54 protein-coding genes (2 of these 54 only partly in view) are annotated in these 55362 nt (G+C 69.1%); 30 read left to right on the plus strand and 24 right to left on the minus strand.

The annotated features are described in order from the left end of the window. Positions 1 to 389, plus strand: partial view of an ABC transporter permease gene (locus H570_RS0104580; RefSeq protein WP_027079711.1) — the 3' portion only. It extends 373 nt beyond the left edge of the window; the window shows 389 of its 762 coding nt (coding positions 374-762); the start codon falls outside the window, past its left edge; it ends in the stop codon at positions 387 to 389. On the opposite strand, the gene H570_RS0104585 is transcribed toward H570_RS0104580, so the two are convergent. Beyond that, positions 379 to 633: a DUF3297 family protein gene (locus H570_RS0104585; protein WP_027079712.1), complete on the minus strand. Its 255-nt coding sequence runs from the start codon at positions 631 to 633 to the stop codon at positions 379 to 381. The two genes, H570_RS0104580 and H570_RS0104585, sit on opposite strands and share 11 nt — an antisense overlap. Next, a complete protein-coding gene (locus H570_RS19655; RefSeq protein WP_483804013.1) occupies positions 630 to 881 on the minus strand; it encodes a hypothetical protein in 252 nt (83 codons plus the stop codon). Before H570_RS19655 ends, H570_RS0104585 begins: the two co-directional genes overlap by 4 nt. Before the next feature lie 304 nt (positions 882 to 1185). Here H570_RS19655 and H570_RS0104595 point away from each other — a divergent pair, with 304 nt between their 5' ends. After that, the gene (locus tag H570_RS0104595; protein WP_027079714.1) at positions 1186 to 1392 is read left to right on the plus strand and encodes a hypothetical protein; all 207 of its coding nucleotides are present in this window, start codon (positions 1186 to 1188) and stop codon (positions 1390 to 1392) included. A gap of 57 nt (positions 1393 to 1449) precedes the next feature. On the opposite strand, the gene H570_RS0104600 is transcribed toward H570_RS0104595, so the two are convergent. The 5 genes from H570_RS0104600 to H570_RS0104625 form a co-directional block, all read right to left on the minus strand. Further along, entirely contained in the window at positions 1450 to 1734 is a 285-nt protein-coding gene (locus tag H570_RS0104600) for a DUF4031 domain-containing protein (protein WP_027079715.1), read from the minus strand. A gap of 43 nt (positions 1735 to 1777) precedes the next feature. Next, positions 1778 to 2686 (minus strand): cation diffusion facilitator family transporter, encoded by a 909-nt coding sequence (locus tag H570_RS0104605; protein WP_084499741.1) that lies wholly within the window; start codon positions 2684 to 2686, stop codon positions 1778 to 1780. A gap of 95 nt (positions 2687 to 2781) precedes the next feature. Then, the gene (locus H570_RS0104610) at positions 2782 to 3339 is read right to left on the minus strand and encodes a DUF3016 domain-containing protein (RefSeq protein WP_027079717.1); all 558 of its coding nucleotides are present in this window, start codon (positions 3337 to 3339) and stop codon (positions 2782 to 2784) included. A gap of 87 nt (positions 3340 to 3426) precedes the next feature. Further along, on the minus strand, positions 3427 to 5307 hold the full coding sequence (locus tag H570_RS18085; protein WP_051176113.1) for a sulfotransferase: 1881 nt from the start codon (positions 5305 to 5307) through the stop codon (positions 3427 to 3429). A gap of 260 nt (positions 5308 to 5567) precedes the next feature. Beyond that, entirely contained in the window at positions 5568 to 8147 is a 2580-nt protein-coding gene (locus H570_RS0104625) for a hypothetical protein (protein WP_027079718.1), read from the minus strand. Positions 8148 to 8313: 166 nt separating this feature from the next. Between H570_RS0104625 and H570_RS0104630 the strand changes: the two genes are divergently transcribed. The 4 genes from H570_RS0104630 to H570_RS0104645 all read left to right on the plus strand — a co-directional run bounded on the left by H570_RS0104630 (position 8314) and on the right by H570_RS0104645 (position 11462). Beyond that, positions 8314 to 8976 (plus strand): DsbA family oxidoreductase, encoded by a 663-nt coding sequence (locus H570_RS0104630; protein WP_027079719.1) that lies wholly within the window; start codon positions 8314 to 8316, stop codon positions 8974 to 8976. A 53-nt stretch (positions 8977 to 9029) separates the two neighbouring features. Continuing rightward, entirely contained in the window at positions 9030 to 9707 is a 678-nt protein-coding gene (locus H570_RS0104635; RefSeq protein WP_051176114.1) for a murein L,D-transpeptidase catalytic domain family protein, read from the plus strand. A gap of 80 nt (positions 9708 to 9787) precedes the next feature. Then, complete coding sequence (locus H570_RS0104640; RefSeq protein WP_156899837.1) at positions 9788 to 10738, plus strand: L,D-transpeptidase family protein; 951 nt, start codon at positions 9788 to 9790, stop codon at positions 10736 to 10738. A 7-nt stretch (positions 10739 to 10745) separates the two neighbouring features. Further along, a complete protein-coding gene (locus tag H570_RS0104645; RefSeq protein WP_027079722.1) occupies positions 10746 to 11462 on the plus strand; it encodes a M23 family metallopeptidase in 717 nt (238 codons plus the stop codon). A 345-nt stretch (positions 11463 to 11807) separates the two neighbouring features. Here the strand turns inward: H570_RS0104645 and H570_RS0104650 are convergent, their stop codons facing one another. Then, on the minus strand, positions 11808 to 12482 hold the full coding sequence (locus H570_RS0104650; RefSeq protein WP_084499751.1) for an arylesterase: 675 nt from the start codon (positions 12480 to 12482) through the stop codon (positions 11808 to 11810). A gap of 311 nt (positions 12483 to 12793) precedes the next feature. On the opposite strand from H570_RS0104650, the gene H570_RS0104655 reads away from it, so the two are divergent. Together H570_RS0104655 and H570_RS18090 are read left to right on the plus strand one after the other, a co-directional pair. After that, positions 12794 to 13495 (plus strand): ABC transporter ATP-binding protein, encoded by a 702-nt coding sequence (locus tag H570_RS0104655; protein ID WP_027079724.1) that lies wholly within the window; start codon positions 12794 to 12796, stop codon positions 13493 to 13495. Continuing rightward, positions 13492 to 16020: an ABC transporter permease gene (locus H570_RS18090; RefSeq protein ID WP_027079725.1), complete on the plus strand. Its 2529-nt coding sequence runs from the start codon at positions 13492 to 13494 to the stop codon at positions 16018 to 16020. The genes H570_RS0104655 and H570_RS18090 overlap by 4 nt, the downstream gene beginning before the upstream one ends. A gap of 57 nt (positions 16021 to 16077) precedes the next feature. Here the strand turns inward: H570_RS18090 and H570_RS0104665 are convergent, their stop codons facing one another. Both H570_RS0104665 and H570_RS0104670 read right to left on the minus strand, forming a co-directional pair. Next, on the minus strand, positions 16078 to 16956 hold the full coding sequence (locus tag H570_RS0104665; protein ID WP_211219075.1) for an aspartyl protease family protein: 879 nt from the start codon (positions 16954 to 16956) through the stop codon (positions 16078 to 16080). A gap of 169 nt (positions 16957 to 17125) precedes the next feature. After that, positions 17126 to 17452, minus strand: coding sequence for a DUF6249 domain-containing protein (locus H570_RS0104670; RefSeq protein ID WP_027079727.1), 327 nt, complete (start codon positions 17450 to 17452; stop codon positions 17126 to 17128). Between the two features lie 152 nt (positions 17453 to 17604). On the opposite strand from H570_RS0104670, the gene H570_RS0104675 reads away from it, so the two are divergent. Beyond that, positions 17605 to 18213 carry an RNA polymerase sigma factor gene (locus tag H570_RS0104675; RefSeq protein WP_425411542.1) on the plus strand — a complete coding sequence of 203 codons (609 nt, stop codon included), beginning with the start codon at positions 17605 to 17607 and terminating at the stop codon, positions 18211 to 18213. Beyond that, positions 18210 to 18749 carry a hypothetical protein gene (locus H570_RS0104680; protein ID WP_027079729.1) on the plus strand — a complete coding sequence of 180 codons (540 nt, stop codon included), beginning with the start codon at positions 18210 to 18212 and terminating at the stop codon, positions 18747 to 18749. The genes H570_RS0104675 and H570_RS0104680 overlap by 4 nt, the downstream gene beginning before the upstream one ends. Positions 18750 to 18768: 19 nt before the next feature. Here the strand turns inward: H570_RS0104680 and H570_RS0104685 are convergent, their stop codons facing one another. Further along, positions 18769 to 19029, minus strand: a complete 261-nt coding sequence (locus H570_RS0104685) for a hypothetical protein (protein WP_027079730.1) — start codon at positions 19027 to 19029, stop codon at positions 18769 to 18771. 150 nt (positions 19030 to 19179) lie between these two features. Between H570_RS0104685 and H570_RS0104690 the strand changes: the two genes are divergently transcribed. Together H570_RS0104690 and H570_RS0104695 are read left to right on the plus strand one after the other, a co-directional pair. Further along, complete coding sequence (locus tag H570_RS0104690; RefSeq protein ID WP_027079731.1) at positions 19180 to 20244, plus strand: class I SAM-dependent methyltransferase; 1065 nt, start codon at positions 19180 to 19182, stop codon at positions 20242 to 20244. Continuing rightward, on the plus strand, positions 20241 to 20942 hold the full coding sequence (locus H570_RS0104695) for a pseudouridine synthase (protein WP_027079732.1): 702 nt from the start codon (positions 20241 to 20243) through the stop codon (positions 20940 to 20942). Before H570_RS0104690 ends, H570_RS0104695 begins: the two co-directional genes overlap by 4 nt. Before the next feature lie 103 nt (positions 20943 to 21045). On the opposite strand, the gene H570_RS0104700 is transcribed toward H570_RS0104695, so the two are convergent. Next, positions 21046 to 21606: a DUF1415 domain-containing protein gene (locus H570_RS0104700; protein WP_036135094.1), complete on the minus strand. Its 561-nt coding sequence runs from the start codon at positions 21604 to 21606 to the stop codon at positions 21046 to 21048. Between the two features lie 42 nt (positions 21607 to 21648). Continuing rightward, positions 21649 to 22131: a YajQ family cyclic di-GMP-binding protein gene (locus tag H570_RS0104705; protein ID WP_027079734.1), complete on the minus strand. Its 483-nt coding sequence runs from the start codon at positions 22129 to 22131 to the stop codon at positions 21649 to 21651. A gap of 407 nt (positions 22132 to 22538) precedes the next feature. Between H570_RS0104705 and H570_RS0104710 the strand changes: the two genes are divergently transcribed. Continuing rightward, positions 22539 to 23396, plus strand: coding sequence for a DMT family transporter (locus H570_RS0104710; RefSeq protein ID WP_051176137.1), 858 nt, complete (start codon positions 22539 to 22541; stop codon positions 23394 to 23396). Positions 23397 to 23480: 84 nt separating this feature from the next. Further along, a complete protein-coding gene (locus H570_RS0104715; protein ID WP_027079736.1) occupies positions 23481 to 24356 on the plus strand; it encodes a hypothetical protein in 876 nt (291 codons plus the stop codon). A gap of 91 nt (positions 24357 to 24447) precedes the next feature. On the opposite strand, the gene H570_RS0104720 is transcribed toward H570_RS0104715, so the two are convergent. Beyond that, positions 24448 to 25089 carry an OmpW/AlkL family protein gene (locus H570_RS0104720; RefSeq protein WP_027079737.1) on the minus strand — a complete coding sequence of 214 codons (642 nt, stop codon included), beginning with the start codon at positions 25087 to 25089 and terminating at the stop codon, positions 24448 to 24450. A 237-nt stretch (positions 25090 to 25326) separates the two neighbouring features. On the opposite strand from H570_RS0104720, the gene H570_RS19335 reads away from it, so the two are divergent. The 14 genes from H570_RS19335 to H570_RS0104790 all read left to right on the plus strand — a co-directional run bounded on the left by H570_RS19335 (position 25327) and on the right by H570_RS0104790 (position 41177). Next, positions 25327 to 26085 carry a DUF2884 family protein gene (locus H570_RS19335; protein WP_027079738.1) on the plus strand — a complete coding sequence of 253 codons (759 nt, stop codon included), beginning with the start codon at positions 25327 to 25329 and terminating at the stop codon, positions 26083 to 26085. A 1-nt stretch (position 26086) separates the two neighbouring features. Next, entirely contained in the window at positions 26087 to 27640 is a 1554-nt protein-coding gene (gene aceF, locus H570_RS0104730; RefSeq protein WP_425411546.1) for a dihydrolipoyllysine-residue acetyltransferase, read from the plus strand. Between the two features lie 10 nt (positions 27641 to 27650). Next, the gene (locus H570_RS16430; protein WP_156899838.1) at positions 27651 to 28835 is read left to right on the plus strand and encodes a mechanosensitive ion channel family protein; all 1185 of its coding nucleotides are present in this window, start codon (positions 27651 to 27653) and stop codon (positions 28833 to 28835) included. Positions 28836 to 28839: 4 nt separating this feature from the next. Then, positions 28840 to 30696 carry a dihydrolipoyl dehydrogenase gene (lpdA, locus tag H570_RS0104740; RefSeq protein WP_027079740.1) on the plus strand — a complete coding sequence of 619 codons (1857 nt, stop codon included), beginning with the start codon at positions 28840 to 28842 and terminating at the stop codon, positions 30694 to 30696. Positions 30697 to 31371: 675 nt separating this feature from the next. Next, positions 31372 to 33294 carry an N-acetylmuramoyl-L-alanine amidase gene (locus tag H570_RS18095; protein WP_027079741.1) on the plus strand — a complete coding sequence of 641 codons (1923 nt, stop codon included), beginning with the start codon at positions 31372 to 31374 and terminating at the stop codon, positions 33292 to 33294. Positions 33295 to 33675: 381 nt separating this feature from the next. Next, positions 33676 to 34062 (plus strand): hypothetical protein, encoded by a 387-nt coding sequence (locus H570_RS19340; protein ID WP_051176116.1) that lies wholly within the window; start codon positions 33676 to 33678, stop codon positions 34060 to 34062. Between the two features lie 4 nt (positions 34063 to 34066). Further along, complete coding sequence (gene atpB, locus H570_RS0104755) at positions 34067 to 34948, plus strand: F0F1 ATP synthase subunit A (protein WP_342664538.1); 882 nt, start codon at positions 34067 to 34069, stop codon at positions 34946 to 34948. A gap of 73 nt (positions 34949 to 35021) precedes the next feature. Further along, entirely contained in the window at positions 35022 to 35297 is a 276-nt protein-coding gene (atpE, locus tag H570_RS0104760; protein WP_027079743.1) for a F0F1 ATP synthase subunit C, read from the plus strand. Between the two features lie 72 nt (positions 35298 to 35369). Next, positions 35370 to 35855 carry a F0F1 ATP synthase subunit B gene (locus H570_RS0104765; RefSeq protein WP_027079744.1) on the plus strand — a complete coding sequence of 162 codons (486 nt, stop codon included), beginning with the start codon at positions 35370 to 35372 and terminating at the stop codon, positions 35853 to 35855. A gap of 3 nt (positions 35856 to 35858) precedes the next feature. After that, positions 35859 to 36386 (plus strand): F0F1 ATP synthase subunit delta, encoded by a 528-nt coding sequence (locus tag H570_RS0104770; protein ID WP_027079745.1) that lies wholly within the window; start codon positions 35859 to 35861, stop codon positions 36384 to 36386. 82 nt (positions 36387 to 36468) lie between these two features. After that, positions 36469 to 38034, plus strand: coding sequence for a F0F1 ATP synthase subunit alpha (gene atpA / locus H570_RS0104775; protein WP_027079746.1), 1566 nt, complete (start codon positions 36469 to 36471; stop codon positions 38032 to 38034). 123 nt (positions 38035 to 38157) lie between these two features. Further along, the gene (gene atpG / locus H570_RS0104780) at positions 38158 to 39021 is read left to right on the plus strand and encodes a F0F1 ATP synthase subunit gamma (RefSeq protein ID WP_027079747.1); all 864 of its coding nucleotides are present in this window, start codon (positions 38158 to 38160) and stop codon (positions 39019 to 39021) included. 165 nt (positions 39022 to 39186) lie between these two features. Then, positions 39187 to 40611 carry a F0F1 ATP synthase subunit beta gene (atpD, locus tag H570_RS0104785; RefSeq protein WP_036135098.1) on the plus strand — a complete coding sequence of 475 codons (1425 nt, stop codon included), beginning with the start codon at positions 39187 to 39189 and terminating at the stop codon, positions 40609 to 40611. 140 nt (positions 40612 to 40751) lie between these two features. After that, complete coding sequence (locus H570_RS0104790) at positions 40752 to 41177, plus strand: F0F1 ATP synthase subunit epsilon (protein WP_027079749.1); 426 nt, start codon at positions 40752 to 40754, stop codon at positions 41175 to 41177. Positions 41178 to 41319: 142 nt separating this feature from the next. On the opposite strand, the gene H570_RS0104795 is transcribed toward H570_RS0104790, so the two are convergent. Next, entirely contained in the window at positions 41320 to 41703 is a 384-nt protein-coding gene (locus tag H570_RS0104795) for a GtrA family protein (protein ID WP_027079750.1), read from the minus strand. Positions 41704 to 41843: 140 nt separating this feature from the next. Between H570_RS0104795 and glmU the strand changes: the two genes are divergently transcribed. Then, positions 41844 to 43211: a bifunctional UDP-N-acetylglucosamine diphosphorylase/glucosamine-1-phosphate N-acetyltransferase GlmU gene (gene glmU / locus H570_RS0104800; RefSeq protein WP_027079751.1), complete on the plus strand. Its 1368-nt coding sequence runs from the start codon at positions 41844 to 41846 to the stop codon at positions 43209 to 43211. A 159-nt stretch (positions 43212 to 43370) separates the two neighbouring features. Here glmU and H570_RS0104805 read toward each other — a convergent pair whose 3' ends face one another. From H570_RS0104805 to H570_RS0104835, 7 genes are all read right to left on the minus strand, one after another. Then, entirely contained in the window at positions 43371 to 44681 is a 1311-nt protein-coding gene (locus H570_RS0104805) for a sensor histidine kinase (protein ID WP_036135100.1), read from the minus strand. 52 nt (positions 44682 to 44733) lie between these two features. Next, a complete protein-coding gene (locus H570_RS0104810) occupies positions 44734 to 46077 on the minus strand; it encodes a sigma-54-dependent transcriptional regulator (RefSeq protein ID WP_027079753.1) in 1344 nt (447 codons plus the stop codon). A 138-nt stretch (positions 46078 to 46215) separates the two neighbouring features. Next, complete coding sequence (locus H570_RS0104815; RefSeq protein ID WP_027079754.1) at positions 46216 to 47448, minus strand: ABC transporter permease; 1233 nt, start codon at positions 47446 to 47448, stop codon at positions 46216 to 46218. Between the two features lie 106 nt (positions 47449 to 47554). Next, on the minus strand, positions 47555 to 48865 hold the full coding sequence (locus H570_RS0104820; protein WP_027079755.1) for an ABC transporter permease: 1311 nt from the start codon (positions 48863 to 48865) through the stop codon (positions 47555 to 47557). A 109-nt stretch (positions 48866 to 48974) separates the two neighbouring features. Further along, on the minus strand, positions 48975 to 49694 hold the full coding sequence (locus H570_RS0104825; protein WP_027079756.1) for an ABC transporter ATP-binding protein: 720 nt from the start codon (positions 49692 to 49694) through the stop codon (positions 48975 to 48977). A 71-nt stretch (positions 49695 to 49765) separates the two neighbouring features. Then, positions 49766 to 49984: a hypothetical protein gene (locus tag H570_RS0104830; protein ID WP_027079757.1), complete on the minus strand. Its 219-nt coding sequence runs from the start codon at positions 49982 to 49984 to the stop codon at positions 49766 to 49768. Between the two features lie 2 nt (positions 49985 to 49986). Then, positions 49987 to 51282, minus strand: coding sequence for an efflux RND transporter periplasmic adaptor subunit (locus H570_RS0104835; RefSeq protein ID WP_036135103.1), 1296 nt, complete (start codon positions 51280 to 51282; stop codon positions 49987 to 49989). A 319-nt stretch (positions 51283 to 51601) separates the two neighbouring features. Between H570_RS0104835 and glmS the strand changes: the two genes are divergently transcribed. After that, positions 51602 to 53440, plus strand: a complete 1839-nt coding sequence (gene glmS, locus H570_RS0104840) for a glutamine--fructose-6-phosphate transaminase (isomerizing) (RefSeq protein WP_027079759.1) — start codon at positions 51602 to 51604, stop codon at positions 53438 to 53440. A 151-nt stretch (positions 53441 to 53591) separates the two neighbouring features. Here the strand turns inward: glmS and H570_RS0104845 are convergent, their stop codons facing one another. Beyond that, on the minus strand, positions 53592 to 55229 hold the full coding sequence (locus H570_RS0104845; protein WP_084499758.1) for a sulfotransferase family protein: 1638 nt from the start codon (positions 55227 to 55229) through the stop codon (positions 53592 to 53594). 126 nt (positions 55230 to 55355) lie between these two features. After that, a protein-coding gene (locus H570_RS0104850) for a glycosyltransferase (protein WP_156899840.1) crosses the window boundary here: on the minus strand, positions 55356 to 55362 show its end. It continues 1082 nt past the right edge of the window; only the last 7 of its 1089 coding nucleotides appear in the window; its start codon lies off the right edge, out of view; its stop codon occupies positions 55356 to 55358.

Consider the following 55362-nt stretch of genomic DNA (forward strand, 5'->3'; position numbering starts at 1 on the left):
CGCGCCTGTTCGTGCCTTACGAGATCGCCCACCCGCTGTGGATGCTGTGCTTCCTGGTGCTCACCGCGGTGAGCTTCAGCCTGTTCGGCTTCATCATCGGGCTGTGGGCCGACGACTTCCAGAAGCTGCAGGTGATCCCGCTGATGGTGGTCACGCCGCTGACGTTCCTGGGCGGTGCGTTCTACTCGATCTCGATGCTGCCGCCGGTGTGGCAGAAGATCACCCTGTTCAACCCGGTGGTGTACCTGATCAGCGGTTTTCGCTGGAGTTTCTACGGCATCGCCGACGTCAACGTGGCGATCAGCGTCGCGGCGATCCTCGGCTTCCTCGCGCTGTGCCTGCTGGTGGTGTGGTGGATCTTCCGCACCGGCTGGAAGCTCAAGTCGTAGGCGGTGCGCCGTCCTTGAACCAGGGTTCCACCGTGCCCTTGACCTTCACCGTCATCGGGTTGCCGCGGCGGTCCAGGGTCTTGCCGAACGGCAGTCGCACCCAGCCTTCGCTCACGCAGTATTCCTCGACGTTGGTTTTTTCCTGGCCGTTGAAGCGCACGCCAACGCCGCGTTCGAGCGCCGCGGCATCGTGGAATGGACTGCGCGGATCGCTGGACAGGCGGTCGGGAGGGGTCTGGCTCATCTGGATTCTCCGCACGGCGGCAGCGCCGTGAAACGGGAAGGATAAGCGCTCTGGCCATGGCCGGGACATGAAAAAAGGTCCGTCCCGGGGGAGCGGCCGAGGTCCAGGCACGCCTCATCCCTTGACGCGATGTTGCGCAGCTGCGCGTGGGCCTGTTCTTCCAGTTGCACGCTGCGCACCCAGCCCTTGATCGGCATCGCGCTGCCTTCGGCGTGCAGCAACTCCTGCTGCGTGGTTTGCATGTTCATCTTTCCACTCCACTCGCGCTTTGTGAAATCCATTGCGGACAGTCCTTTGGCATGGGCGCCGGCGTCGGCGGATCGCTGCTCATGCGGATGCCGCCGATTGCCGCTCCGTGCGCACGTGGCCTTGCCGGGTGCGGGCAACGCAGGCGCTGTTGGCCGTGGCATCCGGGTGATTGGGCATGCATTCGGGGTGGCGCAAGAGGCATACCGACCGTCTGCGCGTCGAGGGGCATGACGCTTGGCACGCGCCGGAAGCGCGCGACAGGCGCAAGCTGCCCACGCTCCTTCCCCTAACGGAGTGTCCGCCATGAACGCCCGCCGACCACCCAACAAGAAGCCGCTTCCCAAGGGCCGCCGGACCCGGCCCGAACCGCCGCCCGTGCCGACTGCCGAGCCGGTGACGCACCTGCATCGCCAGCGCGATTTCGGCATCGGCTATGGCAACAGCAGCGGCTATGGAACCGACCTGCATTACGTCGACGGCCACGTCGATCCGATCTTCCGCTGCACCTGACTGGCCCCGCGGAGGCGGCGATGGCTGCTCCGCCGCCTGCTTCGACTGCCTGTGGCCTCAGCGCGCTTCGCGCCGCCCCTGTGCGCGCGCGTTGGCGATCACCCGCCGCATCAGCGCGCGGTCGTGGTGGCGCGAGATCGCGACGGCGCCAAGCGTGATCGCGCGCTCGCGCAGCTGTGCGGTGACGTCGTAATGCGCGCCGCTGGTCTTGTCCTGGAACGCGCGCCGCGGGATGCCCAGCTGCGCGGCGAAGTCGTGCAGCTCCTCCAGCGTGTCGGCCATCAGGTGCGCCCAGCGGTGGCCGCGCCAGAGGGTGACCGCGTCGTCGACGTAGACCGTCATCGCGGGTGCGATTCGAGGCCGCCGGCGATGCACGGCGCGGCGTTCAATCCGCGTGTCCGCGCGGTTCGACGTGGATGGTGATCGACGACTCGGGGAACTCGCGGCGCAGTGCATCCTCGAGGTCGTCGCACACCGCGTGCGAATCGTCGACGCTCATCGTGCCGGGCACGCGCAGGCTGAAGTCGATGAAGGTCAGGCGCCCGGCGTGGCGCGTGCGCAGCTCGTGAACATCGTTGGTGGGGCCGCGGGTGGCGGCGATGATCGCCTCGATGCGGGCGACGTCCTCCGGCGGCAGCGCGGCGTCCATCAGCCCGGCGACGCTGGCCTGCATGATCTTCCAGCCCGCCCACAGGATGTTGAGCGCGACCAGCGCGGCGATCGCGGGGTCGAGCCGGGTCCAGCCGGTCAGCGCCACCAGCGCGACGCCCACGATCACGCCCGCCGACGTCCACACGTCGGTCATCAGGTGCTGGCCGTCGGCGGCCAGTGCCGGCGAGCGCAGGCGCCGGCCGCGACGGATCAGCAGCGCGCCCCAAGCCAGGTTGATCAGCGTCGCCGCGCCGCTGATCGCCAATCCCAGCGCGGGTGCGTCGATGGGTTCGGGTGCGAAGAAGCCCCGCCACGCCTCGCGCAGGATCGCCAGCGCGGCGAGGATGATCAGCACGCCCTCGAGTACCGCGGAAAAGTATTCGGCCTTGGTATGGCCGTAGGGGTGGTTGTCGTCGGCCGGCATCGCGCTGACCCGGATCGCGATGAACGCGGCGATCGCGGTGGCGACGTTGATGATGCTTTCCAGCGCGTCCGAGTACAGCGCCACGCTGCCGGTCAGCTTCCAAGCCAGGAACTTGAGCCCCAGCACCAGCATGCCGACGCCGATACTGGCCAGCGCCAGCCGGTAGATCGTCGCGTGCGCGGACGCTTGCTTGGGGCTGGAGTCGGGGCCGCTTTTCATCGACCTGGCGCAGGAACGGGTCGCGACACTTTAGCGAAACAGCGTCGCGCCCGCTCGTCGCGTGGCAAGGTGCATGCCACGCGACTGCCGCCCGGTCACGCCGCCGGCTTGCCGAATTCCTCGCGCAGCCAGTCGTCGATCAGCTGCTTTTCGTAGCGCAGCGAGTCGCTGTTGGTCGGGCGCATGGTGCGCTGCAGGTAGCCCAGGTCCGAAAGCTTGCGCGAGCCCTGTGCGAGCACTTCGCCGTCGGCGCCGACGAGCTTGAAGTCCAGCGCGATGCGCGGCGGGTAGATGTCGCGCATGTAGCGGATCGAACTGGCCTGCGCGCCGTGCCACGGCTCGAACTCGCCGGCACGCTCGATGTCGGTGATGGTGACCTCGAGCCGCTCGCCCGTGGGCAGGCGGGTGCTTGCGCGCTTGCGCAGGTACTTGGCCAGGTCGGCCACCCAGGTGCCGCGGCGCGCTTCCCAGGGGTTGCTGCTGCGCAGGATTTCGTTGAACTGCGCAGGATCCGTCCACTGTACGGCGACCGCGCCGTCGGCTGGCAGGCTGCGGGGCGCGTCGGGATCGGTGACGTTGGAGGATTTTGCCGGAACGGTGCCGGTAACCAGCAGGCCTGCGAGCAGCCAGGCGATCGATGCGGTGGCTTTCATGGATACCTCCTGTCGGCGCGTAAACCCGATCCTGCCCCTTTTACGAGGCATTTGCACGCATGCTGCCGCCCGGTGCTGGCCCAGGCGTCAGTGCCGCGCGGCGGCGCGGGCGCGTTCGACCAGCGGCTGCAGCGCGGCGAGCCTGGGTTCGATGAGTGCGGCGTGGCGGCGCCATTTGTCCGCGCTCGGCGGGGTCAGGGTGTAGCGCGACAGCGGCAACTCTTCGCCGAGGGTGCGGTCCCAGCCGAACCCGGCCCACTCGCACAGGCGCATGGTTTCGCCCTGCGGGTCGCGCACGAAGCGGTCGTAATCCAGGCCGATCCGGCAGTCGCCTGGAAGGGCATCGAGGTCATCGAGCAGGATCTGGCTCGTCCGCGCCCACTGCGCGGCAACGATGTCCTCGACCGGCTTGCCCGACAGCTCGCGCCAGCCCGGCACCAGCAGGAACGACCACGCAGGTCCCTGCCACCCCGGCAGCGCGGGATAGGTGCGGAAACCGCCGGAGTGCCAGCCGTCGAGCATGCTGCCCAGCACCTGGTGCGGGTCGCGATGCAGGTAGATGAAGCGTGCGTCCGGGAAGACCTTGCGCAGGAGCGGGATGCGCAGCGCGTTCTTCGGCGTCTTCTCCAGCATCCGCACGGGCGCAGGCGCGGGCGGGTGGCGCTCGCGATCGCGCAGCGCGGCCAGGAAGCGCTGCCGCAGCTGCGCGGCCACGTGCTCGTCGGCATCGCTTGCCTGCAGGCGGTTGGAGTCGAAACCACGCTGCGCGGGGTCCAGCGCGGCGATGCCTTCGATCAGGCCGTGGCTCTCGTCGCCGATGGTAAACACGCCCGGCGCCGACGCCAGGGTTTCGAACAGCAGGGTCGAACCCGAACGCGGCGGGCTGACGATGAACACCGGGCGATCGAACGTGGCTTCGGCGCGGCTCGCGGCTGCGTCGCGTGGCGTGGCCGGCGCGGCGTCCGTCCCTGCCAGCGTGCCGTGGTGGTCGCGGCGCGCTTCGTCCTGGCCGCTCGCACCGTCGGCCAGCGCCACCTCGAACAGGCAGGCGGTCAGCGCATTCATCAGGCCGGTTTCGTTGCGCAGGCCGATCTGCTCCACGCCCAGCGCCACCAGTTCGGCGTGCAGCGACTGCAGCAGCGCGCGATAGCGCGGCCAGCCCGCGCGATCCTCGCCATGGCAGGCCCACGCGGCCTGCCAGTGGCGGGTGAAGGTCGACAGCGCGCGCTGGATCGGCCCCAGCCGCGGATCCGGCACCGCTTCGCGCAGCAGGAACGAGACGTGCTCGCGGACTTCCCACGGCGTCATCACCACCGGCACGTTGGTCGACTCGAAGTCTAGCGTGGGCGCGGGCGCCTGGCGGTCGTAGCCGACGAAGCGCGGATTCCACGGCCGCCCGGAGGCATCGGTGACGCCGACCGGCCGCCCGCCTTCTGCGACCTGCTGCCAGAAGCGTTCGCCGCCCACGGTGTCCATCACAAGGTGGATGCGGTCGACGTCGCCGGTGTTGACCACGCCGTGGCGGCGCCAGGTGTCGAAGATCCAGCATTCGCCGGCACCCATGTTCACGTCGGAATCGCCGCAATGGAAACGCACCGCAGGCGTGGTCACGATCGGCACGTGGACCCGCATGCGCTCTTGCCAGTAGTAGTTGGTGTCGACGTGCGCGGCCAGGTGCGAGCGGCCCGACAGGCGCATCAGCCGCGACCGCCCCCAGGTCGCGCCGAGCGCGTCCATGACCTGCATGATGTATGGGCAGCGCTCCAGCCACGGCGTCGGCCGCATGTCGCCGCCGAGTTCATCGCTCTCCACCGCGCCGCCGGTGGTGATCAGGGGCAGGGCGCTGTTGCCCGCGACCCCGCCCATGCGCGCGCGCCAGCACGATTCGTCGAGCGCGAGCACCTCGCGCGCCAGCGCATCGGCGTCGAACTGGATCGGCAGTTGCATGAACGGGAATTGCAGTTTCATCGGGTCGTCGGTTCGCGCCCGCGGGGGAATGCGGATCGACGCAATGTTAACCGACCACCCGAGCGGCCAGCCTTCCGGCACACCGCCGCCTGCAAGGCTGCAGAGGTTGGCGCGCGCATGGGTCGGCGTCGCGGGCCGGTCGTTCGCGATCGGCCGGATTCGCGCCGCCCGGGAGCGCAGGCTTCAGGCAGCGGTGCGGCGTGGCGTCCGCGCGGCCGCGATGCTGCCGGGGCCACCCTGGCGGCCCCCGGGGATGCCGGTCAGGCCGCGCGCGGCAGGGCGTGGTCGTCCTGCTGCAGGCGCTGCACCGCATCGTGCAGCGCGTCGCCGAACTCGCCGGCGCTGGACAGGATCCGCAGCACGTCGCGGCCGTCGAGCGCGCGGCCGAAATCGAAGCCGGTTTCGATCAGGCGGCCGCCGTGCAGCCGCACGTCTTCGCCCCAGCCGGCGCCGATGCCGCCGCCCAGGTCGATCCCGAGCTCCAGCGTGCCCAGCGCCGCGTTCTCGTAGTCGCCGGCAGCGACTTCGCGGCGGATGCGCCAGGCGTCGGCGCCGCGGCCGCTCCACACGCTGATGTCCTGCAGCACGCGCGCGGCGTTCGAATCCGGTGGCGCCAGTTCGGACGCGACCTGCGCCGCCAGCACGGCGGTGCCGTCGAGCGCGGTGTCGACGCGGCCGCCGGCCACGTCGCGACCGACCTGCACCGCCTGCTCCGCGTAGCCGATGACGCGTTGCGCGGTGGTGGCCCAGCCGGCGTCGGCATTGCCGGCGATGTCGGCGCCCAGCGAAACGGCCCGCCGCGCGGCCTCGGCATACGCGCCGTCGCGGACCTGGCCGGCGATCTCCCAGGCGCTTTCGCCACGGCGGCTCCAGGTCTCGATCTGGCGGCCGATGGCCCAGTCGTCGCGGGTGTCACCGGCATCCGGCGCGCGCACCAGGCCCGAGTTGGCGAAGTCCCAGGCGATGTCGTTGATCACGCCCGGGGCGACGTCGAACACCTGCTCGATGCGGCCGGCGCGGATGTCGTCGACGATGCCCACCACCTTCGTGCCGTGGTCGAGCCACTGCTGCACGGTGGCCGGCCAGCCGGAATTGGGGTCGAAGCCTTTGCCATCGAATTCCTGCGTGGCGACCGCGCCGGCCAAGGCCGACGCCTGCTCGAACGCCGCCTGGTACTGGCCGCGGGCGACGTGCGTGCCGACTTCCACCGCCGTGCCCGCGTACTGCAGGTAGCGGGCCACGTCCGGCGTTTTCCCTTCGGCCGAACCGCTGCCGAAGGCGGTGTCGAGCGCGGTGTAGACGCGCGCGCCGCCGGCCAGCGCGCCGGCGATGTCGCCGTGGCGGATGTCGTCGACCACGTCCACCACCTGGTCCAGCTGGCCGGCGTTGGCCTGCACCTGGCGCGCGATGTCGGCGACCTTGCCGCCGCCCTTGATGTCGCCGGCCACGTCCGCGACCAGGCCAGCGGCCTTGTCCACGGCGCTGACGAACTCGCCATTCTTGATGCTGACGTAGACCTGCTCGCCGACCAGCACCCGGTTCGACCACTCGCCGACCCTGGTGGCGACGTCGGCCACCGCGTCGGCGGCGTCGCCGATGACGCCGGCGGCCGAGCCCACCAGCGAGGCAGCCGCGGAGACCACCCCCATCACGTTGCCGGACTTGATCGCCTGCACCCCGGCCTGCACGCCCTGCGCGGCCTTGCCGACCATGCCGGCGACCTTGGCCACGCCCGCGGCGACGCCGGACACCGCCTTGCCGGCGATCGCACCGGCGCCGCCGGCGACCGCGCCCGCCACGCCGATCACGGCCTGCAGGAAGTTCTTGTTCTTGACCCCTTCGACCACTGCGATCACGCCGCTGATGATGCGCGCGGGAATCGCGATCCACGGGATCGGGATGAAGCTGCAGACCGCCAGCAGCGTCTTGCCGAACTTGCCGAAGAAGCTGCCGATGCCCGAAAACAGGCTGCCGAAGAAGCCCTTCTTCTTGACCTTGCACTCGGTGACGTTGCCGTTGCCGTCGACGCTGAACTCGACCTTGTACTTGCCGACCCTGGTCTTGTGGCTGCCGGCCGGGCCGGCCAGCGCACCCATCAGTTCGTCGTACTTGGCGCGGACCTCGGCCTCGCTCATCTTCTTGAAGGCCTTTTCCGGGATCTTCAGCTCCATCCACAGCTGGTCCTTCATCTCCTGCACGGTCAGCGGCGGCGGCTCGGGCCTGGACATGGCCTGCAGCGTGTCCAGCGACTGCGCGATGCGGTGCTGCTGCTGGATCGCGTCGGCCGCGGTGTTGACGAAGCGCGCGGCGCCGGCCAGCAACGGCGCCGGAAGCGTGGCGGCGTTGCCGGCGAGCGTGGCCAGCGTGCCCAGGGCGGCGGGCGAGAACGTCAGCAGCCCGGATGCCGGCGCCGGCGCGGCGCGCATCAACAGGGTCGAGATCTCGCCGTGCAGCTGCGACTGCGCGACTTCGAGCGAGCCGTGGCGCAACGCCGCGTGATGGGTGACGAAGACCGAATAGTCGTTCCACAGCATCGGCGTGCTGCTGCCGGCGGTGGCGGCCTGCGCTCGCGGCTGCGCGGTGAACGCGGTGCGCGCGTGGTCCGGCGTGCCAGTGGGGATGTCGGCCTGCAGGCGCTGGACGAACTCCTGGCGCGCGATCGCACCGTCCGCCGAAGGCAGCGACCGTGGTGCCGCGTCATCCAGGGCCGGCGACGCGCCGGTCCGGGTGTCGACCGTGGTGTCGTGCCCGTCGGCTGCCGACTGCGCTGGCTCGTGTTTGCCGATCTCGCCATAGCGGGCGGACATGTCGCTGGTCTGGATGTCGACGCGGAAGTTCATGGCGTTTCCCCGGGCACGAAGATGGCAAGTGCACAGATACCCATCCGTACGGAGTCGCGACAACCCGGGGCTGGCCCCAGCACGGGCCGACCCTAGGGACCGGAAATGGCTTGATTCCTCCCGTTTCAGGCGCATTTTCCCGGTACCCGTCCCCGAGGATTCAGCCATGGCCGATGCCGGCAGCCCCGCGATCCGCGTCGATTTCGTCTCCGACGTCTCCTGCCCGTGGTGCGCGATCGGCCTGCAGGCGCTGGAACAGGCGATCGCGCGCGTCGACGGCGTGGCGGTGGAGCTGCACTTCCAGCCGTTCGAACTCAACCCGCAGATGCCGGAGGCGGGCGAGGACGCGATCGAGCACCTCACCGCCAAGTACGGCATCAGCGAGGCGCAGGCCAGGCAGAACGGCGAGGCGATCCGCAGTCGCGGCGCGGAGCTGGGCTTCACCTTCGACATGGATCGCAGGCGCCACGTCTGGAACACTTTCGACGCCCATCGCCTGCTGCACTGGGCCGGGCTGGAAGGGCTGGACCGGCAGCGCGCGCTCAAGCACGCGCTGCTGCGCGCCTACTTCACCGACGGCGAGAACGTTTCCGACCACGACACGCTGGCGCGGCTGGCGGCGTCGGCCGGGCTCGACGGCGCGCGTGCGCGGGCGATCCTTGCTTCGGACGAATACGCCGACGCGGTGCGCGAGCGCGAGCGCCACTACACCGGCGGCGGCATCAGCGCGGTGCCCTCTGTGATCTTCAACAACCGCCACCTGGTGCAGGGCGGCCAGCCGGTGGACGTCTTCGAACGCGCGCTGCGACAGCTCGCGGCCGGGGCCTGAGCGCGAACCGGATGCGCCGCCTGCGACCGCCGCGCGCGCGATATGCTCGTGCGATGCGCCTGGCCCTGATCACCGCCTGCCTGCTGCTGCCGTCCGTGTTCGCGACGGCATCGGCGCAGGAGCTGTTGCCGCGCCTGCTGGCGGCGGCGCCGGACATCGATCCGGAAGTGCTGGCGCTGGCGCTGGAAGCGCGCGAATGCGCGATGTCGGACGCAGCGGTGGACGGTCCGCAGCGACTGGCGGTCATCGACTACACCCTGCCGTCGACGCGCAAGCGGCTGTGGATCTTCGATCTGCACAAGGCCGCGCTGCTGTACGAGGAGCACGTGGCCCACGGACGCGGCAGCGGCGGCAACATGGCCACGCGCTTTTCCAACATCGAAGGCAGCTACCAGTCCAGCATCGGGCTGTTCGTCGCCGCCGAGACCTACCAGGGCGAAAACGGATATTCGCTGCGGCTGGACGGGCTGGAGCCGGGCATCAACGACAATGCGCGCGAGCGCCTGCTGGTGATGCACGGGGCGGACTACGTCGATCCGGCGCAGGCGCGCAGGCAGGGCCGGCTCGGGCGCAGCTGGGGATGCCCGGCGGTGCGCAAGTCGGTGGCGCACGGCGTGATCGACAGCCTCAAGCAGGGGCAGCTGGTATTCGCCTACGCCGAAGACGCGGCGTGGCTGAACGGTTCGCGCTACCTGCACTGCGACAAGCCTGAACGCGGCGGGGCGCACTAGGACGCCTTCACGCATCGTGTGCGGCCCGACTGGGCAGCATCGGTCCACCATCATGCAGGACCGCTTCGATGAGCCGACACATGTTTCGCATTGCCCCCCTGGTCATCGCGCTGTGCGCGCTGCCCGGCCTGTCCGTCGCTGCCGACGCGCTGACGCCTGCGGCGGTCAACTCCGCGGAGGCCACGGCGGGCGACGCGGGCATCCTGCGCGCGCAGGTGCTGCTGGACCGCGCGCTGTTCTCGCCGGGTGAAATCGACGGCGGCGCAGGTTCCAACACCACGCGTGCGATCCGCGCGTTCCAGCGCAACCGCGATCTCGATGCGAACGGCGAGCTCGATGCGCCGACCTGGCAGGCGCTCAACGCCGGCGCGCCGGAGGTGCTGGTGGAGTACACGATCGCAGCCGAAGACGTTGCCGGTCCGTTCGCGAAGCTGCCCGAGGACACGGCCGCCAAGGCCGGCCTGCCGGCGCTCGGCTTCGAGTCAGCGCTGGAACTGCTGGGAGAGAAGTTCCACGCCAGTCCGAAACTCCTGCAGCAGCTCAATCCCGACGCGGACTTCGCCAAGGCGGGCACGACCATCGTGGTGCCGAACGTCGCCGGCGTCGCGGCGCCCGGCAAGGCCGCCAAGGTGGTGGTCGACAAGTCGGATTCCAGCGTGGCGATGGTCGACGCCGCGGGCAAGGTGATGGCGCTGTTCCCGGCTTCGACCGGCAGCGAGCACGACCCGCTGCCGGTCGGCGAGTGGAAGATCCAGGGCGTTGCGCGCGACCCGAAGTTCCACTACAACCCGGAGCTGTTCTGGGACGCCGAAGCCAAGGACGAAAAGGCCACCCTGGCCGCGGGGCCGAACAATCCGGTCGGCGTGGTCTGGATCGACCTGTCCAAGCCGCACTACGGCATCCATGGCACGCCCGAGCCCGCGAAGATCGGCAAGACCGAATCGCACGGCTGCATCCGGCTGACCAACTGGTCGGCGAAGCTGCTGTCGGATTCGGTGGCGCCGGGAACGCCGGCCGTGTTGCAGGAGTAGCTGCGTGCTGCGCGCGCTGCTGATCCTGCTGATCGGCGTGCTGGTGGGCGCGAACGTCGTGTACTTCGCGATGACCCGATCGGTGCGGGACGCCGGCGTGCAGCGAGATGCCCGCGTGGAGCCGGCTGAGCGCTTGGCGCAGCATGACAGGATCGATGCCGGGGACGCTGCAAGCGTGGCGGTAGCTCCGACGGCCGAACCCGCATCGGGCGCGCAGACGCCGCGGTCCGCGCGTCCGGACTCTTCGCCGGCGCCCGTCGACGCGGTGCGCGCCGCCGCCTCGAAGCCGGCCGGATTGATCGTGCCGGTCAGGGGCGTTGCCGCGGGCACGCTCGTCGACACCTACACGGACGCTCGCAGCGAGGGCCGCAGCCACGATGCGATCGACATCATGGCGCCCGCCGGGACGCCGGTGCTCGCGGTCGCCGACGGCAAGGTCGAGAAGCTGTTCACCAGCGACCGCGGCGGCCTGACGGTCTACCAGTTCGAGCCCGGCGGCCGCTATGCGTACTACTACGCGCACCTGCAGTCGTACGCCGCGGGATTGCACGAGGCGCAGCGGATCCGGCAGGGCGAGGTGATCGGCTACGTCGGCAGCACCGGCAATGCGAGTGCCTCCGCGCCGCACCTGCATTTCGCGATTTTCCTGCTGGGCCCGGAGAAGCGGTGGTGGGAGGGGACCGCGATCAATCCGTACCCGCTGCTGCGCGCAAGCGCACCCTGAGACAGCCAACCGCCCGAACCCGGGGTCGTGCAAGAGCGATCCAGCCGCGCGTTGTGTCCCCGCGTCTGCGCGTTCACGCGTCCGTCGTGCTCGGAGGAATGCAAGCCAGCACTGCTGATGGACGCGTTACGCTGCCTGGCGTGTGGAGGGCGTCGCCAGAATCACCGCGAGGCCGGAAAATCCCTCGCAGCCGATCCCTGACGTCCCGCGCGAGGCAACTGCCGGAGCTTGCGGCTGCAGCCGCTCCCGGTTGGGTAGCACGGGATCGCCGAACGGTGCGAGTCGGCCGCTGCGCGCTGGACCGAGCTTGCGGCTTTCGCCGCGCACACGGCGCTGCGCAGGATGTTATTGCGGCTTCTGCAACAGCGGTGTCAGCGATTTCCACACGTGGTCGCGCAGCGCCGGCTGCGCGCCTGCGACCGGATGCAGGTTGTCGTCCTGGAAGTTGCCGCGGTCGGCGGCGATCGGTTCGAGCAGGAACGGCAGCAGCGCGACGTCGAAGTGCGCGGCGAGGTCGCGATACACCTGTTCGAAGCCGTTGGCGTAGTCGGCGCCGTAGTTGGGCGGAATGCGCATGCCGACCAGCAGCACCTTCGCGCCCACGTACTGCGATGCGCCGATCATGCGCGCCAGGTTGCGGCGCATCTCGCGCAGCGGCAGGCCGCGCAGCCCGTCGTTGGCGCCCAGTTCGATCACCACCACCGCGGGCTTCACCCGCAGCACCTCGCGCACGATCCGCGACGATCCGCCAGCGGTGGTCTCGCCGCTGATGCTGGCGTTGACCACGCGCCAATCGGGCTTGCGCTCGGCGACGCGCCGCGCGGTGAGCGCCACCCAACCCTGGTCCGCGGCCAGTCCGTAGCCTGCGGCGAGCGAATCGCCCATGACCAATATCGTCGGCGGTATGCCCGGCACGGGCCTGGGCGGCTCCTGTGCAAGCGCCGGCAGCGTCAACAGCAGGACGAGCAGGCCGATGGCCCATTGAAATGGCCGCCATGGCGCCGCATAAGAAAACTTCATCTGTCGTCTCCGGAGGGGCAGGCGATGAACGCATGACGAGTGACGGCATCTTCCTGCCGTCATTCCGAGCGCAGCAAGGGATCCTGTCACTCCGAGAAAGATCCCTCGCTGCGTTCGGGAAGACAAGAAGCCGGGCGCGAATGCTTCGGCGACAGCCCGTACGAAGACAGCCCGTACGAACCAGCGATGCCCGCACCCCGGTAGTGATGGCGACCTGTCCCCGCCGGTTCAAGGCCGGCCCGGGCACAATTGCCTCATGGCGCATGGATGCGGCTGTCGCCCCCTTTCCCGCCAACCGATCCGGATCTTCCATGCCCGACGCCGCCTCCCCCGCAACGCAGAGCCGCACCGCCCTCGATGTCGCCAACCTCGGCAAGCGCGTGCCGCTGCCCTCGGGCGAGCTGACGATCCTCGAGGACATCGGCTTTTCCATCGCATCCGGCGACAGCGTCGCCATCGTCGGTGCATCCGGTTCGGGCAAGAGCACGCTGCTGTCGCTGATGGCCGGGCTCGACGTGCCCAGCAGCGGCGAGGTGCGACTCGACGGCGCGCCGATGTCGGCGCTGGACGAAGACGGGCGCGCGAAGGTGCGCGCGGACAAGGTGGGCTTCGTGTTCCAGAGCTTCCAGCTGCTGCCGTCCCTCACCGCCCTGGAGAACGTGATGCTGCCGCTGGAGCTGCGCGGCGACGCCGATGCGGAAGGCCCGGCGCGCGCGACGCTGGCCAAGGTCGGGCTGGCCGAGCGGCTCGCGCACTACCCGCGCCAGCTGTCCGGCGGCGAACAGCAACGCGTGGCGCTGGCGCGCGCCTTCGTCACCGGGCCGTCGCTGCTGCTGGCCGACGAACCCACCGGCAATCTCGACACGCACACCGGCGAGGCGGTGATCGAGCTGCTGTTCGCGATGAACATGGAGGCCGGCACCACGTTGGTGCTGGTCACCCACGACGAACACCTCGCCGCGCGCTGCAGCCGCGTGCTGCGGCTGGACGGCGGCCGGCTGGTGGGCGCATGAAGCTGCCTCGGCTGGCATGGCGGCAGCTGCGCCGCGACCTTGCTTCCGGCGACATCCGCATCCTGATCGCCGCGCTGACCCTGGCGGTGGTCGCGGTGACCGCGATCGGCTTCGTCACCGACCGCGCCGAGCGCGCGCTGGCGATCGAGGCCAACCGCCTGCTGGGCGGCGACGCGGTGCTGCGCGGCGACCAGCCGATCTCCGGCGCGCTGCGCGAGGCGGCGATGGCGCCGGGCCTCGCACACACCGAGACGGTCGAGTTCCAGAGCATGATCCGCGTCGGCGAGGGTGCCGACGCCAACCTGCGCCTCGGCGACCTGCGCGCGCTGGGCGAAGGCTTCCCGCTGCGCGGCCGCTTCGTGGTCGACGATGTGCGCGGCGAACACGACGCCGGCGGCATTCCCGCGCCCGGCACGCTGTGGATGAGCCGTGCCGGCGCCGACCAGCTCGGTGCACGCCCCGGTGATGCGGTGTCGATCGGGCAATCGCGGCTGACGCTCGCCGCGCTGGTGGTGCAGGAACCCGACGCGGCGATGGACTACTTCAACGTCGCGCCCAGGGTCTTCCTCAACCTTGCCGACCTGCCCGCGACCGGGCTGGTGCAGGAAGGCAGCCGCATCCGTTACCGGCTGGTGGTGGCCGGCGATGCCGCGGCGGTGGAACGATTCACCGGCGTCGCGAAGGCTTCGCTCGGGCGCGGCCAGCGACTGGAAACCATCGCCGACGCGCGTCCGGAAATCCGCTCCGCGCTCGACCGCGCCGGCCGCTTCCTCGGCCTGGCCGCGCTGGTGTCGGTGGTGCTGGCCGCGGTCGCGGTGGCGATGGCCGCGCGCCGCCACGGCGAGCGCCACCTGTCGGGCGCGGCGGTGATGCGCTGCCTCGGCGCAAGCCAGCGCACGCTGGTGGGCATCCACGTCGGCGAAATGCTGCTGCTGGGATTGTCCGCATCCGCGCTGGGCGTGGCGATCGCGTTCGTCCTGCAGTGGGCGGTGGGCGCGTGGCTGGCGCAGGCGCTTGGCCTGTCGATTCCGCCCGCGGGCTGGCTGCCGGCGCTGCAGGGGCTGGCGGTGGGCATGGTCGTGCTGCTGGCCTTCGCCGCGCCGCCGGTGCTGGCGCTGCGCCGGGTGTCGGCGCTGCGCGTGCTGCGGCGCGACCTCGACCGCGCCGAACCGGCCGCGTGGGCGGTGCTGCTCTCGGGATTCGCCGGGCTGGCCGCGCTGGTGTGGTGGAAGGCGGGCTCGGCCACGCTCGGCGGCGCGATGCTGCTGGGCATCGGCGCCACCCTCGGCGCGCTGGCGCTGCTGGCGTGGGCCATGATCGCGCTGGTGCGGCGGATGCGCGCGCGCCTGCGCGGCGCGCTGCGTTACGGGCTGGCCAACGTGAGCCGCCGCGCCGGTTCGTCCATCGCCCAGGTGACCGCGCTCGGGCTGGGACTGATGGCGCTGCTGCTGCTGACCTTCGTGCGCACCGACCTGCTCGATCGCTGGCAGCTGTCGCTCGCCCAGGACGCGCCCAACCGCTTCATCATCAACGTGCAGTCCGACCAGGTGCAGCCGGTGCGCGACTTCATCGCCGCGCAGGGATTGGCCGCGCCGACGCTGGTACCGATGGTTCGCGCGCGGCTGATTGAGCGCAACGGAACGCCGGCGCGCGGCGAGAGCGTGGCCGAACGCGTCGAGGCCGAGGGCGGCGACGCGCGGCAGGCGCAGCGACGCGCCGAGCGCGAGTTCAACCTCTCGTTCGCCGACGCGCTGCGCGACGACAACAAGGTGGTTGCCGGCAAGTTCTGGCGCACGACGCGCCCGGCACGGCCGGAGCTGTCGGTCGAAGAAAAATTCGCCGCGTCGCTGGGCTGGAAGCTTGGCGACCGCATCACGTTCGACATCGCCGGCCAGCGATTCACGGGGCGCATCACCAGCCTGCGCAGCATCGACTGGGAAAGCTTCCGGCCCAACTTCTTCGTGCTCGCCTCGCCCGGCGCGCTCGATGGCTACCCGGCCAGCTACATCACCGCGGTCAGCGTGCCGGTATCGAAGCCGCGCTTCACCGCAGGACTGGTGCAGCGCTTCCCGAACCTGTCGGTGATCGACATCGACGTGGTGCTCAAGCAGGTGCGCTCGATCGGCGACCAGGTCTCGACCGTGGTCCAGGTGGTGTTCTGGTTCGCGTTCGCCGCCGGGGTGCTGGTGCTGCTGGCCGCGGTCGGCGCCAGCCAGGACGAGCGACTGCAGGAGGGCGGCGTGATGCGCGTGCTCGGTGCCAGCCGCGGCCAGCTGCGGCTGGCACAGGCCTCGGAGTTCGCGGCGATCGGATTGCTGGCCGGGCTGGTCGCGGCGATCGCGGCGTCGGTGCTGTCGGGCGTGGTCGCGCGCGAAGTCTTCGACCTGCCGTGGCAGCCGAACTGGGCGATGGCCGCGGCCGGCGGCGCGCTGGGCATGGCCGCGGCGCTTGCGGCCGGCTTGTTCGCCACGCGCCGCGTGGTCGACGCGCCGCCGTCGGTGACGCTGCGCGAGATCGACGGCTGAGGCGAGCCTCCAGGGGTTGGACCGTGCGCCCGGACCACGCCTCCGGGTGCGGAAGCGTCATTCGCAGATCGCAATGCTGCTTGATCGCTGGTCGATCACCAGGACAAGGTCCTGGAGTGCATGTGCCCCGACGAGAAGCTCGGGATAGTCATCCGAGACACGCACCTCGACGTTGGAAAGCGTGGCGCTGCCGATTCGGAAGGGCCCGGGAATCGTCGAGCGCCCGGTCTTGATTCCGCCATTCATGAGCTGGCCGCGCCCGGCCTGCTCCAGCGGGTTGGCGGCGACCTTCTCGTAGAGGGCCCGGGGAAGAACGAAGGTCACGTTGGCGCCGGTATCCAGGTTGCCTTCGGTCCTCAGTTCGCCAATGGAAACCGGGATGCGGAACGCGCGCGCATAGGTGAGCACGTTCTCCTGTGCAGGCGACAGCGCACGCGTCCGGCTGAACGACAGCGTCCGATCCGGATAATCGATGACCAGCACGCCATCGCCGAAGAATTCCCGCGCGATGATCCCGGAGAACGTGGCGCCAGGCGACATGCTGCTGCCGTAATCCCGGGTGATGACGTCGAGGTTCCGCCGGGCCAGGCCGCCGATCTGCACCGAGTCGAGATGGACCATGTCGACCTTCGCGGTCTGCACGCCGTCGGAGGTGGTCGTCTGTCCCTTGACTGCCAGGCCCAGCGAGGAGGCCAGGCTTGCGTCCGCCCGGGCCATTCCGCTTGCGCCGGTGTCGACGCCGAACCTCATGGGGCCGCGCCCGTTGACCCTTGCCTGCACGTAGATGCGCCCGTCCACGACCTCGAACGGCACGCGCATCAAGACTTCGGCTGCAGGGATATCGACCAGGTCGCAGGCATCTGGCCGAGCCGTGGCGGCATGGGCGCGGCCCGTGCCAGGCAACGCGACTGCAACCAGGATCAGCGGCGCGATCATGCTGATCGGCGATCTGTCACGGCTCGGCAACATGGTTTTCCCGGATGTTGTCGTGGATGCCCGCGCGTGCCGTCGCGTGGTCAGTGCGGGCGCGGCGTTTCGGCATGCGCGTTCCACGCGCGTTTGCGTGGAACGGATGTCGCCTGCGGCCATGCGCGCCGCGTGGCGACTACTTCAAACGACGGCTGGCAAGGTAGTAGGCAAGGTTGCCAAATCCCACCGCGGCGAGCAGCACGGCGAACGTGCCGGCGTTGGGCTCGGTCCAACCGCTGCCCTGGACGATGGCGAAGCCGGCGGCCAGCGCCACCAGCACGATGCCCCAGCGCAGCGAACCGTGACGGCGGCGCAGTTCCTCGCCTTCGAGGATCGATTGCACCAGGGCTTCGGAGCCGTTGGATTCGACCATCTGCCGGCGCACGCGCGCATCTACGACGGCCTTGATCGCATAGGCGATGCAGATGAACAGGGTGATGGGAATCAGGATCTCGAAGTTCATGGCGGGGTTTCCGGGTGGGTGTCGGGGCTTGTGCGGACCTTGGATACGGCCGTGCGGCCTGCGGTTGCAACGGGGCTGGCCCGATGTCGTCCATGCCCGGCGGTTGCAGGCCCCATGGTGCTTGCAACCGTGGGTGCGCCCGGCGTATCTCCATGGTCATGCAGGCAGCCCGACCCATCGACCCGGCCGCGGACGCGGCGCCGGAAGCGCGCGCGCTGGTCGAAGCCGTGCTCGCCGGCATGCCGGGGGCGTTCGAGCAGCTGGTGCGCGACCACCAGGGGCTGTGCTGGCACGTGATCCAGCGCATGGTTCGGCACCCGGAGGACACCCGCGAGCTGTGCCAGGACACCTTCCTGCGCGTGCACCGCTACCTGCACCAGTACCGCTTCGATGCGCCGCTCAAGTCGTGGATCGCGCAGGTGGCGTACTCCGTGGCCAAGCGCCATCTCGAGCGCAGGCGCATCCCGCTGGCCGAAGCGATCGACGGTGACGGCCTGTCGCTGGCCGAGGCGGTGGGCGACTGCCATGACCTGGAGGCTTCCATTGCCGACGACGACATCAACCGCCACCTGCACGCGGCGATCGAAGCGCTGCCGCCGCTGCAGCGCACGCTGCTGACGCTGTACCACCTGGAGGAGCTGCCGATCCCGGAGATTTCACGCATCACCGGGATCGCCGAAGGCACCATCAAGAGCCACCTGTTCCGCAGCCGCCGGCAACTGCGAGCGCTGCTGGAACCGAACATCGGAGTGAGCGCATGAACACGCCGGATCAGGGCACGCCCGGCCAGGACACACCCGGCATGGCGCGCGATGCACGCGAACCGGAAGCGCAGGAGTGGGCCGCGCAGGAGCGCGCGCGGCAACAGGTGCGCGACGCCACGAGCACGGCATCGCCGGACGCCGCCGACGCCGCGTATCGCCGCATCGCCGCGGCCCTGCGCCATCCGCCCCGGGTCGAGCTGCCAGTGGATTTCGCCGCCCGCGTCGCGCGCATCGCCGAGGCGCCGGTGCCGGCGCCGATTCCGGTTCCGGTTCCGGAAGGCATGCGGCCGCGCTTGCTGTCGCAGTCGGGCGCGTTCGAACAGGCGCTGCTGCGCGCGCTCGTGGCCGTGTTCGCGCTGTGCGCGCTGGCGGCGGGGCTGGTCTATGGCGCCAGCGTGTCCGCGCAGTTGCAGGCGGCGATCGGCGTGCAGGGCGTGGAATGGACGGTGCTGCTGGCCGGATGCCTCGGGCTGTCGTGGTCGTTCGAGTGGCTGCGTCGCCGGGCTGGCCACGACGGCACGCGCCCGGCCTGAGCGCGCGCCGCCGGCGTCGCTACGACACCGTGTCCACGCTGCTGGCGCCGAAGCGGCGCGCGTAGCCGCGTTCCTCGCTGATCCGCCGGACCTCGGCATCGGCCAGGTCCGGCGCGCCGTATACCGCATAGACCGCGCTGTCGCCCTGCTTTCCGACATGGTGCAGGCGGTAGCGCGATTGCCCGCTGCCGGTGCTGGGCGGGTAGTTCAGCGGCGGCTCGGTGCCGTCGATGTTCAGTTCGCTGTTGTCCACGGTTCCGCCGACGAAAAGTGCGCGCATCGCTGACTCCGGTGTGCTGGGATGATGTGGCCATCGTGCCGGCCGCCGCGTTCGTTGTCGATGAAGCCGGCATTCGGATTGCGCCGGCACCGTGACGCGCCGGCGCGCACTAGAATTGCGCTTTCGTTCTCGCTGGATTGCGCGACACCGATGGCCGCAACGCAAGCCGACCCCGCCCTGCAGGCGCTGATGCTTCCCTTCGCCGACGGCACGCTGGCCTGGCCCGGCGAAGGCGCGCTGTTCCTGCGTGCGCGCGACGGCTGGCCGCTGCATGAGCGCGCGCTGCCGGGGCTGGTCTGCGAGCAGGGCTTCCGGCCCGATGCCGACGCGCTGCAGCGGTCCGGCTTCGAAGTGCGTGCGCCGGACGAGGCGCGCTACCCGCTGGTGCTGGTGCTGCCGCCGCGGCAGCGCGGCGAGGCGCGCGCGCTGTTCGCCGCCGCGCTGGCGCGCCTGCAGCCCGGCGGCGTCATCGTCGCCAGCGCCGCCAACGACGCCGGCGCGAAATCGCACGAGGCCGACCTGGCCCGCATCGCCGGGCCGCTGGTGTCGCGCTCCAAGCACAAGTGCCGGGTGTTCTGGACCCGGCCGGGCGCGGCCGGTGGCGACGTGGCGCTCGCCGCGCAGTGGCGCGCGCTGGATTCGCCGCGGCCGATCGCCGGTGGCCGCTTCAGCAGTCGTCCTGGCGTGTTCGCCTGGGATCGCATCGATGCCGCATCCGCGCTGCTGGCCGAGCACCTGCCGGGCGACCTGCACGGCCACGCCGCCGATCTCGGCGCCGGCTGGGGCTACCTGTCGGTGGAGCTGCTGCAGCGCTGCCCGGGGATCACCGCGCTCGACCTGTACGAAGCCGAGGCGCGCGCGCTGGAACTGGCGCGGGTGAACCTCGCGCCGTTCGCCGGGCGCGCCGCCCTGGCGTTCCACTGGCACGACGTGACCGCGGGGCTGTCGCAGCGCTTCGATGTGATCGTCAGCAATCCACCGTTCCACGCCCAGGGCAACGCGGCGCGCCCGGATATCGGCCGGCGTTTCATTGCCGTGGCCGCCGACGCGCTCAAGCCCGGCGGGCGCCTGTTGCTGGTCGCCAACCGCCACCTGCCCTACGAATCGGTGCTCGATGCCAGCTTCGGCAGCACCCGGCTGGTCGCGCAGCGGGACGGTTTCAAGATCGTCGAGGCGGTGAAGGCCGGCCGCACGACGACGGGCGCTGCGCGATGAAGCTGCTGCGGACCATCGCCAACCTCGGCTACGGCAGCCGCCGCGACGTCACCGCGATGATCCGCGAAGGCCGCGTCACCGACGCGCACGGCGAGGTGCTGTACACGGACGACGAGCCGGCGCACGCCGACGTGCGCATCGACGGCGAACCGCTCGACCCGCCGGCTGGCCTGCTCTTGATGCTGCACAAGCCGGTCGGCTACACCTGCTCGACGAAAGATCGCGGGCGGCTCGTCTACGACCTGCTGCCGCCGCGCTTCGCGCGCCGCTCGCCGCAGTTGTCCACGGTCGGACGCCTGGACCGCGACACCAGCGGCCTGCTGCTGCTGACCGACGACGGCGCGCTGTTGCACCGGATCATCTCGCCGAAGTCGAAGCTTCCCAAGGTCTACGAGGCGACGCTGGCGCAGCCGCTGCGCGGCGACGAGGCCGCGATCTTCGCCAGCGGCACGCTGATGCTCGAATCGGAGAAGACACCGCTGCTGCCTGCAGAACTCGAAGCGCTGTCGCCGGCGCGCGCGCGGCTGACCCTGCACGAGGGCCGCTACCACCAGGTGCGACGGATGTTCGCGGCGGTCGGCAACCACGTCGAAGCGCTGCATCGCAGCCACGTTGGCGGGTTGGCGCTGGGCGGACTGGCCGAGGGCGCGTGGCGCACGCTCGGGCCGGGAGAGTGGGAGCAGCTGTTCCAACAATAAAGACGTCCGCCGTAGGAGCGCCCCATGGGCGCGATGGGCATGCCGCCGATCGACGAACCCATCGCGCCCATGGGGCGCTCCTACAGGGCGAGATCCGCTGCCTTCATGCGTCTTTGTCGTTTTCCGGCGTGCCGCCGCCTGTCAATTGCTCCCAGCCTGCGCGCCCCAGCTTCTCCAAAGTGGCGATGTTGCGCTCGACGATCGCATCCGGATCCGGGAACGCCGCTACCGCGCGCGCCACGCTGTCCTCGCGCAGCAGGTGCAGGGTGGGCCAGGGCGAACGGTTGGTGGCATTGGCGATGTCGTCCGGCGCGCTGCCGGCGAACTGGTACTGCGGATGGAAGCTGGCGACCTGCAGCTCGCCATTCAGCCCCAGCTGCTCGACCAGCGCGTCCGCGTCGTCGAGGAAATCGTTGTAGTCGAGGAAGTCGGCCAGCACCCGTGGGTGGACGATCAGCGTCGTGTCGATCTCGTCCGCCGGCGTGTCGCGCAGCCGCAGCAACTCCTCGCCGAGGGTCTCCAGCAGCGCTTCGGGCGTGGTCGCGTCGCTGAGCACGTAGCGCACCTGTGCCTTGGCGACCACGGTCTTGGCGAACGGGCACAGGTTCAGGCCGATGACGGCGCGCTCGATCCAGCGGCGGGTGTCGGCGATGGGGTCGGTCATTGCAGCGGCCCTCAGCGGCTTCCGCCGCTCCTGCAAAGGCGGTCAGTCGCGGAAGTTGTCGAACTGCAGCGGCAGATCGAACTCCTGCGCGCGCAGCAGCGCCATTGCGGCCTGCAGGTCGTCGCGCTTCTTGCCGGTGACGCGCAGCTTGTCGCCGTTGATCTGGCTGTCGACCTTGAGCTTGGCGTCCTTGATCGCGCCCTGGATCTTCTTCGCCAGTTCGCGCTCGATGCCCTGGCGCACGGTGACCTTCTGCCGCGCGCCGGCCAGGTTGGTCTCGACGTCGCCGAACTCGAGGCAGCGGGCGTCGATCTTCCGCGCTGCCAGCCGCGCGCGCAGGATGTCGGTCATCTGCTGCAGCTGGAACTCGCTGGGCGCCGACTGGTTGATGATGTTGTCGTTGCGCTCGAAGCTGGCCTCCACGCCCTTGAAGTCGAAGCGGGTGGTCAGTTCGCGGTTGGCCTGGTCGACGGCGTTGGTGAGCTCGTGGGTGTCGACTTCGGACACGATATCGAAGGAAGGCATGGCGGTTTCTGGTGCGAAGTGGGACGGTGCAGGTTAGCGCATGTATGGCACGGTCTGTTGCGCGCAGCCCGGCGCGGCAGCGCCGGAACCGGCGCAACATGCGCGCTCCCCCGCGCCCATGGAGCGCCCGTGCCCGAGTCTCCCGCCTGCGTTGACGCCCGTCGCGATCCCGCCGTTGGCACCGTTCTTGGTCGAGGCCGGGCGAGCCGGTGCGGCAGTGGCCGGCGGGCGGGCCTCCCGCGTGGCGACGCGCGCCGTCGGTGCGTGATCGGCATCGCAGGCCCGTGCCGGCCGCACTGATCGCACTTGCGCGCGCGGTGTCGCGCGGGCAACGTCGCACGATGTCGCACCCTTCCTCCCTCCTTCCGCCAGCCGGCAGCACGCGGCGCGCCGGCCCCGCGCTGTACATGCTGGTCGCAGTGGCGCTGTTCGCGCTGATGGACGCAGGCCTCAAGCTGCTGTCGCCGCACTATCCGGCGATGCAGGTCGCCACCCTGCGCGGCGCCTCGGCGCTGCCGCTGGTGCTGGCGTGGTCCATGGCCTCGGTTGGCGTGCGCGGGCTGCTGCGCGTGCACTGGCCGCTGCACCTGCTGCGCGGCGTGCTCGGCGTGGCGATGATGGCCGGCTTCGTCTACGGACTGCGTACGCTGCCGCTGTCGACGGTCTACGCGATCACATTCGTCGCGCCGCTGCTGGTCACGGCGATGGCGGTGCCGATCCTGCGCGAGAAGGTCGGGCCGCGGCGCTGGGCAGCGATCTTCGTCGGGCTGATCGGCGTGCTGGTGGTGCTGCGCCCGACCGGGCAGGGGATGATGACGCTGGGCGGGCTGGCGATCCTGCTGGCGGCTGTGTGCTACGCCGCCTCGGCGATCACCGTGCGCCTGCTGGCGCAGCGCGACAGCACCCAGGCGATGGTGTTCTGGCTGATGGTGATCCTGGTGGTTGGCGGCGGCGCGCTGTCGTGGCACGAGTGGATGCCGATCCAGGCACGGCACGGGTGGGTGATCGCGGGCATCGGCGTGGTCGGGACGCTGGCGCAGGTGCTGCTGACCGAGGCGTTCCGCCGCGGCGAGGCGTCGATGATCGCGCCGCTCGAGTACACCGCGCTGGTCTGGGGCGTGATGCTCGACCTGGCGCTGTGGCAGGTGTTGCCCGACGGCATGACCTGGGTCGGGGCGGGAATCATCATTGCCAGCGGGCTGTACATGATCCGGCGCGAGCGCGTGCGCAACGTGGAGCACGGGCAACCGGTCGAGCATCCCTGAGCCTGACGGCCTGAGCCCGGGCTGTCAGTCGCACGCCGGTTTTCACGAATCCTCCAGGGTCCCCCATCCCCGGAGTCGCTTCCCATGCGCAAGCCACGTCGTTACCTCGCCATCGGCGCCCTGTCCGCCGCACTCGCCTCGCTGGTCGCCTATGCGGCGCAGCCGTCCCTGCAGCGTGTCCTTTCGACCCCGCACACCGCCGCGGCCGCGACGGATCGCCCGCAGTCGCTGTCGCCAGCCACGCCGGACACGGCGCGGCCGCCGGTCGGGATTCCAATTCCACTTCCTCCCCTGCCTCCGGCGCCAGGGACACCCACCCGGAAGGACGTGGGCGATCCCGACTCGTTCGGTCGTCCGCTGAAATGGCTGGGCGTGACCCAGGCCGACATCTACCTGAGCGAGGACTGCTCGCTGCCCGAGTACCAGCGCGCGGGTGCGCACTGCCAGCAGACTTCGCCCGGGCAGACGACCTTCTTCAGCTTCCAGGACACCGCCAGCATCACCTTGCCGGGCAACGCCGCGCATTCGCTGCTGTGCTACTGGTTCTCGCCGCTCCTGGGGCTTGCCTACGAGAATCCGGGCGCGGAGCCGGTGACTGCACAACTGCGTTATCGGCCGGGGTTGACGATCGAGAGCGAAGTGCTGCGCGATCCCTCGCTGGTGGATCCGGGTACCGGCCTGCCCTTCGACGGCCGCCTGAGCACGGCCATGAGTTCGAGCGAGCAGTTCCATGCGACGTTGCTGGGATTCGAGCAGCGATACGAAAGCCTGCGCGACTCGAACGTCTGCATCGCCGGCTTCCTGACCAGGCGCAGCCTTGTCGACATGTACGGCCTGACCGAGGCCCAGGCGCGGGAGGTGTTCCGCAAGCCGATGACGATCCGCCTGGATGTCAGCGGCAGCGCTCGTTACATCCCCGAGGCGTCGCTGACGTTCGGGCTGCGCATCGTCGGCGATTGATCGATCGAAAGCGCGCTGAAAAAAAAGGCAGGACGGGCCGAAGCCCGTCCTGCCGTGTTGCAGCGGATGCGCGGCAGCGCCGCGCGCGCGATCAGAAGCGCGCGCCGATGCCGACGCCGACCATCACCGGATTGAACTCGGTGGTGCCCGCCTTCACGCCGTTGACCTTGATATCGCCGTCGCCGTCGAAGTAGCGCGCGTCGGCGCGGGCGAACCAAGTGGGGTTGATGTTGACGTCCACGCCGATCGTCGCCACCGCGCCCTTGGCGGTTTCCACGCCGATGCGGTTGCCGGCGAGCGCGCCGGTGTCGGCCGCCTTCTCGTTGCTGTAGTTGGTCTCGTGGTAGCCCAGGCCCACGAACGGGCGGAACGTGTTGTCGGCCGCGCCGAAGTGGTACTGGCCGCTGAGCGAGTACGCCTGCCCGTCGATGCTGGCGGTTTTGTTGCCGCCGGTGGACACGCGGTAGCCGGCCTTGTCCGCGCCCCAGGCTTCGACCGAGATGTTGTCGGTGATGTTCCACGCCGCGCTGAGCGTCGGCGTGCCTTCGCCTTCGGCCTTGGTCAGCTGGCCGTCGACGACGGGATTGCGGGTCGGTTCGGTGAGCGAATAGCCACCGACCACGCTGAAGCGCTTGCCGGCGGCGGTGTCGCCCGAGCCGTCCTGCGCGAATGCGGCGGGTGCGAACGCGGCGGTGGCGGCAAGGGCCAGGGTCAGTGTGCGAATGGACAACATGGGGGAGTCTCCTCGTTGATTGTTCTATGCCCCCGGGAGAGGGGCATGGACATCCTGGCGACGTGCGCATGAACCCCGCTTGTTCGCGCTGGCGGCGTTCAGGGAACTTTGACGCCTGATTAAGCGAGCAAGCACCCAAACGCGCCGTCGCATGACGAAGGTCACTCCCTCCACCGGCACGCGTCGCGCGACGCTCGCCGGGCCAAACTGAACGCAAGCCGGATTCGGGGAAGAAAGATGCGGATCGCGTCACTGTGGTGTGTGCTGCTGCTCGCCTCCACTGGCGCGATGGCCCGCGCGAGCAACGTCAGCGTCGACTGCGACGTGCACAGCGACTACGACTTCGCGCTGACCCACAAGAGCGTCGTCCTGACGCGCAAGGACGGCGTGCCCAGGACGGTGCTGATGCGCCAGGGGCGGCTGTTCATCGACAACAAGTGGGTCGACGTCGGCGCCGCCGACCGCGACCGCCTCATCGCCTACGAGCGCGAGGCCCGGGCAACGATGCCGCTGGCCGCGCAGATCGCAAGCGACGCCGCGACCATCGCGTTCACCACGCTGGGCGAGGTGGCCAAGGGATTCAGCCGCGACCCGGCGGCGACCGAGGCGAAGCTCAAGCAGGCGCGCGCCGAACTCGAGCGCAACCTGGCGCGATCGGTCAGCGCCACCCGCTTCAACAGCGCCGAACTGGGCAAGGGCATCGGCGAGGCGGTGTCCGGCGTGGTCCCGCGCGTGGTCGGCGACATCGTCGGCGGGGCGCTGCGTGCCGCGCTGAGCGGCGATACCGCGCAGCTGGAGCAGCTGGACAACCTCGATGCCCGCATCGAAGCGGTGGTCGAACCGCGCGCCAGCGCCCTCGAGCGCAATGCCGAAACGCTGTGTCGCGCGATGCAGTCGCTGGACCGGATCGACAACGCGCTTGAGTACCGCCACGAAGGCCAGCGGCTGGAGCTGCTGCGGGTCGAGGTCAAGGATCACGCCAGGCCCGCGCACTGAGCTGCCAGAGCTCGCGTTCACGCCGTTTTCTCCCCTGCGGCGTGGGCACCGCGCCCTCCGTGCCCCCACGGAGGGCGCACTTTTTCCGGGCGCCCCGCGTGCCGCGGAGTTGGCGCTGACCGCCCAGCGGGCGACAATGGCCGTTCCCTGGCATCCCCCGGAGCGTCACATGGCCGAACTGAAGGAAGCACGAGTCCCCGACATCGGCGGCTTCGACGACGTGCCGGTGATCGAGGTGCTGGTCGCGGTCGGCGACACGATCGCCTTGGACCAGGGGCTGGTGACGCTGGAATCGGCCAAGGCCACGATGGAAGTGCCATCGCCGTTCGCCGGCGTGGTCAGGGAACTCAAGGTCAAGATCGGCGACACTCTGTCCGAAGGCGCGGTCGTGGCGATGATCGAGGCCGCCGACGAGGCCGCCGCAAAGCCCGCAGCGGCAGCAGAACCGGCCGCGCCGCCCGAAGCAACGAAGGCCGCCGCGCCGCCCGCCAATCGCACCACCGAAACCGCGGCCAAGGTCGAGCCGGTGGCCGTCGCCGCACAGCGCGACAACATCGCGCGCGGCGACGTGGCCAAGTCGGGCGACGCGGTGCCGACGCCTGCGCGCCGGCTCGACGCCGATGGCCTGATGCCGGACAAGGTGCCCTACGCCAGCCCGGCGGTGCGCCTGTTCGCGCGCGAGCTCGGCGTGGACCTTGCGCGTGTGCAGGGCAGTGCGCGCGGCGGCCGCATCACGAAGGACGACGTGCAGCAGTTCGTCAAGGGCGCGCTGGCCGGCGGCGCGGCGGTCGCGGGCGGCGGTGGCCTGGACCTGCTGCCGTGGCCGAAGGTGGATTTCTCCCGCTTCGGCGAGATCGAGGTCAAGCCGCTGTCGAAGATCAGGAAGATCTCCGGCGCCAACCTCGCCCGCAACTGGGCGATGATCCCGCACGTCACCCAGCACGACGATGCCGACGTCACCGGGCTCGAAGCGCTGCGCGTCGCGCTCAACAAGGAAGCGGCCGCGGACAAGAGCGGGGCGGGGGTCAAGCTCACCATGCTCGCCTTCCTGATGAAGGCCAGCGTGACCGCGCTGCAGAAGTACCCGGAATTCAACGCCTCGCTCGACGCCGGCGGCGAGAACCTCACGCTGAAGAAGTACTTCCACATCGGCTTCGCCGCCGACACGCCCAACGGGCTGGTGGTGCCGGTGGTGCGCGACTGCGACCGCAAGGGCGTGCTGGAGATCGCGCGCGAGACCGGCGAGCTGGCGTCGAAGGCGCGCGAAGGCAAGCTCGGCCCGGCCGAGATGAGCGGCGGCTGCTTTTCGATCAGTTCGCTGGGCGGCATCGGCGGCACCGCGTTCACCCCGATCGTCAACGCGCCGGAAGTGGCGATCCTCGGCGTGTCGAAGTCGGCGATGAAGCCGGTCTGGAACGGCAAGGAATTCGAGCCGCGGCTGATCCTGCCGCTGTCGCTGTCCTACGACCACCGCGTCATCGACGGCGCGGCCGCGGCGCGCTTCACCGCGTACCTGGCGCAGCTGCTCGGCGACATGCGGCGCGCGCTGCTGTAGGCGCTGGCCGATGCTGGCGATGGTCGCCCAGGCTGCACCCGGCACCGCCGGCGAGCGGGTGCGCGACGCGGCCGGCGCCGCAGTGGACCGCGGCTGGAACGACCTGGGCACGGTGCTCGACTTCCACCTGCTGCGCACCTCCGGCCTGGACGTCACCGTCGGCGGGCTGATCGCCGCGGTGCTGGTGATCGGGCTGACCTGGCTGGTTTCCGCCCTGGTGCGACGCGCGGTGCGCCGGTTCGGCGATCGCCACGAAGGCGTGAACCGGGCCGCGCTGTACGCGGTGTCGCGTCTGATCCACTACGTCCTGCTGCTCGCCGGCATCCTGCTGGCCATGGACTTTGCCGGGATATCGCTGGGCAAGTTCGCGCTGTTCGCCAGCGCGGTGGGCGTGGGCCTGGGCTTCGGCCTGCAGGCGATCTTCGGCAACTTCATCGCGGGCCTGGTGCTGCTGTTCGACCGATCGCTGAAGGTCGGCGACTTTGTCGAGCTCGACAACGACACCCGCGGCACCGTGCACGCGATCAACATCCGCGCCACCCGCATCATCACCAACGACAACATCGGCGTGCTGGTGCCGAACTCCGAGTTCGTCAACGGCCGCGTCGTCAACTGGACCCACCGCAGCGTCAACCGCCGCATCCGGGTGCCATTTCGGGTCGCATTCGGCGTCGACAAGGAACTGGTCAAGAAGGCCGCGCTGGAAGCCGCAGCGCGGGTGCCGTTCACGCTCGCCATCGAGGGCGAGCAGCGTCCGCAGGTGTGGCTGGTGAACTACGGCGAGAGCGGCGTGGAGTTCCTGCTGGTGGTGTGGCTGACCGGTGCCGCGGCGCGGCGCAACGTTGCGATCCAGGCCGCCTACCTGTGGGAGCTGGACAGCTCGCTGAAGGAGCACGGCATCGAGGTGCCGGTGCCGCAGCGCGACCTGCGCATGCGCTCGGCCTTCGGCCTGGAAGGCGAGCGCGCGATGCAGCGCCTGCTGCACGAACGCGTCGAGCCCGAGCCCGTCGCCACCGGGCCCGAGGCGGTGGCTCCCGCCGAGCGCCTGGCATTGGCCGGCAACGATGCCTCCGAAGACACCCAGCGCCGCATCGCCGAAGACGAGGCGATGCGCCTGCAGGCCGAACGTGAAGCGGCCCTTTCCCCACAATCCAAGGCCGGCCACGCGCACGGCCGCCAGTCCCACGAGGAGTAACGACATGGCGACGCTCGAAGTGAAGGTTCCCGATATCGGCGGATTCGACGACGTGCCGGTGATCGAGGTGCTGGTCGCGGTCGGCGACACGATTGCCAGGGACCAGGGGCTGGTGACGCTGGAGTCGGCCAAGGCGACGATGGAAGTGCCGTCGCCGGTGGCGGGCGTGGTGAAGGAGTTGCGCGTGAAACTCGGCGACGCGCTGTCGGAAGGCAGCGTGGTGGCGGTGGTGGAAACGCAGGACGCCGCGGGCGCCGATGCAAGTCCTTCCCCCGAGGCTTCGGCGAATGCGAAACAGGCACCGATCCCGCCAGCGGCAGGGGGAAGTGCGCGCAGCGTGCCGGGCGAGGGTGCGGCTACGGAAGCCGGGCCCTCGCCCGCAAGCGAAAAGGCCGGCGGCAACGCCGCGCCGGCCCCGCAGGCCGCGGCAGCCACCGGTCGCAAGCCCGACATCGAATGCGCCGTCGTCGTGCTCGGCGCCGGCCCCGGCGGCTACACGGCCGCGTTCCGCGCCGCCGACCTCGGCCTCGACACGGTGATGATCGAACGCTACCCGAAGCTCGGCGGCGTCTGCCTCAACGTCGGCTGCATTCCATCCAAGGCGCTGCTGCACGCGGCGGCGGTGATCGACGAGGCGCGGCACGCGACCGACTACGGCGTCGACTTCGGCAAGCCGAAGATCGCGCTCGACAAGCTGCGCGGCTACAAGGACAAGGTGGTCGGCCAGCTGACCGGCGGCCTGGCCGCGATGTCGAAGCAGCGCAAGGTGCGGGTGGCGACCGGGCACGCGAAGTTCGTGTCCGCCAACGAGATCGAGCTCGCCGGCGACGACGGCAAGACGCAGCTGCTGAAGTTCGGGCAGTGCATCATCGCCGCCGGTTCGCAGGCGATGAAGCTGCCCGGCTTCCCGTGGGACGACCCGCGGATCATGGACTCGACCGATGCGCTCGAACTGGCCGACGTTCCGAAGAAGCTGCTGGTCGTTGGCGGCGGCATCATCGGCCTGGAAATGGCGACGGTGTACAAGGCGCTCGGCAGCGAGGTCACGGTGGTCGAACTGGCCACGCAGCTGATGCCCGGCGCCGATCCCGACCTGGTCAGGCCGCTCGCCGACCGCCTGAAGAAGCAGGGCGTGGCCGTGCACCTGGAGACCAAGGTGGTCGAGGCCAAGGCGGGCAAGGCCGGCATTGCCTGCAGCTTCGACGGCAAGAGCATTCCTGATACCAAGACCTTCGACCGCGTGCTGGTCGCGGTCGGGCGGGTGCCCAACGGCGACAAGCTCGACGCACAGAAGGCCGGCGTGCGCGTCACCGGGCGCGGCTTCATCGAGGTCGACGCGCAGATGCGCACCAACGTGCCGCACATCTTCGCCATCGGCGACCTCGTCGGTCAGCCGATGCTGGCGCACAAGGCGACGCACGAGGGCAAGCTCGCGGCGGAAGTCGCGGCGGGAGAAAAAAGGGAGTGGGTGGCGCGGGTGATCCCGAGCGTGGCCTACACCGATCCGGAGATCGCCTGGGTCGGCGTCACCGAAACCGAGGCGAAGGCCAAGGGGCTGAAGGTGGGCGTGGGCAAGTTCCCGTGGGCCGCCTCGGGCCGCGCGATCGGCCTGGGCCGGACCGAGGGCTTCACCAAGCTGGTGTTCGACGAGGCCACGCAGCGCATCATCGGTGCCGGCATCGTCGGCGTGCACGCCGGCGACCTGATCGCCGAGGCGGCGCTCGCGATCGAGATGGGCTGCGAGGTCGCCGACATCGGCCACACCATCCATCCGCACCCGACCCTCAGCGAGTCGGTGGGCATGGCGGCCGAAGTCTACGACGGCACCATCACCGACCTGTATATCCCGAAGAAGAAGTGATCGCAGCTTCCAAAGAAGCCCCCGCATTGTCGGGGGCTTTCTTTCACTGCCCTGCAGCGACGCTGGACAAGCGTCGTCATTTCCGCAAAGGCGAAGATCCAACGGCACCAGCCCGTTGAAAGACAAGGCCGCTGGGTTGATCGGCCCTTCAGCTGGTGAAGAGCGCTCCGGCCTTCGTGGAAACGGCGAGCAAGGGCGGCTCGACCCGCGTTGCCCTGGCGTGGCTCCTGTTTCCTGCCCGATTGCACGCGTTGCCGTGACCTGACGGGTCGCGACGCGGCCGGCAGGATCGAAGGCTTGCCGGAAAGCGGGAACCCTGTCTTGCGCTTGCTTGCAGAACCACGGTGCAAGCTGGAACGCGGGTGCGAGCGCCCCTGGATGCGAAATCAAGGGGGAGGCGTCGGCCGTCGGCCGGCGCCGGAGGACATTCGCATCCAGGGGCGCTCGCAGCCGGCGCCACCCGCCTCCCGACTGCAGCGCCTTATCTTGAGTCGAAGAAGAACCTTTCCTTCTCCCAGGACTGTGCAGTCACGCAACCCGATCGCGCGGCCGCGCAGCACGGCCGGCGCATCGAACTGTGACGCGCGCCGGGCAGCCACGGGTTTGCCCCAGATGCCGCGATGTCGCCGCGGCCGGTATCCAGTCGGTACAGGGGATATCCAGGGAGAGAGCTAGATGAAGCATGTGATCTGGACGGCGTTGGCATTGGCCTGCGCGACGGTCAGCACGACAGCGGTCGCGGGCGACGCCCACGGCACGACGGCCGACGAAGCCAGGGCGCTGGCCGAAACCGGTGCCACCGGCGATTTCGCACGGAGCCTGCAGGCGCAGGAAAAACGCCTGCAAGCCGAGCGGTCGTACTATCCGGCGATGTTCCGTGCCGCCTACGCGCGCTATCCGCGCATTCCCGCCGGCGCGCTCGAAGCGCTGGCGTACAGCCAGAGCCGTTGGCACCAGCTGCGGCCCGATCGCAACGGCGAGCCGACGCATGGCGACATGCCGCGCGCCTGGGGCGTGATGGGCCTGTATGCCGGCGATGGTTTCGCCGACCAGGTGGGCGAAGCCGCCGCGCTGCTGGGCACCACGCCCGAACAGGTCAAGCACAGCCCGTCCACCAACATCCTTGCCGCGGCGGTGTTGCTCGATCGCGAACTGCGCGGCAGCGCGCGTGACGACGAAGCCCTGGCGCAGGCGCTGCAGCGCTACGCCGGCTTCGGCGAAAGCCCAGGAGCCACCGTCGGCGCCGTGGATGCGTATGCCCGCGAGAGCTTCGCGTTCGACGTGCTGCTGGGCATGGATCGCGGGGTCAACGACAACGGCATCCGCGTGCCCGAGCGCGCGGTGCAGTGGGAACGGGCATTCCCCGCGGACACGCTGGCCAGGTTGAACGCGCCGCTGGTACGGCTGGACCTGGATCGGGACACGGTGGAAGCCGAAGCGTTCGCGATCGATCCGCGCTCCGAACAGCTGGTCACGCGGCAGGCCGCGGGCAACGCGGTCGCAGGAAACGGCATCGCAGGCGCAGGCAGCGTCCAGTCGCTGGCGACGGTGGACTTCCCCGGCGCGCGCTGGGTGACATCGCCCAACTATTCCTCGCGCGGCGGCACGGCGGTGCGCGAGGTCGCCATCCACACCATGCAGGGCAGTTACGCCGGTTCGATCTCGTGGTTCCAGAAGGCCAGCGCCGGGGTCAGCGCGCACTACCTGATCCGCAGCTCCGACGGCCAGGTCACGCAGATGGTGCGCGAAAGCCAGAAGGCCTGGCACGTGCGTTCGCACAACCCGCACTCGATCGGCATCGAGCACGAGGGCTACATCAGCAACCCCGACTGGTACACCACCGCGATGTACAACGCCTCGGCGGCGATCACGCGCCAGTCGTGCGCGCGCTACGCCGGCATCGTCTGCACCCGGGCGATGAAGACCTACACGTCGGCTGACCTGAGCGACTCGAGCTACGACATCCTCGGCCACCAGAACCTCACCGACAACTCGCACACCGACCCGGGCAAGTACTGGAACTGGTCGAAGTACTACGGCCTGATCAACCCCGGCTCCGGCGGCACGACCAAGATTCTCGACAGCTTCGAGAGCAGCGTCGGCCACTTCGTGACCAGCCCGGCGTACTCGGGCAGCACCACCGGCATCTCCACCGCATCCACCGCTGCGCGCAACTGCAGCATCCGCCACGGCGGTTCGTGCTCGCTGCAGGTGCGGCTGGTGGACAACACGTCCTCGTCGGCCTCGTGGGCGGTGCGCCTGCTCTCGGGCAGCGGCAACCCCGGCAGCAACACCGCGCTGTCGCGCAACGGCCGGGTCGGGTTCTGGGTGTTCGTCGCCGGCAGCGGCATGAGCGTGGCGGTCGGCATCGACGACAGCGACGGCACCGAGCGCTCGACATCCAAGGCGGTCCCCGCCAACAAGTGGACCTACGTGGAATGGAAGCTGTCCGACGCAGCGCAGTGGAACGCCTGGGCCGGCAACAGCAACGGCGCGATCACCGCGTCGACGGTGAAGCTCGACGCGATCTGGTTCCTGCACGCCAACACCAGCTACACCGTCAACGCCTACGTGGACGACGTGCAGCTGCGCAACTGAGTGGCAACGCCGGCGCCCCGACGACGGGGCGCCGGCGGTCTCCCGGCACTGGTCCGTGAGTCCGGAGCCGGGCCGCGAAAGCGGGCAAAAGGAAGCCCCGGCCATGGAGAGAACCGGGGCTTCGGGGCCTGCAGCGGATCCGACGAGGAATGGGGACACAGGCCTCGCGATCATTGACCCTGCCCGCCGCGAAAGGTTCCTTCGGCCGGGCGGGTCCGGCAGGCCGGGACGCACGCGTGGAAGCCGCCGAATCGGGGCTTCCGGCGGTTGCCGCCCAAATCCGGCCCCTGCTATACTTCTGCGGCTTCGCAGGAGGGATTTGCACAGGGCAGATCATGCGGCCCTCCGCGGCAAGTCCCACAAGCTGAACAGGTGATTCGCGTGCACGATCCCATCGCCGCCGGTCGCCGGGCAGCGCTGCGCGCGGTGGCCGTCCAGGGACTGGCCGTCGCGCTGCTGGCAGCAGCCTTCCTCGCGCGGGACGTGCGCGAGGCGCTGGCAGTGGGGGTGGGGGGGCTCGCACTGGTGCTGGGCAATGCGCTTTCCGCCGTCGTGGCGCTGGGCGGCATCGTCCCGGCACCGGTCGCATTCGGCAGGCTGCTGCTGGCTGCGATGGGCAAGTGGTTGGTCGCGATCGTGGTACTCGCGACTGCATTGGCGACCTGGCGCTTGCCGCCGCTGCCGATGCTGGCGGGACTGGTGGCGGGATTGCTGGCCTACCTGCTGGCACTCAATTTCCTCAAGCAAGACGTACACAGCAAGGGTTGAACGCGTGATCGCTGAAAACAACGGCCCGGCCGCCGAAACCGGCGGATCCACCGAGTACATCAACCACCACCTGCAGCACCTGCAGGTGAGCGTGGGCGACAGCCAGTTCATGACGCTGAACGTGGACACGCTGTTCTTCACCGCGGTGCTGTCGGTGCTGTTCGTGGCCACCTTCGTGCTGACCGCGCGTCGCGCCACCTCGGGGGTGCCGGGCAAGTTCCAGGCCTTCGTCGAGATCATCGTCGGTTTCGTCGACGGGCTGGTACGCGAGACCTTCCACGGCCGCAGCAAGCTGATCGCGCCGCTGTCGATCACCATCTTCCTGCTCGTGTTCCTGATGAACTTCCTGGACATGCTGCCGGTCGACCTGCTGCCGTGGGCCTGGGCCAACGGCTACATCGCCGCCGGCCACGACCCCGCGCACGCCTACCTGCGCGCCGTGCCCACCGCCGACCTGAACACCACGTTCGGCCTGTCGATCGCCGTGTTCCTGCTGATCCAGGTGTTCGGCATCAGCCACAAGGGCGTCGGCGGCTTCACCAAGGAAATCTTCACCGCGCCGTTCCACGCCGAAGGCACGCTGATGAAGATCCTGCTGGCCCCGGCCAACCTGCTGCTGCGGCTGATCGAGGAGGGCGTGCGCCCGCTGAGCCTGTCGCTGCGACTGTTCGGCAACATGTACGCCGGCGAACTGATCTTCGTGCTGATCGCGCTGATGACGCTGAACTCGTCGCTGCTGCATGTCAGCACCTACGCCATGGGCATCATGCAGTTCATCTCGGGCTTCGCATGGACCGCGTTCCACGTGCTGATCATCACCCTGCAGGCCTTCATCTTCATGATGCTGACCATCGTCTACCTCAGCATGTCGGCAGAGAGCCACTGAGCCGGCGGCGCCACCGCTTACGTTTTTCCCATCCACCTGACGCAACAGTCAAACGATCCAACCGGAGTACACCATGGATATCGCAGTCCTCAATGCTGAAGTGCTGAAGTTCACCGTCATCGCAGCCGGCCTCCTGATCGGCCTCGGCGCCCTCGGCACCGCGATCGGTTTCGCCATCCTCGGTGGCAAGTTCCTCGAAGGTTCGGCGCGCCAGCCGGAGCTGACCCCGATGCTGCAGACCAAGATGTTCATCGTCGCCGGCCTGCTCGACGCCGTGCCGATGATCGGCGTCGCCATCGCGTTGCTGCTGCTGTTCGCCAACCCGCTGCTGGGTTCGATCGCCGGCTGACCGCCGCGCTGACCAGGCAAGCGATTCAGGCACAGCCGGCGGCAAGGCCGCCGGCACCAGGAGCACAGCACCATGCTACCCAACCTCACTTTGATCATTCAGGGCATCGCGTTCTTCGCGGTCGCCTGGCTGGTGATGAAATTCGGCTGGCCGTACATCATCGCGGCCATCGAAGAGCGCCAGCAGAAGATCGCGGAAGGCCTCGCCGCGGCTGACAACAGCCAGAAGGCGCTGGCCCAGGCGCAGGACCAGATCAACGAAGAGTTGAAGCAGGCCCGCGCCAAGGCCAACGAGATCATCGAGCAGGCCCACCAGCGCGCCAACCAGATCGTCGATGCGGCCAAGACCGAGGCGGTCGCCGAGGGCACGCGCCAGAAGGCGCTGGCCGAAAGCGAGATCGCCGCTGCGTCCAACCGCGCCCGCGAGGACCTGCGCAAGCAGGTGTCCGCTCTGGCGGTGACCGGCGCCGAGAAGCTGCTGCACCGCGAGATCGACGCCAGCGCCCACAAGGTGCTGCTCGACGAGCTCGCCGCCCAGCTGTCGTCCGAAGCGGCCTGATCGATGAGCCAGGCCCTCACCCTCGCCCGTCCCTACGCCCGCGCCGCGTTCTCCATCGCGCGCGACGAAGGCAGGTTCGCGGACTGGTCCGGCGCGCTCGGCTTCGCCGCGCGCGTGGCGGCCGACCCGCAGGTCGCCGGCCTGCTCGGCAACCCGCGGCTGGCCGACGCCGATGCGGTGGCGCTGCTGTCCCCTGACGGCGCGCCGCCGCTGTTCGGTGACTTCCTCGCGCTGCTGGCGGACAACCGCCGCCTCGTGCTGCTGCCGGAAATCGCCGGCCTGTACGAGGACCTGCGCGCCGAGGCCGAGCGCGTGGTCAAGGCGCGGGTGACGTCGGCGACGGCGCTTCCGGCCGGCGAGCTCGACACCATCAAGGCCGCGCTGAAGAAGCGCTTCGGCCGTGAGGTCGAGGTCGAGTCGGCGGTCGACGCATCGCTGATCGGCGGCGCGGTGATCGACGCCGGCGACGTGGTCATCGACGGCTCGCTCAAGGGCAAGCTCGAACGCCTGCAGGCCGCTCTCGCAAGTTGATTCGAATCGTGGGCGGGCCCCGTTGGCCCGCCGCAATGCAAACCGTGATGGCGGGCCTGGGCCCGCCCTACAGGAAACAGCAATGGCAACCACCACGCTCAACCCGTCCGAAATCAGCGAACTGATCAAGACCCGCATCGAGAAGGTCAAGCTCAGCGCCGAGGCGCGCAACGAAGGCACCGTGACCAGCGTGTCCGACGGCATCGTGCGCATCTACGGCCTGGCCGACGTGATGCAGGGCGAAATGATCCAGCTGCCCGCCTCCGAAAGCGGCGCGGAGACCTACGCGCTCGCGCTGAACCTGGAGCGCGACTCGGTCGGTGCCGTGGTCCTGGGCGACTACGAGCACCTGCGCGAAGGCGACGTGGCCAAGACCACCGGTCGCATCCTCGAAGTGCCGACCGGTCCCGAGCTGCTCGGCCGCGTGGTCAACGCGCTGGGCGAGCCGATCGACGGCAAGGGCCCGATCAATGCCGCGCAGACCGCGCCGGTGGAAACCATCGCCCCGGGCGTGATCGCGCGCAAGAGCGTGTCGCAGCCGGTGCAGACCGGCTACAAGGCGATCGACTCGATGATCCCGATCGGCCGCGGCCAGCGCGAGCTGATCATCGGCGACCGCCAGACCGGCAAGACCGCGGTCGCGATCGACGCGATCATCAACCAGAAGGGCACCGGCGTTAAGTGCATCTACGTCGCCATCGGCCAGAAGAACAGCTCGATCGCCAACGTCGTGCGCAAGCTTGAAGAGCACGGCGCGATGGCGCACACCATCGTGGTTGCCGCCGCCGCCGCCGAATCGGCCGCGATGCAGTACATCGCGCCGTACTCCGGCTGCACGATGGGCGAGTTCTACCGCGACCGCGGCGAAGACGCGCTGATCATCTACGACGACCTGTCCAAGCAGGCCGTGGCCTACCGCCAGATCTCGCTGCTGCTGCGCCGCCCGCCGGGCCGCGAAGCGTATCCGGGCGACGTGTTCTACCTGCACAGCCGCCTGCTCGAGCGCGCCGCGCGCGTCAACGAGGACTACGTCGAGAAGTTCACCAACGGCGCGGTCAAGGGCAAGACCGGTTCGCTGACCGCGCTGCCGATCATCGAGACCCAGGCCGGCGACGTTTCGGCGTTCGTGCCGACCAACGTGATCTCGATCACCGACGGCCAGATCTTCCTCGAGACCGACCTGTTCAACGCCGGCATCCGCCCGGCCGTGAACGCCGGCATCTCGGTGTCGCGCGTCGGCGGCGCGGCCCAGACCAAGATCATGAAGAAGCTGTCGGGCGGCATCCGCATCGCGCTCGCCCAGTACCGCGAGCTCGCCGCGTTCGCGCAGTTCGCGTCCGACCTGGACGAGGCCACCCGCAAGCAGCTCGAGCGCGGCCAGCGCGTCACCGAGCTGATGAAGCAGAAGCAGTACGCGCCGATGTCGGTGGCCGAGCAGGCGCTGTCGATCTACGCGGTCGACAAGGGCTACATGGACGAGGTGCCGGTCAGCAAGATCGGTGCGTTCGAGGAAGCCCTGCACGCCCATTTCGCCAACACCGCCGGCGACCTGCTCAAGCAGATCAACGACAGCGGCGACTGGAACGACGCCATCGAGGCCGGTTTCAAGAAGGGCATCGAGGATTTCAAGGCCACTGGCTCGTTCTGAGCCAGCGGGGTCAGGGATTCGGAACTAGGGATTCGTAACAGCAGGGCAACGTGACGGGCAGGAATTCGCTTTTGCGAATCCCGAATCCCGAATCACCAATCCCGGCGAGCGGAGCGAGCACAGATGGCCGGCGGCAGAGAAATCAAAACCAAGATCAAGAGCGTGCAGAACACCCGCAAGGTGACGCGCGCGCTCGAAATGGTCTCGGCTTCCAAGATCCGCAAGGCGCAGGAGCGGATGAAGTCCTCGCGCCCGTACGCGCGTGCGATGAAGCAGGTCATCGGCCACCTGGCGCAGGCGAACTCCGAGTTCCAGCACCCCTACCTGGTCGAGCGCAAGGACATCAAGCGCGTCGGCTACGTCATCGTGTCGTCCGACCGCGGCCTGGCCGGCGGGCTGAACAACAACCTGTTCCGCAAGCTGCTCGGCGAGATCCGCAACTGGCAGCAGCAGGGCGTCGAGGTCGACGTGGTCACCATCGGCCAGAAGGCCTCGGTGTTCTTCCGCCGGATCAAGGTCGAAATGCTGGCCACCGTCACCCACCTGGGCGACCAGCCGCGCGTCGACCAGCTGATCGGCGTGATCAAGGTGATGCTCGACGCCTACGGCAGCGGCAAGGTCGACAAGGTGTTCCTCGCCTACAACGATTTCGTCAACACGATGACCCAGCGCGCGGCGTTCGACCAGCTGCTGCCGCTGCCGGCCTCGGACGATGCCGTTGCCCGCCACGACTGGGACTACATCTACGAACCCGACGCGCAGGCAGTGCTCGAGCATGTTCTGACGCGCTACATCGAGTCGCTGGTGTACCAGGCGGTGATGGAGAACGTGGCCTCCGAACACGCCGCGCGCATGGTGGCGATGAAGGCCGCCAGCGACAACGCCAACAAGCTGATCGACACGCTGAACCTGGTCTACAACAAGGCCCGGCAGGCGGCGATCACGCAGGAAATTTCCGAGATCGTGGGTGGCGCAGCAGCGGTGTAACAGGAACAACCGGAATCGTCGGCGGTGCCGCGGCGGTTTGATTCAGCGAACAAATCATTCCTGTAGGAGCGGCTTCAGCCGCGAGCTCTTACAAGAAAAATCAAGAGCTCGCGGCTGAAGCCGCTCCTACAAAAAACAGATACCGAGTTCCAGAGGACTAGAGTGATGAGCAACCAGGGCAAGATCGTCCAGATCATCGGCGCCGTCGTCGACGTCGAATTCCCGCGCGAGAGCGTGCCGCGCGTGTATGACGCGCTGAAGGTCAAGGACACCGCGATCACGCTGGAAGTGCAGCAGCAGCTCGGCGACGGCGTGGTGCGCACCATTGCACTGGGCTCCACCGACGGCCTGAAGCGCAACCTGGTGGCCGAGAACACCGGCAAGGCCGTGTCGGTGCCGGTCGGCACCGGGACGCTGGGCCGCATCATGAACGTGCTCGGCGAGCCGATCGACGAAGCCGGTCCGGTCGAGGCGACCGAGCACTGGGAAATCCACCGTACCGCGCCGTCCTACGAGGACCAGGCCGCGACCAACGAACTGCTGGAAACCGGCATCAAGGTCATCGACCTGATGTGCCCGTTCGCCAAGGGCGGCAAGGTCGGCCTGTTCGGCGGCGCCGGCGTGGGCAAGACGGTGAACATGCTGGAGCTGATCAACAACATCGCGACCGAGCACAGCGGCCTGTCGGTGTTCGCCGGCGTCGGCGAGCGTACCCGCGAAGGCAACGACTTCTACCACGAGATGGCCGAGGCCGGCGTCATCAAGCTGGAGAACATGAAGGAGTCGAAGGTGGCGATGGTGTACGGCCAGATGAACGAGCCGCCGGGCAACCGCCTGCGCGTCGCGCTCACCGGCCTGACCATGGCCGAATACTTCCGCGACGAGAAGGACGAGACCGGCAAGGGCCGCGACGTACTGTTCTTCGTCGACAACATCTACCGCTACACCCTGGCCGGCACCGAAGTGTCGGCGCTGCTCGGCCGCATGCCGTCGGCGGTGGGCTACCAGCCCACGCTCGCCGAGGAAATGGGCGTGCTGCAGGAGCGCATCACCTCGACCAAGACCGGCTCGATCACCTCGATCCAGGCCGTGTACGTGCCCGCGGACGACCTGACCGACCCGTCGCCGGCGACCACGTTCGCGCATCTGGACGCGACCGTCGTGCTGAGCCGCAACATCGCCTCGCTGGGTATCTACCCGGCGGTCGACCCGCTCGACTCGACCTCGCGCCAGCTCGACCCGAACGTGATCGGCAACGAGCACTACGACACCGCACGCCGCGTGCAGTCGACCTTGCAGAAGTACAAGGAACTCAAGGACATCATCGCGATCCTCGGCATGGACGAGCTGAGCGAGGAGGACAAGCTGGCCGTCGGCCGCGCGCGCAAGATCGAGCGCTTCTTCTCGCAGCCGTTCCACGTCGCCGAAGTGTTCACCGGCTCGCCGGGCAAGTACGTGTCGCTGAAGGACACCATCCGCGGCTTCAAGATGATCGTCGACGGCGAATGCGACCACCTGCCGGAGCAGGCGTTCTACATGGTCGGCGGCATCGACGAAGCGATCGAGAAGGCGAAGAAGGTCGCCGCGTAAGCGGCAACCTTAGGGATTCGGAATTCGGGATCAGAGATTCGGCAAAGCGGGTAGCGCGGTATTCATTGTGATGCGGAGATTGGATTTGCCAATCCCGAATCCCGAATCCCGAATCCCGTTTCCGGGCGAAGCGAGGAAACATGGCAAGCACCATCCGTTGCGACATCGTCAGCGCCGAGCATGAGATCTTCCACGGCGAGGCCGAGATGATCGTGGCTACCGGCGAAATGGGCGAGCTCGGCATCGCGCCGCGCCACGCGCCGCTGATCACCCGGCTCAAGCCCGGCAAGGTGGTGGTGACCCAGCCTGGCGGCGAGACGCTCGACTTCGCGATCTCCGGCGGTATCCTCGAGGTGCAGCCGCAGCTGGTCACGATCCTGGCCGACACCGCGGTGCGCGCGCAGGACATCGACGAGGCCGCGGTGCGCGCCGCCAAGGAAGAAGCCGAACGCGCGCTGGCCAACAAGGACCCGAAGATGTCGGCCGAGGAAGCGCAGACCCAGCTGGCGATGAGCATCGCCCAGCTCAGCGCGCTGGAGCGGCTGCGCAAGAACCTCAAGCACTGACGGCGGGGATTCGGGATTCGGGATTCGGGATTCGGGAAAGCCTTCTCCGGCAAGGGCCGCCGTCGGCCGGTCATATGCGAAGCCCCGCGCAAGCGGGGCTTCTGCTTTTCCGAATCCCTAATCCCCAATCCCTAAGCCCTAATCACCGCTTGTACACCCAGTGCCGCGACAGCACGAACCCCAGCACGCCCAGCGCCAGCTCGATGCCCGGCTTGGCCAGCCACGCCCAGCGCAGGCCGAACAGCTCGTCGATGTGCGCCATCGACCACGTGCTGATCGCGGTGGTCACCAGCCACATCGCCAGGAAGCGCAGCAACTGGGTGCGGCCGACCGCGGTGTCCTCGCCGGCGAAGGTCAGCTTGCCGTTCAGCCAGTAGCCCAGCAGCGCGCCGCTGACGCGTCCTGCGACGTTGGCCGGTGCGACGCGCATGCCGAAGTGGCTCAGCGCGACCATCACGCCCCAGTCCACCAGCCACTGGATGCCACCGATGATCAGGTAGTGGCGGCCCTGTCGACCCAGGCTCATGCAGGCACGGCGCCAGGGATGGAGGCGGGAGCAAGTGTGGCCGTGATGGCGTCGTGCATGCAGGCGTCGCGGAAGCGGGTATGGGCGGCATCGTAATGCCCGCGCCGTTAGAATTCAGCGATTCCATCCCGAGACATGGCATGACCGCACCCCTGCACGTCGTGATCCTCGCCGCCGGCGAGGGCAAGCGCATGAAGTCCACGCTGCCCAAGGTGCTGCAGAAAGTCGCCGGGCGGCCGATGCTGGCCCACGTCATCGCCGCGGCGCGCGGGCTGCGCCCCGCCGGCATCCATGTCGTGCACGGGCACGGCGGTGAGCAGGTGCGTGATGCGTTCGCCGACCAGCCCGACCTGAACTGGGTCGAGCAGGCGCGCCAGCTCGGCACCGGCCATGCGGTCCGCCAGGCGATGCCTGACGTGCCGGACGACGCGCAGGCGCTGGTGCTGTACGGCGACGTGCCGCTGATCACCACCGCCACGCTGCAGCGCCTGCTGGCCGCGGACGGCCGCATCGCGGTGCTTGTCGCCGACCTCGACGACCCGACCGGCTACGGCCGCATCGTGCGCGATCCGGAAGGGCGCGTCGGCGCCATCGTCGAACACAAGGACGCCGATGACGAGCAACGCCATATCCACACCGTCAACACCGGCATCCTTGCCGCCGACGCGGTCGCGCTCAAGGGCTGGCTGCAGCGGCTGTCGAGCGACAACGCGCAGGGCGAGTACTACCTGACCGATGTGTTCGCGATGGCCGCCGCCGAGTACACCGCAGCCGAAATGGTCGCGGTCGAAGACCCGATCGAAACCGAGGGTGCCAACGATCCCTGGCAGCTGGCCCAGCTCGAGCGCGCGTTCCAGCACCGCCAGGTGCGCGCGCTGTGCGTGCAGGGCGTGCGCTTCGCCGACCCGGCGCGGGTGGACATCCGTGGCGATGTGACGGTCGAACGCGACGTGGAGATCGACGTCGACGTCGTGCTCGAGGGCCGGGTCGCGCTCGGCGAGGGCGTGCGCATCGGGCCGTTCTGCCGCATCCGCGACGCCGACCTTGCCGCCGGCACCGAGGTGCGTGCGCACTGCGACATCGACGGCGCGCGTACCGAAGGCGCGGTGCAGGTTGGCCCGTTCGCGCGGCTGCGTCCGGGCACGGTCCTCGCCGACGGCGTGCACGTGGGCAACTTCGTCGAGACCAAGAACGCGCGCGTCGGCGTCGGCAGCAAGGCCAACCACCTGACCTATCTCGGCGATGCCGACATCGGCGCCGGGGTCAACGTCGGCGCCGGCACCATTACCTGCAACTACGATGGCGCCAACAAGTCCACCACGACGATCGAGGACGATGCCTTCATCGGCTCCAACGCCTCGCTGGTGGCGCCGGTGACGATCGGCAAGGGCGCGACCATAGGCGCCGGCTCGGTGATCGGCAGCGACGCGCCGGCGGGCAAACTCACCGTCGCGCGCGCCCGGCAGGTGGCGATTGAAGGATGGCAGCGCCCGAAGAAACAGCCGTAGGCCGGGGCTACGCCCCCGACGGTTGTGGGTCACGTTGTGCGAGATGTCGGGGACGTAGCCCCGACCTACGCGTTCCTGCAGGGACAGAAACGGTGTCCCCCGACATTCCGCGTACCGTGAATTGTGCCGTCGGGGACGTCGCCCCGACCTACATCCCGATTACCCCGGCAGCACCATCGACACGCACAAGCCGCCGCCGTCGCGGTTGAGCAGGGCGATGCGGCCGCCGTGGGCTTCGGCGATCTCGCGTGCCAGCGCCAGGCCCAGGCCGGTGCCGTGGCGCTTGGTGGAATAGAACGGCAGCAGCGCGTTGGCCAGCACCGCGTCGTTCATGCCGCTGCCGCGGTCGAGCACGTCGATGCGCCAGGCGCCGGGAATGCCGCGCACCGACAGCCGTACCTCCTGTGCCGGGCTGCCGGATTCGTGCGCATTGCGCAGCAGGTTCAGCAGCGCCTGTTCGACCTGTGCCGCATCGATGCGCGCGGTGCCGTCGGCCGGGTGCAGGTCGTCGACGAACTCCACCTGGCTGCGCAACTGGGCGATGAACCGTCGCCATTCCACCGCCTCCAGTCGCGGTGCGGGCATCTTGGCGAAGCGGGCGTAGTCGCGGATGAAGCCTTCGAGGTGGCGCGCGCGTTCCTCGATGGTCGCCAGCGCGACCGGCAGGCGCTCATGCTGGCCGCGGCGCAGCAGTTCGGCGCCCGAGTGCGCCAGCGATGCAATCGGCGCCAGCGAGTTGTTGAGTTCGTGGCTGATCACCCGGATCACCTTCTTCCAGGTCTGTACTTCCTGTCGGCGCAGCTCCGCGGTCAGCAGGCGCAGCAGCACCAGCTCATGCGGGCGGCCGTTGAGCCGGAACGTACGCCGCGACAGGTGGTAGATGTCGGCGCTGTCCTCCTCGCCGACCGTGAACATGCCGTCGCCGCCACGCGAGAACGCATCGCGCACCGGCTCGCTGGTGCCGGCGAGCAGGGTGTCGAGGGATTGTCCTTCGAGCTTCCTGCCTTCGCCGAACATCTTGCGCGCGGCGAGGTTGCCGAGCACCACGCGCCGCGCCGCGTCCACCAGCAGCATCGCCACCGGCGTGTTCTGCACCACCGTGTCGAGCAGCAGTTCGCGCTGGACCAGCGACTGGCGCTGCTCGCGCAGCACCTTCCCCAGCTGGTTGTGGCTGTCGACCAGTTCGCGCAGCCCGCCGCGGCCCTGCCACGAGACGCCGGAGCTGTAGTCGCCGTCGCGATAGTTCGCGACGCTGCCGGCGAGCGCGCGGAACAGCGAGCGCGCCGGTGCGAAGACCCGGCGCACGTGGTACAGCAGCAGCGGAAGCGGCAGCGCAACCGACAGCGCCACGGCCGCCCACGGCTGCAGCCAGCGCGTGAGCAGCAGTGCCAGCGCGGCCGCGGCGAGCATGTAGCCGAGGGTGAGCGCGGCGTAGACGGCATCCAGTGGAAGGCGGTGCCACCAGTGCATCAGTGGTTTCCCGCGGTCGCGCGTGCGAGGTTCGCTGGCCGCATGCTACCCATCAGTCGCGCCTGATCCCAAGCCGGTCGAGGCGCCGATACAGCGCCTGCCGCGACAGCCCGAGTTCGTTTGCGGCCTGCGCCAGCACGCCGCCGTGGCGCTCGAGCGCGGCTTCGATCGCCGCGCGGTCCGGTTCGTCGCTCGCGGCCGCGCCGATGGACGGGCCCGGTGCCGGCTGCAGGGCAAGGTCGGTAGCCGAGATCCGGTCGCCGCGCGCCAGCAGCGCCGCGCGCTGCATCGTGTTGCGCAGCTCGCGCACGTTGCCCGGCCAGGCGTGGCGCAGCAGCGTGCGCTCGGCGTCTTCGCCCAGGCGCTTGCCGTGGGGCAGGAAGTGCCGTGCCAGCGGCAGGATGTCGCGCGGGCGCGCACTGAGCGGTGGCAGGCGCAACTCGATGCCGTTGAGGCGGTAGAACAGGTCCTCGCGGAAGCGGCCCTCGGCAATCAGGACGGCGAGGTCGGCGTTGGTCGCGCTGACGATGCGCACCTTGACGCTGCGCTCGCGGTTGCCGCCCAGACGCTCGAAGCGGCCGGTTTCCAGCACCCGCAGCAGCTTCACCTGGCCGGCCAGCGGCAGCGTGCCGATCTCGTCGAGGAACAGCGTACCGCCGTCGGCGGCTTCGAACTTGCCTTCGCGCGCCTTGCTGGCGCCGGTGTAGGCGCCGGGTTCGGCGCCGAACAATTCGGCCTCGACCAGGTCCGCCGGCAGCGCGCCGCAGTTGAGCGCCACGAACGGACCGTTGCGCACGTTGGAGTTGGCGTGGACGATCTCGGCGTACTTCTCCTTGCCGGCGCCGTTTGGACCGGTGATCAGCACCGGGATGTCCGAGCGCGCGATCTGGCAGGCCAGGGACACCGTGGCCTCGCTGGCGGGGTCGTCGAATACCAGCCCGCGCAGGTCGTGGTCGCGCAGCAGCGCGGCGCGGCGCTGGCGTTCGCCGGCGCGCTCGCGCGACAGCTCGCGGCGTGCGTCGGCCAGCTCCAGCAGGTTGTTGACCGTGGCCATCAGCTTGGGATCGTCCCACGGCTTGGCCAGGTAGTCGGCGGCGCCGGCGCGGACCAGGTCGATCGCCGACTCCAGGTGTGTCCACGCCGTAAGCAGGATCACCGGCAGGTCCGGGTACTGCGCCCGGATCTCGTGGAACAGCGCGATGCCTTCCTCGCCCGACGTGGTGTCGGCGTGGAAGTTCATGTCCTGGATCACCAGGTCGACGTCGTGCCGCCGCAGTTGCTCCAGTCCCGCCTGCGGCGACTCCGCGCGCAGCGTGTCGATGTCGTGCAGCGAGAACAGCACGTCCAGCGCGGTGGCGACGGAAGGATTGTCATCGATGACGAGGATGGTGGGCATGGGCGAATTATGGTCCAGGATTGGCGAGGCCCTTCTCCCGCCTCCGGGAGAAGGTGCCCATGGCGCCGATGAGGGTGCGCCCTTCGTCTAGCGCCCTCACCCCAACCGTCTCCCGTGGACAAGAAAAAGGGCTTGAAGCTACACGCTCCGCGTCGCCACCGCCGGCGGCACCGCCGCGGCGCGTCGCGCCGGCCAGAACACCGCGAACTGGCCGAGCAGCCACAGCGCCACCGCGCCGATCGGCAGGTACACCAGCGGCAGGCGCGGCAGCTCGTACTTGCCCATCAGCATCTGGTTGATGCCGAACGCCAGCAGCATCCCCAGCGCGATGCCGACCGTGGCGAGCAGGAAGTTCTCGGTCTGGAAGTAGCGCAGGATCTGCCCCTTGGTCGCGCCCAGCGCGCGGCGCACGCCGATCTGCTTGGTGCGCTGCTGCACCCAGAAGCTGGCCAGGCCGACGATACCCAGCGCGGTCACGACCAGCAGCGCGACGATCACCGCGACCAGCAGCCAGACCATGGCGCGATCGGCGCGGTAGTAGGCGCTGCGCAGTTCTTCCATGGTCTTGGTGTTGTCGGTGAGGATGATGCGGTTGGGGCCGTTGCGCTCGAGCGCGGCCACCGCCGCCTTGAGCACTTCGGCGCGGCGCCCGGGCTCGGTGCGCAGCAGGTAGTTGCCGCCCAGCGAGTACGGGACGTTGATCGGAAAGACCATCGAGTACTCGTGCGCTGCCGGCCCGCCCTGATCGCTCGGGCGCACCAGGTGGTCGACCACGCCGACGATGCGGATCGGGTCATCGCCCCAGCTGTAGAACGATCTGCCGACCGCGTCCTGGCCGGGGAACAGCTTGTCGGCCAGGCTGCGGGTGATGATGACCGAGGGGATCGACACCTTGCTGTCGGGCGCATCGAGCGCCGCCCATTCGATGAACTCGTCGGGCGCGAACTGCCGGCCGGCCACGATCTTCGGCCCGAGCGTATCGAGGAACTGGCTGTCGGCCATGTAGACGGTGGCGCCGAGCGTCGGCTGCTTCTGGTCCTTGGTCATGTTCACCGAGGTGTTCCACGATGAATTCACGAACGGAACCTGGTTGGTGACGGTCGCGGCCTTGACGCCCGGCAGCCCGCGCAGGGTGGCCAGGTCGCTGCGGGTCAGCGCATCGGCGTTGTCGTCCCTGCCGATGCCGGTGAGCTGCACGCGCACGACTTCGTTCTCGGCCACGCCGCTGACCAGGTTGATCCGCTCGATGCGGTTGCCGATCAGGAACAGCGCATTGCAGACGATCGCGCAGCTCAGCGCGATCTCCAGCACGATCAGCGCCGCGGCGGTCTTGTGCCGGAGCAGGGTGGAGAGGATGGGGCGCAGTTCCATGGTGGAGTCCTCGTTTCGGTTCTCGTAGGAGCGCCCCATGGGCGCGAAGCTCTTTCGTGTGACATCAGGGCAGGAGCATCGCGCCCATGGGGCGCTCCTACAGGGGCTATTGCGATTTGAGCTGGATGGCGGGCGTGACCTGCATTGCCTGCCAGGCCGGGATCACGCCGGCCAGCAGGCTGGCGCCGACGGCCAGGACGAAAGTCGTCAGCAGCATCAGCGGATCAAGGTGCGCAAGCTCGGCGTAGCTGGCCGGCTGCTGTCGCACGGCCCACAGCCCGAGCCAGGCCAGCGCCAGGCCGACGATGCCGCCGGCCATGCCGACCACGCCGGCTTCGACCAGGCACTGCATGAAGATCTCGCGACGCGACGCGCCCAGCGCGCGGCGCACGCCGACCTCGCCGCTGCGGCGCAGGAACTTCGCCAGCAGCAGGCCCACCGTGTTGAGCAGGCAGACCGCGAGGAAGCCGAATGCCAGCCACACCTGCAGGCGCACGTCGCTGGGCACCACCTTGTTGTAGTCCAGCCATTCCATCACGCTGCGCAGGCGCACGTTGGTCGGGCGCTCGTAGCGACCGCTGCTGCGCTGCTGGTCGGAGTAGTTGACCAGGTAGCGGCGGTACGCGTCGACCTTGGCCGGCGTGCCCAGCTGCACCCAGTACTGGATCCAGACGCACGGCGCATTCACGCCGGCCGCGCCTTCCGGATCGGACCCGGCATCGCCCCAGCAATCCATGCTGCCGTTGCGGCTCATCTTCAGGTCGCGGGAGGTGGAGAAGGGTACGAAGACCTGCTCCAGCTCGCCGAAGCGGTCGCTGTTCATGTCGTAGAAGCGCGGCGTGGGCCGCCACTGGTCGAGGACGCCGACGATGCGGAAATCGTCGCTATCCAGCCGCACCGTCCTGCCGACGCTGTCGGCGCCGCCGAACAGCTTGTCGTTGAGCGCCTTGGCGATCACCGCGACCCGGGCGTGGCGCTCGTCCTCGGTCGCGCTCCAGCCGCCGCCGTACAGGAACGGCATGTCGAACATCGGGAAGATGTCCGCCGTGGTGTAGCGCGCGTCGCCATAGAACGGCGACATGCCCTGCTTCTGCGGGGTGATCGCGAGGCTGCCGCCGGTCATCATCGCCTGCCGGTCGCCGCGCTTCTCGCGCAGCAGGGTTTGCGCGTCGAAGCGGGTCACCTGTTCGGCGGGCTCCTCGCCGGGCGTGTAACCGGTCATACCCTCCGGATCGAGCTGCACGTAGAACAGCTCGCCGCTGCGCGTGGGCACCGGGTCGCCGGACAGGATGTGGAACACCGTCAGCGTGGTCATGCTGGCGCCGATGCCAAGCGCGATCGCCAGCACCATCAGCGCCGTCAGCGCCTTGTTGCGGCGGAAGCTGCGCAGCGCGAGGTTGAGGTAGTAGGTGAACATGGGGTGCTCCCTTTGGTCGCGGGGCTGGGATCTGGGATCTGGAGGGCGCGGGAAGCAGGTTGATTCGAGGCTGCGAGGGACGCCGGCTTTGAGTTCGAGCCCCTGGTCCCTAGCTCCCAGCCCCCGCCGTCGCCTTTGCAACGCGCGCCAGGCTCGGCTCCACCGACAGGTCGGTGGCCATGCCGTCGACGATGTGCACGTTGCGCTGTGCGCGCGCGGCAAGCTCGGGGTCGTGGGTGACCATGATGATGGTCGCGCCCTGCGAGTTGATGTCCTCCAGCAGTTCCAGCACGCTGCGCGCCATCTGCGAGTCGAGGTTGCCGGTGGGTTCGTCGGCCAGCAGCAGGCGCGGGCTGCCGGCAAGCGCGCGCGCGATCGCCGCGCGCTGCTGCTGCCCGCCGGAGAGTTCCGCCGGGTAGTGCTTCATCCGCGAGCCCAGGCCCACCATCCCCAGCGCGTCCTCGATGCGCAGCTTGCGCTCGTTCGCCGGCATGCCGCGGTAGCGCAGCGGCACGTCGCAGTTGTCGAACAGGTTGAGGTCGGGGATCAGGTTGAAGCCCTGGAAGATGAAGCCGATCTTCTGGTTGCGCAGCTTGCTGCGCTGGTTGTCCGACAGGCCCTTGACGTTCTCGCCGTCGAGCGTGAACTCGCCGCCGGTGAAGGTCTCCAGCAGCCCGGCGATGTTGAGGAACGTGGTCTTGCCCGAACCCGACGGGCCGGTGACGGCGACGAACTCGCCTTCGGCCACGTGCAGGTCGAGCGAGCGCAGCGCGTGCGTCTCGACCAGTTCGGTGCGGTAGACCTTGGAGACCTGGCGCATGTCCAGCATGGGAGTGTTCCTGTTCGGTGGAAGGGGGCGTTGCGTTGTCTTGCCTGCCTGCGCGATGCCGGCGAACCGGATCAGCGCACGCGGAACAGCTGCGGCAGGTCCGCGTTGCGCAGGTAGCCGTGCCGTGTCGTATGCAGCCTGCGCGCCGGTGCATTGGCGCAGGCGGCGGCGCCCGCGCGGCCTGCGTCGAAATCGGTCATCTGCGACAGGCGCAGGCGGCGCGGCATGGCGTCGGCCAGGTCCTGTGCGTTCCACTGCTGCGGGAACGAGAAATAAGCGGGGGTACTCATTGTCATCCTCCATTGATGCGGACGCGGTCCGCGTTGCCAAACTGGTCCGTGCCGGAGACGACGATGCGGTCGCCCTCCTTGAGGCCGGATACGATTTCCACGTTGCTCAAACTGCTGGCGCCGGCCTGGATCGGGCGGCGCGTGGCGCTGCCGTCCTCGACCACCCAGGCGAAGCTGCCGCCGTCCTGTTCCAGGAACGGGCCGCGCTCGACCATGAGCACGTTCTTGCGGGTGTCGAGCACGATCCGCGCCGACAGCCGCTGGTTCTGGCGCAGGCCCGGCGGCTGCTGGCCGTCGGCGAAGCGCAGGCGGGCGTTGACCTCGCCGTTGACGACCTCTGGCGACACCGCCGAAACCTCCGCCTTGTAGACCTTGCCGTTGCTGGTGATCTGCGCCGGGATGCCGATGCCCAGGTCGCGGGCGAAGCTTTCCGGCACCTTGATCTCGACCTCGAACTTGCCCAGGTCCACCACGCCCAGCACCGGCCCGTTGGCGACCACGCTGGTGCCCTGCGGCACCTGTACCTGGCCGACCTGGCCGTCGAACGGCGAGCGGATCGTCAGTGCGTCGACCTGGCGCCGGGCCTCGGCCACCACCGCCTTCTGGCGGTCGGCGAGCAGGCGCTTGTTGCGTGCGTCCAGGCCAGCGCCTTCGCCCTGCAGCGCGTTGTCCTTCTGCGCGCTGGTGAGTTCGATCTCGGCCTTCTTCAGATCGTCCTGCGCCTTGGCCAGCTCGTTCTGCGATACCGCGCCGCCCTCGAAGGCACGCTGGTAGCGCTCCAGGTCGCGCTGCGCCGCGGTGCGGCTGATTTCAGCCTGCTGCACCACCTTGCGCGCCGCCGCGCGGGCGATCTGTGCGTCGAGCACCGCGCGGCTGGCTTCGGCTTCCATGCTGGCCAGGGTGGATTCTTCCTGCACCAGCTTGCTGCGCAGCTCCGGGCTGTCGATCACCGCCAGCGGCTGGTCCTTCTTGACCACGTCGCCGGCGACCACCTTCAGCGCGACCGTGCCCGCGGCGATGGCGTACAGGGTCGGGCTGTTGGCGGCGATCACGCGGCCGTCGGCCGAAAGGTCGCGGACCAGGTCGCCGCGGGTGACCTGGGCGATGCGCACGCGGCTGGCATCGAACGAGCGCCCGCCGGACGTCCAGCCGATGACGACCCAGGCCGCCAGCGCGAGTACAGCCGTGCCAACGATGCCGCCGATGATCAAACCCCTGCGATGGCGCTTGCCCGGGCTGGCGGGCGACACCACGTGGTCCTGTCCGGAGGTGTCGCGGATGCGGGGGCGGTTGTCCATGCGTAGGTCTTGGATGTTCGAAGGCTTCATACGGTTGCATGCGCAAATCGCGTGCCAATCATAACATATTGAATTTATTAAGTTTTATGGCCAGTCATTGGTGTCCGCGCGGACACCCGGAGTGTCCGCGCGGACGCTTTGCCCCGGCAATTGCGTTCAAACGGGGGGCACGGCGACGACTGCTTTCCCTGGAAGCAGGCCGGACTGCCTCCGAGCGCGCCGGCTGCCGATGCACAGCGCGTGCGCCGGGGCAAGCCTGGTCCGACGGCGGCCGGTGGCCGACTACAATTCATGATCTACAAGCAGGAGTTCCCCATTCATGTGCGGCATCGTCGGCGCGATCGCGGATCGCGATGTGGTTCCCGTCCTCATCGAAGGCCTCAAGCGCCTCGAATACCGCGGTTACGACTCGGCCGGCATCGCGGTGGTCGATGACGGCGACGGCGCCCGCCGCGACATCCGCCGCGTGCGCCGCACCGGACGCGTGGCCGAAATGGAAGCCGCTGCCGAAGGCTTCCATGCCGACCTGGGCATCGGCCACACCCGCTGGGCCACCCATGGCGGCGTCACCGAACTCAACGCGCACCCGCACGTCAGCCACGGCGTGGCGCTGGTGCACAACGGCATCATCGAGAACCACGAACAGCAGCGTGCGCGCCTGCAGGCGCTGGGCTACCAGTTCGAATCGCAGACTGACACCGAGGTCATCGCCCACCTCATCCACCACTACCTGCAGGGTGGCAACGACCTGCTCGCCGCCCTGCAGCGCGCGGTCAAGGACCTGCACGGCGCCTATGCGCTGGCCGTGATCAGCCGCGCCGAGCCCGAGCGCATGGTCTGCGCGCGGATGGGCTGCCCGCTGCTGGTCGGGCTGGGCGAGGGCGAGAATTTCGTCGCCTCCGACGTCTCGGCGATCATCCAGGCCACGCGCCGCGTGATCTTCCTCGAGGAAGGCGACACGGCAGAAGTCACGCGCGCCGGCGTGCGCGTGTTCGACGAGGCAGGCGCGGCGGTCGAACGCGAAGTGCATGTCTCGGACGTGTCGCTGGCCTCGCTCGAACTCGGCCCCTACCGCCACTTCATGCAGAAGGAGATCCACGAGCAGCCGCGCGCGATCGCCGACACCATCGAGGCGGTGATGGATGCCAATGCCTTTGGTGCGGAGCTGTTCGGCAAGGATGCGCAGGCCGTGCTGGGTGATGTCGAAGGCGTGCAGATCCTCGCCTGCGGCACCAGCTACTACTCGGGCAGCGTGGCCCGCTACTGGATCGAGGCGATCGCCGGCCTGCCGTGCAGCGTCGAGATCGCCAGCGAGTACCGCTACCGCAGCGCCGTGGCCAATCCGAAGCACCTGGTGGTGACCATCTCGCAGTCGGGCGAAACGCTCGACACGATGGAGGCGCTCAAGTACGCCAAGTCACTGGGCCACGACAAGACGCTGTCGATCTGCAACGTGCCCGAAAGCGCAATCCCGCGCGCGAGCCGGCTGGTGCTCTACACCCGCGCCGGCGCCGAGATCGGCGTGGCGTCGACCAAGGCGTTCACCACGCAGCTGGTCGCGTTGTTCACCCTGGCCGCGACCCTGGCCAAGCTGCGCGGCCGGCTGCCGGAGGACAGGGAAGCCGAGTACATCGAGGCGCTGCGCCACCTGCCCGGCAGCGTGCAGCACGCGCTCAACCTGGAGCCGCAGATCGCCGCCTGGGCCGAGCGCTTCGCGCCGAAGCAGCACGCGCTGTTCCTCGGTCGCGGCGTGCACTACCCGATTGCACTCGAAGGCGCGCTCAAGCTCAAGGAAATTTCCTACATCCACGCGGAGGCGTATCCGGCCGGAGAACTCAAGCACGGCCCGCTCGCGCTGGTGGACGCCGACATGCCGGTGGTGGTGATCGCGCCCAACGACAACCTGCTGGAGAAGGTGAAGTCCAACATGCAGGAAGTCCGGGCCCGCGGCGGCGAACTGTTCGTGTTCACCGACGCCGACAGCAACTTCAGCGAGTCCGAGGGCGTCCACGTGATCCGCACCCCGCGCCACGTCGGCGTGCTCAGCCCGATCGTGCACACGATTCCCGTGCAGTTGCTCGCCTACCACGCAGCCCTGGCGCGCGGGACCGACGTGGACAAGCCGAGGAACCTGGCGAAATCGGTGACGGTGGAGTGATTCGAACGGGGATGAATCCCGTTCGAAATCGTTCCGTCACGGTGGAGTAAGCCGTTGCGGCAGCCGGAGGCGAATGTCTCGGGCAGGAACTGGGCGTTGCGACGGATGCAGTGATTCTCCCAGGGACCAGCGATCGGCTCCGCGCTTCCGGTCAGTCGGTCGGGTTGAACGAGTAGCCGTAGCCTGCGGCCACGTCGCCGCAGATCCGCCAGACTTCCGCTGCCCTTGCATCGCCGGCGGTCCACACGCAGCGCCTGGCTTCATCCACTGGCAGGTCGACCGTGCGTTCCGGAATGTCGAGGTATGCGGCGATGCGGTCTGCGGTGTGCTGCGGTTGCGTGCACAAGTCCTCGTAGCGCAGCTCCAGGCAGCGAATGCCCGGAGTCGAGGCGTGCCGCTGCATCGCGCTGACCTGCAGCCACCAGGACGCCGCATTGCGGATGTGGTCCGGATCGGCGGCGGGATCGCGCTGCCAACCCAGGGCTGCGTAAGCCGTGGCCAATGTTGTGCGTCCAACCGGATTGTCCGCCCGGGAGGTCATGTGGGTGCGGCGCAGGCAAGTGTCCAGCGGGTCGCGAACCAGGTGGATGAACTTCGATCCCGGGAGGCCATGGGCGAGCTCGGGGACCACCAGCATTGACTCCGGCAGTTTCCATCCCCACGGCATGCCGGCTTGCCACGAACCCTGAACGAGTATCGACGTTGCGCGCGCGCGCAATTCCGCGGTCCAGTCCTGCGGTCGCGGTGCCGCGTCCAGCCCCGACTTGACCACCATTTCGTAGATCAGGTCGACCCATTCAATGGAGTCGGCGGTGCCGTTGAGTCGATTGCCGAGGAAAACGCCGAGCTGCTGCAGCGCCAGCGACAGCAGTCGCGTACCGCTGCCGCCCCGTCCCGTGGCGATGACGGGGCTGGTCAGGACCTCCTCGTCGAGGGCCTTGCACGGTGCGTTGGCCTTCGGCTGGCGCTCGTATCCCAGCTCGTCCATCAGGGGCTGGGCCTGGTCCCAGACCTGCTGCTCCTCGGTATCGGAAAGCGTGCGCTTCCAGCGCTGCGCAGAGGCGTCGTCAACCGGACGGCCGCGCATGGTGAAGCCCGGCCCGATACCGCGCATCACGTCTTCGTGGTTGGTGGCGTGAGCGGGATCCAGGCCCGCATGTTCGAACAGTCGTTGCCGCCATGCCTGCGGATCCTCGACCAGCGATTCGTAGCGGACGGTCAGCGCATCGATGCCAGCGGCGGAAAATTCGGAGTGATATGAGGTCTTGACCTTCCAGATGATCGCGCGCTTGACGTGCGGCGGGATGGACTCGTCCTGGAGCTGTTCAATTTCGGCTGCGAAGCGCTCGCTGACGGCCGGCGTACTGCGCATGAGCGCGAGCTGGTTGGCGATCATCGGGACGTGCGGAAGGCGCGCCATCGATGACACCACGTCGCGGACGTCCCTGACTGCGAACAGGATGCAGGGTTGCCCGGACAGGCGACGCAAGCCGTCGACTTCGTAGGTGAGGTTGGGTGCCTTGATCACGACGTGGGTTACCCGCGGCGCGAGCCTTCCAGCCGCATCGACCCGTTCGTCGTCCCGGTACTTGGCGCGAGCCTTGATCAGGCCTGGCAGCAGCGTTGCAGGATCCAGCGCCCCTTGGCGACAGGCCTTCCGCAACAGTTCGGTCGAGCCGTCGCCCTCATCGATCAGGACCGCATCGCGGTGCGCTCCCAGAATCTGGCCGAGCAAGGTGGTGCCGCTGCGCTGGCAGCCAAGAATGATGATGGGGCGAACGGAGCTCAAATGAGCTTCTCCAGAACAGGCTTGTGGCCCGCGATCGTGACCAGATCCGGTGGGATTCGCAATGCGGCAGGGGTGCTTCCACCAGCGATCACGCGGGTCAAACCGGCGGCCGCCGTGTCCCGCGCATCAGGCT

The sequence above is a fragment of the Luteimonas mephitis DSM 12574 genome, assembly GCF_000422305.1.
Classification (GTDB): domain Bacteria; phylum Pseudomonadota; class Gammaproteobacteria; order Xanthomonadales; family Xanthomonadaceae; genus Luteimonas; species Luteimonas mephitis.

What these genes read in the sequence shown, in the direction of transcription:
- H570_RS0104585 (WP_027079712.1), bottom strand. Translation starts at nt 633, where the DNA reads ATGAGCCAGACCCCTCCCGACCGCCTGTCCAGCGATCCGCGCAGTCCA.
- H570_RS19655 (WP_483804013.1), bottom strand. Translation starts at nt 881, where the DNA reads ATGAACATGCAAACCACGCAGCAGGAGTTGCTGCACGCCGAAGGCAGC.
- H570_RS0104595 (WP_027079714.1), top strand. Translation starts at nt 1,186, where the DNA reads ATGAACGCCCGCCGACCACCCAACAAGAAGCCGCTTCCCAAGGGCCGC.
- H570_RS0104600 (WP_027079715.1), bottom strand. Translation starts at nt 1,734, where the DNA reads ATGACGGTCTACGTCGACGACGCGGTCACCCTCTGGCGCGGCCACCGC.
- H570_RS0104605 (WP_084499741.1), bottom strand. Translation starts at nt 2,686, where the DNA reads ATGAAAAGCGGCCCCGACTCCAGCCCCAAGCAAGCGTCCGCGCACGCG.
- H570_RS0104610 (WP_027079717.1), bottom strand. Translation starts at nt 3,339, where the DNA reads ATGAAAGCCACCGCATCGATCGCCTGGCTGCTCGCAGGCCTGCTGGTT.
- H570_RS18085 (WP_051176113.1), bottom strand. Translation starts at nt 5,307, where the DNA reads ATGAAACTGCAATTCCCGTTCATGCAACTGCCGATCCAGTTCGACGCC.
- H570_RS0104625 (WP_027079718.1), bottom strand. Translation starts at nt 8,147, where the DNA reads ATGAACTTCCGCGTCGACATCCAGACCAGCGACATGTCCGCCCGCTAT.
- H570_RS0104630 (WP_027079719.1), top strand. Translation starts at nt 8,314, where the DNA reads ATGGCCGATGCCGGCAGCCCCGCGATCCGCGTCGATTTCGTCTCCGAC.
- H570_RS0104635 (WP_051176114.1), top strand. Translation starts at nt 9,030, where the DNA reads ATGCGCCTGGCCCTGATCACCGCCTGCCTGCTGCTGCCGTCCGTGTTC.
- H570_RS0104640 (WP_156899837.1), top strand. Translation starts at nt 9,788, where the DNA reads ATGTTTCGCATTGCCCCCCTGGTCATCGCGCTGTGCGCGCTGCCCGGC.
- H570_RS0104650 (WP_084499751.1), bottom strand. Translation starts at nt 12,482, where the DNA reads ATGAAGTTTTCTTATGCGGCGCCATGGCGGCCATTTCAATGGGCCATC.
- H570_RS0104655 (WP_027079724.1), top strand. Translation starts at nt 12,794, where the DNA reads ATGCCCGACGCCGCCTCCCCCGCAACGCAGAGCCGCACCGCCCTCGAT.
- H570_RS18090 (WP_027079725.1), top strand. Translation starts at nt 13,492, where the DNA reads ATGAAGCTGCCTCGGCTGGCATGGCGGCAGCTGCGCCGCGACCTTGCT.
- H570_RS0104665 (WP_211219075.1), bottom strand. Translation starts at nt 16,956, where the DNA reads ATGATCGCGCCGCTGATCCTGGTTGCAGTCGCGTTGCCTGGCACGGGC.
- H570_RS0104670 (WP_027079727.1), bottom strand. Translation starts at nt 17,452, where the DNA reads ATGAACTTCGAGATCCTGATTCCCATCACCCTGTTCATCTGCATCGCC.
- H570_RS0104675 (WP_425411542.1), top strand. Translation starts at nt 17,605, where the DNA reads ATGGTCATGCAGGCAGCCCGACCCATCGACCCGGCCGCGGACGCGGCG.
- H570_RS0104680 (WP_027079729.1), top strand. Translation starts at nt 18,210, where the DNA reads ATGAACACGCCGGATCAGGGCACGCCCGGCCAGGACACACCCGGCATG.
- H570_RS0104685 (WP_027079730.1), bottom strand. Translation starts at nt 19,029, where the DNA reads ATGCGCGCACTTTTCGTCGGCGGAACCGTGGACAACAGCGAACTGAAC.
- H570_RS0104690 (WP_027079731.1), top strand. Translation starts at nt 19,180, where the DNA reads ATGGCCGCAACGCAAGCCGACCCCGCCCTGCAGGCGCTGATGCTTCCC.
- H570_RS0104695 (WP_027079732.1), top strand. Translation starts at nt 20,241, where the DNA reads ATGAAGCTGCTGCGGACCATCGCCAACCTCGGCTACGGCAGCCGCCGC.
- H570_RS0104700 (WP_036135094.1), bottom strand. Translation starts at nt 21,606, where the DNA reads ATGACCGACCCCATCGCCGACACCCGCCGCTGGATCGAGCGCGCCGTC.
- H570_RS0104705 (WP_027079734.1), bottom strand. Translation starts at nt 22,131, where the DNA reads ATGCCTTCCTTCGATATCGTGTCCGAAGTCGACACCCACGAGCTCACC.
- H570_RS0104710 (WP_051176137.1), top strand. Translation starts at nt 22,539, where the DNA reads ATGCTGGTCGCAGTGGCGCTGTTCGCGCTGATGGACGCAGGCCTCAAG.
- H570_RS0104715 (WP_027079736.1), top strand. Translation starts at nt 23,481, where the DNA reads ATGCGCAAGCCACGTCGTTACCTCGCCATCGGCGCCCTGTCCGCCGCA.
- H570_RS0104720 (WP_027079737.1), bottom strand. Translation starts at nt 25,089, where the DNA reads ATGTTGTCCATTCGCACACTGACCCTGGCCCTTGCCGCCACCGCCGCG.
- H570_RS19335 (WP_027079738.1), top strand. Translation starts at nt 25,327, where the DNA reads ATGCGGATCGCGTCACTGTGGTGTGTGCTGCTGCTCGCCTCCACTGGC.
- H570_RS16430 (WP_156899838.1), top strand. Translation starts at nt 27,651, where the DNA reads ATGCTGGCGATGGTCGCCCAGGCTGCACCCGGCACCGCCGGCGAGCGG.
- lpdA (WP_027079740.1), top strand. Translation starts at nt 28,840, where the DNA reads ATGGCGACGCTCGAAGTGAAGGTTCCCGATATCGGCGGATTCGACGAC.
- H570_RS18095 (WP_027079741.1), top strand. Translation starts at nt 31,372, where the DNA reads ATGAAGCATGTGATCTGGACGGCGTTGGCATTGGCCTGCGCGACGGTC.
- atpE (WP_027079743.1), top strand. Translation starts at nt 35,022, where the DNA reads ATGGATATCGCAGTCCTCAATGCTGAAGTGCTGAAGTTCACCGTCATC.
- H570_RS0104765 (WP_027079744.1), top strand. Translation starts at nt 35,370, where the DNA reads ATGCTACCCAACCTCACTTTGATCATTCAGGGCATCGCGTTCTTCGCG.
- H570_RS0104770 (WP_027079745.1), top strand. Translation starts at nt 35,859, where the DNA reads ATGAGCCAGGCCCTCACCCTCGCCCGTCCCTACGCCCGCGCCGCGTTC.
- atpA (WP_027079746.1), top strand. Translation starts at nt 36,469, where the DNA reads ATGGCAACCACCACGCTCAACCCGTCCGAAATCAGCGAACTGATCAAG.
- atpG (WP_027079747.1), top strand. Translation starts at nt 38,158, where the DNA reads ATGGCCGGCGGCAGAGAAATCAAAACCAAGATCAAGAGCGTGCAGAAC.
- atpD (WP_036135098.1), top strand. Translation starts at nt 39,187, where the DNA reads ATGAGCAACCAGGGCAAGATCGTCCAGATCATCGGCGCCGTCGTCGAC.
- H570_RS0104790 (WP_027079749.1), top strand. Translation starts at nt 40,752, where the DNA reads ATGGCAAGCACCATCCGTTGCGACATCGTCAGCGCCGAGCATGAGATC.
- H570_RS0104795 (WP_027079750.1), bottom strand. Translation starts at nt 41,703, where the DNA reads ATGAGCCTGGGTCGACAGGGCCGCCACTACCTGATCATCGGTGGCATC.
- glmU (WP_027079751.1), top strand. Translation starts at nt 41,844, where the DNA reads ATGACCGCACCCCTGCACGTCGTGATCCTCGCCGCCGGCGAGGGCAAG.
- H570_RS0104805 (WP_036135100.1), bottom strand. Translation starts at nt 44,681, where the DNA reads ATGCACTGGTGGCACCGCCTTCCACTGGATGCCGTCTACGCCGCGCTC.
- H570_RS0104810 (WP_027079753.1), bottom strand. Translation starts at nt 46,077, where the DNA reads ATGCCCACCATCCTCGTCATCGATGACAATCCTTCCGTCGCCACCGCG.
- H570_RS0104815 (WP_027079754.1), bottom strand. Translation starts at nt 47,448, where the DNA reads ATGGAACTGCGCCCCATCCTCTCCACCCTGCTCCGGCACAAGACCGCC.
- H570_RS0104820 (WP_027079755.1), bottom strand. Translation starts at nt 48,865, where the DNA reads ATGTTCACCTACTACCTCAACCTCGCGCTGCGCAGCTTCCGCCGCAAC.
- H570_RS0104825 (WP_027079756.1), bottom strand. Translation starts at nt 49,694, where the DNA reads ATGCTGGACATGCGCCAGGTCTCCAAGGTCTACCGCACCGAACTGGTC.
- H570_RS0104830 (WP_027079757.1), bottom strand. Translation starts at nt 49,984, where the DNA reads ATGAGTACCCCCGCTTATTTCTCGTTCCCGCAGCAGTGGAACGCACAG.
- H570_RS0104835 (WP_036135103.1), bottom strand. Translation starts at nt 51,282, where the DNA reads ATGGACAACCGCCCCCGCATCCGCGACACCTCCGGACAGGACCACGTG.
- glmS (WP_027079759.1), top strand. Translation starts at nt 51,602, where the DNA reads ATGTGCGGCATCGTCGGCGCGATCGCGGATCGCGATGTGGTTCCCGTC.